The organism is Vibrio sp. SCSIO 43135 (assembly GCF_023716665.1).
In the GTDB taxonomy this organism is placed as follows: Bacteria; Pseudomonadota; Gammaproteobacteria; order Enterobacterales; family Vibrionaceae; genus Vibrio; species Vibrio paucivorans.
On sequence record NZ_CP071859.1, the window covers coordinates 115,344 to 173,014 of the forward strand.

General features: G+C 42.1%; 56 protein-coding genes and 1 riboswitch (2 of these 57 cut by a window edge). Of the genes, 36 read left to right on the forward strand and 20 right to left on the reverse strand.

Going from position 1 to position 57,671, the window contains the following annotated elements:
- The 3 genes from spoT to gmk all read right to left on the reverse strand — a co-directional run.
- Positions 1-1,831, reverse strand: partial view of a bifunctional GTP diphosphokinase/guanosine-3',5'-bis pyrophosphate 3'-pyrophosphohydrolase gene (spoT, locus tag J4N42_RS00530; RefSeq protein ID WP_252028991.1) — the 5' portion only. Its footprint begins 290 nt before the window's first position; 1,831 of the gene's 2,121 nt are visible here — the first part of the coding sequence; it begins with the start codon at positions 1,829-1,831; the stop codon falls past the left edge of the window.
- 86 nt (positions 1,832-1,917) lie between these two features.
- Complete coding sequence (gene rpoZ, locus J4N42_RS00535) at positions 1,918-2,190, reverse strand: DNA-directed RNA polymerase subunit omega (RefSeq protein ID WP_252028992.1); 273 nt, start codon at positions 2,188-2,190, stop codon at positions 1,918-1,920.
- A 104-nt stretch (positions 2,191-2,294) separates the two neighbouring features.
- Entirely contained in the window at positions 2,295-2,918 is a 624-nt protein-coding gene (gene gmk, locus J4N42_RS00540; protein WP_252028993.1) for a guanylate kinase, read from the reverse strand.
- A gap of 282 nt (positions 2,919-3,200) precedes the next feature.
- A riboswitch (purine riboswitch) is annotated at positions 3,201-3,300 on the forward strand.
- 66 nt (positions 3,301-3,366) lie between these two features.
- On the opposite strand from gmk, the gene J4N42_RS00545 reads away from it, so the two are divergent.
- The 4 genes from J4N42_RS00545 to J4N42_RS00560 all read left to right on the forward strand — a co-directional run bounded on the left by J4N42_RS00545 (position 3,367) and on the right by J4N42_RS00560 (position 6,928).
- Positions 3,367-4,737 carry an NCS2 family permease gene (locus J4N42_RS00545; protein WP_252028994.1) on the forward strand — a complete coding sequence of 457 codons (1,371 nt, stop codon included), beginning with the start codon at positions 3,367-3,369 and terminating at the stop codon, positions 4,735-4,737.
- Between the two features lie 110 nt (positions 4,738-4,847).
- Positions 4,848-5,273: a phosphate-starvation-inducible protein PsiE gene (locus tag J4N42_RS00550; protein WP_252028995.1), complete on the forward strand. Its 426-nt coding sequence runs from the start codon at positions 4,848-4,850 to the stop codon at positions 5,271-5,273.
- A gap of 115 nt (positions 5,274-5,388) precedes the next feature.
- The gene (locus tag J4N42_RS00555) at positions 5,389-5,760 is read left to right on the forward strand and encodes a hypothetical protein (protein WP_252028996.1); all 372 of its coding nucleotides are present in this window, start codon (positions 5,389-5,391) and stop codon (positions 5,758-5,760) included.
- A gap of 214 nt (positions 5,761-5,974) precedes the next feature.
- On the forward strand, positions 5,975-6,928 hold the full coding sequence (locus tag J4N42_RS00560; protein WP_252028997.1) for a DMT family transporter: 954 nt from the start codon (positions 5,975-5,977) through the stop codon (positions 6,926-6,928).
- 64 nt (positions 6,929-6,992) lie between these two features.
- Here the strand turns inward: J4N42_RS00560 and J4N42_RS00565 are convergent, their stop codons facing one another.
- Positions 6,993-7,859 (reverse strand): YicC/YloC family endoribonuclease, encoded by an 867-nt coding sequence (locus J4N42_RS00565; RefSeq protein WP_252028998.1) that lies wholly within the window; start codon positions 7,857-7,859, stop codon positions 6,993-6,995.
- A 142-nt stretch (positions 7,860-8,001) separates the two neighbouring features.
- Here J4N42_RS00565 and rph point away from each other — a divergent pair, with 142 nt between their 5' ends.
- Positions 8,002-8,718, forward strand: coding sequence for a ribonuclease PH (rph, locus tag J4N42_RS00570; RefSeq protein WP_004410877.1), 717 nt, complete (start codon positions 8,002-8,004; stop codon positions 8,716-8,718).
- 216 nt (positions 8,719-8,934) lie between these two features.
- Entirely contained in the window at positions 8,935-9,576 is a 642-nt protein-coding gene (gene pyrE, locus J4N42_RS00575; protein WP_252028999.1) for an orotate phosphoribosyltransferase, read from the forward strand.
- Between the two features lie 69 nt (positions 9,577-9,645).
- On the opposite strand, the gene J4N42_RS00580 is transcribed toward pyrE, so the two are convergent.
- The 3 genes from J4N42_RS00580 to coaBC all read right to left on the reverse strand — a co-directional run bounded on the left by J4N42_RS00580 (position 9,646) and on the right by coaBC (position 12,528).
- A complete protein-coding gene (locus tag J4N42_RS00580; protein WP_252029000.1) occupies positions 9,646-10,599 on the reverse strand; it encodes a Kdo(2)-lipid IV(A) acyltransferase in 954 nt (317 codons plus the stop codon).
- A 2-nt stretch (positions 10,600-10,601) separates the two neighbouring features.
- The gene (gene slmA, locus J4N42_RS00585; protein ID WP_252029001.1) at positions 10,602-11,192 is read right to left on the reverse strand and encodes a nucleoid occlusion factor SlmA; all 591 of its coding nucleotides are present in this window, start codon (positions 11,190-11,192) and stop codon (positions 10,602-10,604) included.
- Between the two features lie 118 nt (positions 11,193-11,310).
- Entirely contained in the window at positions 11,311-12,528 is a 1,218-nt protein-coding gene (coaBC, locus tag J4N42_RS00590) for a bifunctional phosphopantothenoylcysteine decarboxylase/phosphopantothenate--cysteine ligase CoaBC (protein WP_252029002.1), read from the reverse strand.
- Between the two features lie 210 nt (positions 12,529-12,738).
- On the opposite strand from coaBC, the gene radC reads away from it, so the two are divergent.
- The 5 genes from radC (at position 12,739) to mutM (ending at position 15,611) form a co-directional block, all read left to right on the forward strand.
- Entirely contained in the window at positions 12,739-13,413 is a 675-nt protein-coding gene (gene radC, locus J4N42_RS00595) for a RadC family protein (protein ID WP_252029003.1), read from the forward strand.
- A gap of 312 nt (positions 13,414-13,725) precedes the next feature.
- A complete protein-coding gene (rpmB, locus tag J4N42_RS00600) occupies positions 13,726-13,962 on the forward strand; it encodes a 50S ribosomal protein L28 (RefSeq protein WP_004728407.1) in 237 nt (78 codons plus the stop codon).
- A 13-nt stretch (positions 13,963-13,975) separates the two neighbouring features.
- Positions 13,976-14,143 carry a 50S ribosomal protein L33 gene (gene rpmG / locus J4N42_RS00605; RefSeq protein WP_002535344.1) on the forward strand — a complete coding sequence of 56 codons (168 nt, stop codon included), beginning with the start codon at positions 13,976-13,978 and terminating at the stop codon, positions 14,141-14,143.
- Between the two features lie 158 nt (positions 14,144-14,301).
- Complete coding sequence (locus J4N42_RS00610; protein WP_252029004.1) at positions 14,302-14,781, forward strand: hypothetical protein; 480 nt, start codon at positions 14,302-14,304, stop codon at positions 14,779-14,781.
- Positions 14,782-14,801: 20 nt separating this feature from the next.
- Positions 14,802-15,611, forward strand: a complete 810-nt coding sequence (mutM, locus tag J4N42_RS00615; RefSeq protein WP_252029005.1) for a bifunctional DNA-formamidopyrimidine glycosylase/DNA-(apurinic or apyrimidinic site) lyase — start codon at positions 14,802-14,804, stop codon at positions 15,609-15,611.
- Positions 15,612-15,614: 3 nt separating this feature from the next.
- Here mutM and J4N42_RS00620 read toward each other — a convergent pair whose 3' ends face one another.
- A complete protein-coding gene (locus tag J4N42_RS00620; RefSeq protein WP_252029006.1) occupies positions 15,615-16,382 on the reverse strand; it encodes a glycosyltransferase family 25 protein in 768 nt (255 codons plus the stop codon).
- A 241-nt stretch (positions 16,383-16,623) separates the two neighbouring features.
- Between J4N42_RS00620 and J4N42_RS00625 the strand changes: the two genes are divergently transcribed.
- From J4N42_RS00625 to waaA, 3 genes are read left to right on the forward strand one after another with little or no spacing between them, the layout of a single operon-like run.
- Entirely contained in the window at positions 16,624-17,547 is a 924-nt protein-coding gene (locus tag J4N42_RS00625; protein ID WP_252030761.1) for a glycosyl transferase family 90, read from the forward strand.
- 2 nt (positions 17,548-17,549) lie between these two features.
- Complete coding sequence (gene waaF, locus J4N42_RS00630; protein ID WP_252029007.1) at positions 17,550-18,602, forward strand: lipopolysaccharide heptosyltransferase II; 1,053 nt, start codon at positions 17,550-17,552, stop codon at positions 18,600-18,602.
- A gap of 12 nt (positions 18,603-18,614) precedes the next feature.
- Positions 18,615-19,904, forward strand: coding sequence for a lipid IV(A) 3-deoxy-D-manno-octulosonic acid transferase (gene waaA, locus J4N42_RS00635; protein WP_252029008.1), 1,290 nt, complete (start codon positions 18,615-18,617; stop codon positions 19,902-19,904).
- 23 nt (positions 19,905-19,927) lie between these two features.
- Here waaA and J4N42_RS00640 read toward each other — a convergent pair whose 3' ends face one another.
- Complete coding sequence (locus J4N42_RS00640; RefSeq protein ID WP_252029009.1) at positions 19,928-20,632, reverse strand: 3-deoxy-D-manno-octulosonic acid kinase; 705 nt, start codon at positions 20,630-20,632, stop codon at positions 19,928-19,930.
- Between the two features lie 69 nt (positions 20,633-20,701).
- Between J4N42_RS00640 and J4N42_RS00645 the strand changes: the two genes are divergently transcribed.
- The 4 genes from J4N42_RS00645 to J4N42_RS00660 are packed head-to-tail and all read left to right on the forward strand — an operon-like array spanning position 20,702 to position 24,321.
- Positions 20,702-21,805, forward strand: coding sequence for a glycosyltransferase family 9 protein (locus J4N42_RS00645; protein ID WP_252029010.1), 1,104 nt, complete (start codon positions 20,702-20,704; stop codon positions 21,803-21,805).
- Complete coding sequence (locus J4N42_RS00650) at positions 21,805-22,863, forward strand: glycosyltransferase family 9 protein (RefSeq protein ID WP_252029011.1); 1,059 nt, start codon at positions 21,805-21,807, stop codon at positions 22,861-22,863. The genes J4N42_RS00645 and J4N42_RS00650 overlap by 1 nt, the downstream gene beginning before the upstream one ends.
- Before the next feature lies 1 nt (position 22,864).
- The gene (coaD, locus tag J4N42_RS00655; RefSeq protein ID WP_252029012.1) at positions 22,865-23,356 is read left to right on the forward strand and encodes a pantetheine-phosphate adenylyltransferase; all 492 of its coding nucleotides are present in this window, start codon (positions 22,865-22,867) and stop codon (positions 23,354-23,356) included.
- A complete protein-coding gene (locus J4N42_RS00660) occupies positions 23,353-24,321 on the forward strand; it encodes a glycosyltransferase (protein ID WP_252029013.1) in 969 nt (322 codons plus the stop codon). Before coaD ends, J4N42_RS00660 begins: the two co-directional genes overlap by 4 nt.
- Before the next feature lie 40 nt (positions 24,322-24,361).
- Here the strand turns inward: J4N42_RS00660 and lpxM are convergent, their stop codons facing one another.
- The 5 genes from lpxM to rfaD are packed head-to-tail and all read right to left on the reverse strand — an operon-like array spanning position 24,362 to position 29,753.
- Complete coding sequence (gene lpxM / locus J4N42_RS00665) at positions 24,362-25,318, reverse strand: lauroyl-Kdo(2)-lipid IV(A) myristoyltransferase (RefSeq protein WP_252029014.1); 957 nt, start codon at positions 25,316-25,318, stop codon at positions 24,362-24,364.
- Between the two features lie 44 nt (positions 25,319-25,362).
- On the reverse strand, positions 25,363-26,487 hold the full coding sequence (locus J4N42_RS00670) for a glycosyltransferase family 4 protein (protein WP_252029015.1): 1,125 nt from the start codon (positions 26,485-26,487) through the stop codon (positions 25,363-25,365).
- A gap of 45 nt (positions 26,488-26,532) precedes the next feature.
- Positions 26,533-27,429 carry a glycosyl transferase gene (locus tag J4N42_RS00675; RefSeq protein ID WP_252029016.1) on the reverse strand — a complete coding sequence of 299 codons (897 nt, stop codon included), beginning with the start codon at positions 27,427-27,429 and terminating at the stop codon, positions 26,533-26,535.
- Between the two features lie 38 nt (positions 27,430-27,467).
- On the reverse strand, positions 27,468-28,754 hold the full coding sequence (locus J4N42_RS00680) for an O-antigen ligase family protein (RefSeq protein WP_252029017.1): 1,287 nt from the start codon (positions 28,752-28,754) through the stop codon (positions 27,468-27,470).
- Between the two features lie 57 nt (positions 28,755-28,811).
- Positions 28,812-29,753 (reverse strand): ADP-glyceromanno-heptose 6-epimerase, encoded by a 942-nt coding sequence (rfaD, locus tag J4N42_RS00685; protein ID WP_252029018.1) that lies wholly within the window; start codon positions 29,751-29,753, stop codon positions 28,812-28,814.
- A gap of 499 nt (positions 29,754-30,252) precedes the next feature.
- On the opposite strand from rfaD, the gene J4N42_RS00690 reads away from it, so the two are divergent.
- The 8 genes from J4N42_RS00690 to J4N42_RS00725 all read left to right on the forward strand — a co-directional run bounded on the left by J4N42_RS00690 (position 30,253) and on the right by J4N42_RS00725 (position 38,587).
- Positions 30,253-30,936, forward strand: a complete 684-nt coding sequence (locus J4N42_RS00690) for a sulfotransferase family 2 domain-containing protein (RefSeq protein WP_252029019.1) — start codon at positions 30,253-30,255, stop codon at positions 30,934-30,936.
- Entirely contained in the window at positions 30,927-32,099 is a 1,173-nt protein-coding gene (locus J4N42_RS00695; RefSeq protein ID WP_252029020.1) for a hypothetical protein, read from the forward strand. Before J4N42_RS00690 ends, J4N42_RS00695 begins: the two co-directional genes overlap by 10 nt.
- Positions 32,086-33,333: an oligosaccharide flippase family protein gene (locus J4N42_RS00700; protein WP_252029021.1), complete on the forward strand. Its 1,248-nt coding sequence runs from the start codon at positions 32,086-32,088 to the stop codon at positions 33,331-33,333. The genes J4N42_RS00695 and J4N42_RS00700 overlap by 14 nt, the downstream gene beginning before the upstream one ends.
- A gap of 489 nt (positions 33,334-33,822) precedes the next feature.
- On the forward strand, positions 33,823-34,404 hold the full coding sequence (locus J4N42_RS00705; protein ID WP_252029022.1) for a glycosyltransferase: 582 nt from the start codon (positions 33,823-33,825) through the stop codon (positions 34,402-34,404).
- Positions 34,401-35,012, forward strand: coding sequence for a hypothetical protein (locus J4N42_RS00710; RefSeq protein ID WP_252029023.1), 612 nt, complete (start codon positions 34,401-34,403; stop codon positions 35,010-35,012). Before J4N42_RS00705 ends, J4N42_RS00710 begins: the two co-directional genes overlap by 4 nt.
- Complete coding sequence (locus J4N42_RS00715) at positions 34,984-36,435, forward strand: hypothetical protein (protein WP_252029024.1); 1,452 nt, start codon at positions 34,984-34,986, stop codon at positions 36,433-36,435. Before J4N42_RS00710 ends, J4N42_RS00715 begins: the two co-directional genes overlap by 29 nt.
- 194 nt (positions 36,436-36,629) lie before the next feature.
- Positions 36,630-37,640: an NAD-dependent epimerase gene (locus J4N42_RS00720; protein WP_252029025.1), complete on the forward strand. Its 1,011-nt coding sequence runs from the start codon at positions 36,630-36,632 to the stop codon at positions 37,638-37,640.
- Between the two features lie 47 nt (positions 37,641-37,687).
- Complete coding sequence (locus J4N42_RS00725; protein ID WP_252029026.1) at positions 37,688-38,587, forward strand: hypothetical protein; 900 nt, start codon at positions 37,688-37,690, stop codon at positions 38,585-38,587.
- 209 nt (positions 38,588-38,796) lie between these two features.
- On the opposite strand, the gene J4N42_RS00730 is transcribed toward J4N42_RS00725, so the two are convergent.
- The 4 genes from J4N42_RS00730 to murB all read right to left on the reverse strand — a co-directional run bounded on the left by J4N42_RS00730 (position 38,797) and on the right by murB (position 43,536).
- Positions 38,797-40,032 carry an exopolysaccharide biosynthesis polyprenyl glycosylphosphotransferase gene (locus tag J4N42_RS00730; protein ID WP_252029027.1) on the reverse strand — a complete coding sequence of 412 codons (1,236 nt, stop codon included), beginning with the start codon at positions 40,030-40,032 and terminating at the stop codon, positions 38,797-38,799.
- 48 nt (positions 40,033-40,080) lie between these two features.
- The gene (gene pssA, locus J4N42_RS00735) at positions 40,081-41,421 is read right to left on the reverse strand and encodes a CDP-diacylglycerol--serine O-phosphatidyltransferase (RefSeq protein WP_252029028.1); all 1,341 of its coding nucleotides are present in this window, start codon (positions 41,419-41,421) and stop codon (positions 40,081-40,083) included.
- Between the two features lie 109 nt (positions 41,422-41,530).
- Positions 41,531-42,493: a bifunctional biotin--[acetyl-CoA-carboxylase] ligase/biotin operon repressor BirA gene (gene birA, locus J4N42_RS00740; RefSeq protein ID WP_252029029.1), complete on the reverse strand. Its 963-nt coding sequence runs from the start codon at positions 42,491-42,493 to the stop codon at positions 41,531-41,533.
- Positions 42,490-43,536 (reverse strand): UDP-N-acetylmuramate dehydrogenase, encoded by a 1,047-nt coding sequence (murB, locus tag J4N42_RS00745; protein ID WP_252029030.1) that lies wholly within the window; start codon positions 43,534-43,536, stop codon positions 42,490-42,492. Before murB ends, birA begins: the two co-directional genes overlap by 4 nt.
- A 59-nt stretch (positions 43,537-43,595) precedes the next feature.
- Between murB and J4N42_RS00750 the strand changes: the two genes are divergently transcribed.
- The 9 genes from J4N42_RS00750 to J4N42_RS00790 all read left to right on the forward strand — a co-directional run bounded on the left by J4N42_RS00750 (position 43,596) and on the right by J4N42_RS00790 (position 55,765).
- Positions 43,596-44,036, forward strand: a complete 441-nt coding sequence (locus tag J4N42_RS00750; protein WP_252029031.1) for a GNAT family N-acetyltransferase — start codon at positions 43,596-43,598, stop codon at positions 44,034-44,036.
- 65 nt (positions 44,037-44,101) lie between these two features.
- Positions 44,102-44,716, forward strand: coding sequence for a helix-turn-helix transcriptional regulator (locus tag J4N42_RS00755; protein ID WP_252029032.1), 615 nt, complete (start codon positions 44,102-44,104; stop codon positions 44,714-44,716).
- 108 nt (positions 44,717-44,824) lie between these two features.
- Positions 44,825-45,160 carry a DUF3135 domain-containing protein gene (locus tag J4N42_RS00760; RefSeq protein WP_252029033.1) on the forward strand — a complete coding sequence of 112 codons (336 nt, stop codon included), beginning with the start codon at positions 44,825-44,827 and terminating at the stop codon, positions 45,158-45,160.
- Between the two features lie 115 nt (positions 45,161-45,275).
- The gene (locus J4N42_RS00765; RefSeq protein WP_252029034.1) at positions 45,276-46,430 is read left to right on the forward strand and encodes an LPS O-antigen chain length determinant protein WzzB; all 1,155 of its coding nucleotides are present in this window, start codon (positions 45,276-45,278) and stop codon (positions 46,428-46,430) included.
- A gap of 208 nt (positions 46,431-46,638) precedes the next feature.
- Positions 46,639-46,929 carry a co-chaperone GroES gene (locus J4N42_RS00770; RefSeq protein WP_252029035.1) on the forward strand — a complete coding sequence of 97 codons (291 nt, stop codon included), beginning with the start codon at positions 46,639-46,641 and terminating at the stop codon, positions 46,927-46,929.
- Between the two features lie 53 nt (positions 46,930-46,982).
- A complete protein-coding gene (gene groL / locus J4N42_RS00775; protein ID WP_252029036.1) occupies positions 46,983-48,629 on the forward strand; it encodes a chaperonin GroEL in 1,647 nt (548 codons plus the stop codon).
- Positions 48,630-49,007: 378 nt separating this feature from the next.
- Positions 49,008-52,889 (forward strand): pullulanase-type alpha-1,6-glucosidase, encoded by a 3,882-nt coding sequence (pulA, locus tag J4N42_RS00780; protein ID WP_252029037.1) that lies wholly within the window; start codon positions 49,008-49,010, stop codon positions 52,887-52,889.
- Between the two features lie 131 nt (positions 52,890-53,020).
- Entirely contained in the window at positions 53,021-54,460 is a 1,440-nt protein-coding gene (locus J4N42_RS00785; RefSeq protein WP_252029038.1) for an ATP-binding cassette domain-containing protein, read from the forward strand.
- A gap of 135 nt (positions 54,461-54,595) precedes the next feature.
- On the forward strand, positions 54,596-55,765 hold the full coding sequence (locus tag J4N42_RS00790) for a nucleotide sugar dehydrogenase (protein ID WP_252029039.1): 1,170 nt from the start codon (positions 54,596-54,598) through the stop codon (positions 55,763-55,765).
- A gap of 57 nt (positions 55,766-55,822) precedes the next feature.
- On the opposite strand, the gene glpX is transcribed toward J4N42_RS00790, so the two are convergent.
- Positions 55,823-56,830: a class II fructose-bisphosphatase gene (gene glpX / locus J4N42_RS00795; RefSeq protein ID WP_252029040.1), complete on the reverse strand. Its 1,008-nt coding sequence runs from the start codon at positions 56,828-56,830 to the stop codon at positions 55,823-55,825.
- 279 nt (positions 56,831-57,109) lie between these two features.
- Here glpX and zapB point away from each other — a divergent pair, with 279 nt between their 5' ends.
- Positions 57,110-57,352: a cell division protein ZapB gene (gene zapB, locus J4N42_RS00800; RefSeq protein WP_252029041.1), complete on the forward strand. Its 243-nt coding sequence runs from the start codon at positions 57,110-57,112 to the stop codon at positions 57,350-57,352.
- Between the two features lie 101 nt (positions 57,353-57,453).
- On the opposite strand, the gene metF is transcribed toward zapB, so the two are convergent.
- On the reverse strand, positions 57,454-57,671 hold the 3' portion of the coding sequence (metF, locus tag J4N42_RS00805) for a methylenetetrahydrofolate reductase (RefSeq protein ID WP_252029042.1). The gene runs 673 nt beyond the window's last position; only the last 218 of its 891 coding nucleotides appear in the window; the start codon falls outside the window, past its right edge; the stop codon is at positions 57,454-57,456.

The following is a 57,671-nucleotide window of genomic DNA, read 5'->3' on the forward strand; positions in this document are numbered from 1 at the left end:
TTTGATAACCACGAACGTTTGGACAAGTTTCACGGTGTACTACTAAACCACGGCCTGGCGATACGTGAGCAATAATGTGATCATCCGGAATAGGGTGACAACAGTTAGCAAAGGTCAACAAGATGCCTTCCGCACCGCGGATTGGTAGTTTCTTCTTCGGCTTACCGTCGCTGCTTTCTACTTCGGTCAGTTCATCGGCATCACCCAGTAGGCGGCGAGCGATGACGATACTCATGAGCTCGCCTAAACCAATTTCAGCCAGTAGGTCTTCGACGCTATCGACTTTCAGGTCTGTGAGTACATGTTGCACATTGTCTTCACTGATGTCTGAAAGAGAAAGCTCGCCCAATGCATGGTTAAGCAGGCGGCGACCTAAGGTGATCGACTCTTCACGGCGCATGGTTTTCAGAACCTGACGGATCTTGGTGCGAGCACGTGAAGTCACCACATAGTTTAGCCACGCGGCATTCGGGCGTGCCCCCGGCGCACTAATGATCTCGATTGTCTGACCATTTTTCAGTGACTTGCTCAGTGGGTAAGGATTTCTGTCTACACGAGCACCAACACACATGTTGCCAACATCGGTATGAACGGCATAAGCGAAATCTACTGCTGTTGCACCAACTGGTAGCTCGACAATGCGACCCTTCGGCGTGAAGACGTAAATCTCATCAGGGAAGAGATCGGATTTAACGTTTTCAATGAATTCGAAGGAGTTACCAGCACTTTGCTGCAGCTCGAGTAGGCTTTGCATCCAGCGCTGAGCTTTTACCTGCGCTGTGGTGCCAGTGCGATCGCCATTGCCTTTGTATGACCAGTGCGCCGCGACACCTTTGTCTGCCATTTGGTCCATGTCTTCGGTACGGATTTGTACTTCAACAGGTACGCCATGTGGACCAACCATTGAGGTGTGCAAAGATTGGTAGCCGTTCGCTTTTGGTACCGCAATGTAATCTTTCATGCGGCCCGGACGCGGCTTATACAAGCTATGAACTTGTCCAAGAACTCGATAACAGGTATCGGCGTCTTCAACGACGACACGGAAAGCGTAGATATCCATGATGGTATGGAAACGCTGCTCTTTGGTTTTCATCTTGTTATAGATGGAGAACAGGTTCTTTTCACGGCCTAAGACACGAGCTTTCAATCCAACATCTTCCAAGCGACCTTCAATTTCGCTGTGGATGCGTTGAATCATCTCTTTACGGTTACCACGCGCAGCACGTACTACTTCTTTGAGTACGCGATAACGGTTGGGGTAAAGTGCTTCAAAACCTAGCTCTTCAAGCTCGGTTTTAATGTTATGGATACCTAGGCGATGTGCCAAAGGAGAGTAGATTTCGAGCGTTTCACGAGCAATACGACGCTTTTTATCAGGGCGAAGTGCACCTAGCGTACGCATGTTGTGTGTGCGGTCGGCAAGCTTGATCAGAATAACGCGGATGTCTTGCACCATGGCAAGGACCATCTTACGGAAGTTCTCTGCTTGAGCCTCTTTGCGATCTCGAAATTTAAGCTTATCCAGCTTAGATACGCCATCCACTAATTCAGCAACAGTATTGCCAAACTTTTCTTCTAGGTCTTCTTTGGTGACGTCACAGTCTTCGATAACGTCGTGAAGGAGCGCTGCTTGAAGTGTTTCAATATCTAGGCGCATTTCGGCCAAGATACGAGCTACAGCAACAGGGTGGATGATATACGGTTCACCGCTTGAGCGGGTTTGCCCTTCATGGGCGTCTCTCGCTACCACATAAGATTGACGCAGAGCCTCAATTTGAGGCTCTGTTAGGTATTCTTGGGCAACGTCTTTGAGGCTATCGAATAGATACAAATTTTAGGCCCGGCTGGTTAGTCGTTCGAAAAACAACGTACTTATTACAGTGTGCTTCGAAAACAGCTGACGTCGAAAACGAGTTGTTATCGAGTGTGAGCGATGCTGCTTACTGCTGCTAGCTCAGCTGCTTCTTGCTCTTGCTGTTCTTGACGTTCACGTGCGTCTAGAACTTCTTTAGTGATAAGGCCTTCTTCGATTTCGCGTAGAGCGATAACGGTTGGCTTATCGTTCTCTTCTGGCACTAGTGAATCTTTACCGCCAGTTTGCATTTGACGTGCGCGGCGTGCCGCAATTAGAACTAGGTCGAAACGGTTGCCAACTTTTTCAACAGCGTCTTGAACAGTTACGCGTGCCATAAGGACTCCAAATAATTAACTAAAATTTTGAATGACGAGAAAGTATACAACCTAAGTGCTTTATATTCTAGCTCTTAAGCTGCCACTTAACATTGCGGAATGGATTATTCCGCCAGTAGCGCTTTAAGCATGCCGTTATATTTAGCAGCTTGCTTATCCTGCTTCAATCTTTCTGCGCGAATGATTGCTTTAAAATCCATTAAAGCGGCATCGAAGTCATCGTTGACGATAACGTAATCGTACTCGCTGTAATGAGAAATCTCTGATTTTGCTTCTGCCATGCGTTTTGCAATAACAGCATCGCTATCTTGACCACGAGCGTTTAGGCGACGTTCCAATTCGCCATTTGATGGCGGTAGAATGAATACGCTGCGTGCCAAAGGCATCTGTTCACGGATCTGACGAGCACCTTGCCAGTCGATATCCAGAAATACATCAATCCCTTTGTCTAGGTTATCTTCAATCCAAACACGAGATGTACCGTAGTAGTTGCCGAAGACTTCAGCGTATTCAAGGAATTCGCCTTTTTCGATCAACTCTTCGAAGTGCTCTTTTTGCACAAAGTGGTAATGAACACCGTCTTGCTCGCCTGGGCGCATACCACGAGTAGTATGAGACACAGAGACTTTCATTGCGTAGGTTGGGTTAGTCTCTAGCATTGCTGAGATCAAGCTAGATTTTCCTGCGCCGCTCGGTGCAGATACGATGTATAGAGTACCTTTGCCCATCTGTTCTGTTCCACGTTTGGTTGGAGTGTAAGCCGAACTGTTGTACGACCTGACTTAAAGATAGCACTGACCATGAATATTCGACCAATTGGCGAAATTTAGGTCAGAAAAATGGAGGCGAAGAGTAGCATAAGTCGACTATTTAGGACAACAAGATCGCATTGAGATCATGGTTTATTTATTGAGCGGGCAAGCCAGCGAAATTGATCTAAAACGAAAACGTTTGCTTTTTTGCGTTTTTCAGCAGTAAAGACGTTGAGTTTTTAGTCAATATCCTTACAATCCGCGCAAACGTTTAAATGCTGTATATGTCTAATGAAATGGATTAGATGTCTCTACTATCGAGCCTATCTCGATGACTACGGTTTTTTAGTGTGACGTCTCCTCTTATTAGGTACTCACAGCATGCACAACGTTTACTATTTATTTAAATTGTAAAGGTTTCATTGTGAGTCTCGATTCAACCCTTAAAGCCCAGAAAAGCTCTGGTGTACTGGACTCAGTGTTCAAAATCACTGAGCGTAAAACCACCCTTGGTACAGAACTCTATGCGGGTTTTATTACCTTTCTAGCGATGAGCTACATCTTGGCGGTTAACCCAGCTATTTTAGGCGACATCCCAGGTATGGACAGAGGCGCTGTCTTTACTGCAACAGCATTAGCGGCAGCAATCGCGACTCTGATTATGGGGATCTGGGGCAATTACCCAGTGATGTTAGCACCGGGCATGAGCATGAATGGATTCTTCAAAGGCATGCTACTAAGTGGTTCGGTTGCACTGGTATGGCATGAAGCACTGTTCGGTATTTTCTTATCGGGTGTGTTGTACCTGATTTTATCGATGACTAATATCCGTAAAGCGATGATTGAGTCGATTCCAGAAGATCTAAAATTAGCCATTACTGTCTCATTGGGTCTGTTTATCGCGTTTCTGGGTTTAAAAAATGCGGGGATCATTGTTTCTAACCCAATCATCCTGGTGAGCATGGGGAACATTTCTGATCCGCAAGTCATCATTGCCTACATCAGCATTTTTGTCGCACTGGGCTGTATGGTCCGCGACATTAAGCTAGCCACCTTTATTTCATTTGTGACAGCGATTGCGCTGACGATATTGGCTGATACCTTTATGGGCACCAGTAATGCGCCGCTGCCAGAACAGTTTGTCTCTGCGCCACCGAGTATGGCGGGTAGTTTCGGTGCAGTGTTTAACTTCTCGGGCTTAGCGGCTGACAAGTTGTTTGATCTACTGTTTATCGTCATCATCTTTTTGATTGTCGATTTCTTTGATGGCTTAAGTACCATCGTTGGTGTTGGCCGTGACGCAGGCATCATTGATAAAGACGGTAAAGTACCGAACGCACGTTCTGCACTGGTGGCAGATGCCGGTGGTACCGTAATTGGTTCTGTGCTGGGTACAACCTCTATTACTGCGTTTTCTGAGTCGGGTATTGCTTCTTCTCAGGGGGCTAAAACTGGATTGGCTGCGGTGATGGTGTCGGGCTTATTCTTGCTGTCGCTATTCCTGTACCCACTATTTTCGATTTTCTCAGCTGCGATGGTAGCTCCAGCAATGGTAGTGGTCGGCATTTATATGATTGGCCGTTTGGGCCAAATCAGCTGGGAGCAGAAAGAGTCTCGCATTGCAGCGTTCTTTACCATTATGTTTACCGTGTTGAGCTTCTCGCCAGCTAACGGCATGGCAATGGGCTTCATTAGCTATGCGTTCACTATGGTTGTCGCGGGCAAAGGCAAGCAAGTTCACCCGGTTATTTACGTATTGTCTGCAGTATTCCTAGCGTATTTGATCCTGCTTTAATGCTATAAGGGCTGTGTGATATCGATTATTGAGATGATTCACATAGCCCCTTTTATGCAACCTCGTGTAAACTCTTTCCTTAGTTGATTTCTTATTTGCGGAAAGAGGTTATGCCTTCCCATCTTCCTAAGTCTTTTAGTAAACCCTTTCTTAAAAGCTTCTACGTATTAGAAGCGGTGCTTCTGGTTGCCATTACGCTGGCCACGCTGTTTGCGATGGTGGAAGAATTTATTCATGTCTTCACGGAAAAGCGTGTTCTTCTCACCGATATTCTGCTGATGTTTATCTATCTCGAAGTTCTCGCGATGGTGAAGCAGTTTGTGATGAACGGTAAAATCCCAGTTCGATATCCAATCTACATTGCGATGATGGCGATTGCTCGTTACATCACACTGGGAATGAAAGAGTTAGATGCTGTGCTGGTCGTATGGTTATCCGTGGCAGCATTCATTCTTGCTGCGGCGACATTGCTGATCCGAGTTGGCCATCACTATTGGCCGTATATCGACAACCAAACTGCAGAAAAAGACGAGTAATCAAGGCATAGAGGGTAGGCGAGTAAATAAGTGTAAAGTCGCCTGCTCGATGATTGTCATTCCCCATTTCTGCCGCTATCTTTAGGCTTTCTATTTGACGTGATGAGGCTGTGTGATGCTAAGACGCTACACACCGACAATCTATTTGTTGCTCAGTGCACTGATAGCTACTTTGCTATTTAGTGTTGCTGTGCAAGCGAAAGTGCCTTCTCATCAGGTTTCGTCCTCTGGCTCGTCGATGATTGCAATCAGTTTGGATGGCTGCGGTACGGTGATGGATTCTGCATCTATTTCTGGCTGCTGCGATCCCGGTGGATCCTGCTTTGAAAAGCAGTGCTGCTCTCATGTTCAAATCTCAAATATTGCTCTAGTCGAAACGACAGCACGTTCATACAGTGCGCCTTTTCGTTACGTTCTAGTCGCCAGTATTCCCGTGAATTACTCTGATGCAGGGGTTCACTCTCTGTATCGACCTCCTATCGCATAACTCTTATTTATCCGCGATTTTTCGCACCACGTTATTCACACAACACCTTTGTGTGCCTTTGATTTGAGTGTAAATAGGCTCGGCTTATTTACACCATCCAGTGATGGGAATAAGAATATGAATGTTGAAGTTTTTTTCGGTGCTGCTTACTGCGCCGACTCTTGTCTGCCTGTGTTTCCGGTGAATGGCCTATTTGGTAAGCAAGGAGGCGGTTATGTCGCATAAGTCTCTGACCGCCTTTTTATTTGTTTCGGTATGCCTGATTTGGGGAACCACATGGCTTGCAATGGAAATAGCCGTTGCGAGTATTCCGCCTATTTTTGCTACCGGCCTGCGTTTTTTGATTGCAGCACCATTGCTGGTGTTATTGGCGATAAAGCTAAAACAGCCTTTGCTGTTTCCCAAAGGGAAGCAATTTTGGATGTTTGTTGTCGCCATATTCTATTTTGCGATTCCGTTTACCTTGATGATTTTTGGTGAGCAGTACATATCCTCGGGGCTCGCTTCGATCATCTTCGCCAATATGCCGATTGCGGTAATGATTACATCTAGCTTATTTTTAGGGTTACGGCTGAGCAAGCTGCAGATCTCGGGGCTATTGATTGCTGTATTGAGTTTGGTGCTTATCTTAGCGACAGAAATGACTTTGGGTGGTAAAGATTACTTGCTTGGATCATTGGCGCTAGGCGGGGCGGTCGCAATTCATGCCGTGATGTATGTCTTTGTTGAAAAGTATTGCCGTGCCATTCCTGTACTGACTTATAACGCGATACCTAGTTTCATCGCTTCGATGTGCTTGCTGTTGGCTTCAGCATGGCTTGAGCAGCCAGAGGTTTCTGCTTTCTCCACAGATTCGATGGTAGCGGTAGCTTATCTGGGTTTATTCGCGAGTGTGGGCGGGATAGTGGCCTACTTTAAACTTGGACAAGTGTCGACGCCGTTTACCGCCTCTATTTGTTTTCTATTCTTCCCACTGATTGCACTGAGCCTTTCAAGTTGGGTCGCAGGAAACAGCTTTTCGATGACATCTTTGCTGTTGATGATGCCACTACTGCTCGGTATTTTGATAACCAAAGCACAGCCGTCTTTCTGGCTTAAGCTTCGTTTTTGGCGCGTAAAACAAGCGCCAGTGCTGTGTGCGCAATGCGCGAAACGGCTTAGTGTGTAGTATTAGGCCGCAGATATAAAAAAGCCCCGCAGTTCTGGCGGGGCTTTTATTTCAATGACACTGATTATTCAATGTTTTGGATCTGCTCACGCATTTGTTCAATCAGAACCTTAAGTTCAACACCAGATGCTGTGATATCAGTGCTGATTGACTTAGAAGCTAGCGTGTTCGACTCACGGTTAAACTCTTGCATCATAAAGTCTAGGCGGCGGCCACACGCGCCACCTTTTTTCAAGATGTTGGTTGCTTCTTTTACGTGCGAGTCTAGGCGATCTAGCTCTTCCGCCACGTCAGATTTTTGCGCTAGTAGGATCAGCTCTTGCTCTACACGTGATGCATCAAGCTCAATTTTCGCTTCTTCAAACTTCGAGAATAGACGCTCACGTTGCCACTCTAAAATTTCAGGCATACGAGCACGCACTTTTACGACTTCTTCAGTGATTGCATCCAAACGCTGCACGATCAGCGCTTTCATGTTCTCACCTTCACGGCCACGCGCTTCAATAAACTCGCTTACGGCTTCATCGAATGCACCAAGTAGATCTTTGTTCACTGCATCCATATCCTGCTCAGACGTTTCCATTACGCCCGGCCAGTTCATTACTTGGAATGGATTTAGGCGGCTTTCTTCGCCGGTCATCTGCATTACTTGGTTTGCAGCACTAATGACTTGCTGTGCTAGATTTTCGTTGATGCTTAACTCGCCTTTTGCCGCTGGGTTCGCTTCAAAGCGCAGTGCACATTCAACTTTACCGCGTGCTAGACGTTTACGAAAACGCTCACGTAGCACTGGCTCTAGGCCTCGGAACTGCTCTGGCAGGCGGAAGTAGGTTTCAAGGTAGCGTTGGTTAACACTACGAATTTCCCATACCGCGCTGCCCCAATCGCCTTTCACTTCTTTACGAGCGTAGGCTGTCATACTGTAGATCATCGAATTTTCCTGTTTAATCATCTTTGAAAATAACGCGGGGCAATAGTAGCACAGATCCCAGACAGATAGCTTTGATGAGTAAACTTCGCTATAATCCTGCTCCAACCAAAAACGTCTCCCCCTTCATATAAGGTAGATGCCCATGCGTCCAAACGATCGCAAGGCGGACCAAGTTCGCCCAATCAAAATTACTCGTAACTACACAGCTTATGCAGAAGGTTCTGTATTGGTTGAATTCGGCAATACAAAAGTACTTTGTAATGCGACCGTTGAAGAGAACGTTCCACGTTGGCTAAAAGGTCAAGGTAAGGGCTGGGTAACGGCTGAATACGGCATGCTGCCACGTTCAACCCATTCACGTATGCGTCGTGAAGCGGCAAGTGGTAAGCAAGGTGGCCGTACGATGGAAATCCAACGCCTGATTGCTCGTAGCTTACGTGCTGTGGTTGATCTAGAAGCGATGGGCGAAATCATGGTGACAGTTGACTGTGATGTAATCCAAGCAGACGGCGGTACGCGTACTGCGTCTATCTCTGGTGCAAGCGTTGCGATGGCTGATGCTTTCCAACACTTAGTAGAGAAAGGCAAGCTAAAAGCGAACCCAATGAAAGGCCACGTAGCAGCTGTTTCTGTGGGCATTCTAGGTGAAGACATCTTATGTGACCTTGAGTACACAGAAGATTCAGCAGCAGATACCGATATGAACGTAGTGATGACCGAAGACGGTCGAATGATCGAAGTTCAAGGCACAGCAGAGGGCGAACCGTTCACCCACGCCGAGCTGATGAAGTTGCTGGAGTCGGCGACCAAAGGTATTACCGAGATCGTAGCGGCGCAGAAGGCGGCGTTAGAAAATTGATTCAGATAGCTCCCAATTGGGGGCTATTTTTTTATTTTCGTCATAGATAGCATTGCAGCGTTGTTAACTGCACTCTTTCCCCCTAATCACATAGGTTCCCTATGCTCATAGGGCTGAAAGCGCTTGTTGCCTAGCTGCCAAGCCATCTATTTAGAAAATGTTTCTTTATGTTATGAACCGTCTAGAAAACTAGACCTTTTATTTAGAGAGAAAGTAATGAAAGCATACCAGCGTGAATTTATTGAGTTTGCACTAGAGAAAGAAGTCCTAAAATTTGGCGAGTTTACTTTAAAGTCTGGCCGTAAGAGCCCGTACTTCTTTAACGCTGGTCTTTTCAATACTGGTCGTGACTTAGCGCGTCTAGGTCGTTTCTACGCAGCAGCGCTAGCAGATTCTGGCATTGAGTTCGACGTACTATTTGGCCCTGCGTACAAAGGTATCCCAATCGCGACAACTACAGCAGTGGCATTAGCGGATCACCATGATGTGGATACGCCTTACTGTTTCAACCGTAAAGAAGCAAAAGATCACGGTGAAGGTGGTAATCTAGTAGGTAGCGCATTGGAAGGCCGCATTATGCTGGTGGACGATGTTATCACTGCGGGTACGGCAATTCGTGAGTCGATGGAAATCATTCAAGCTAACGGTGCTGATCTGGCAGGTGTTTTGGTTGCAATTGACCGCCAAGAGAAAGGTAAAGGTGAACTATCAGCAATCCAAGAAGTTGAGCGTGACTTCGGTTGTGCAATCATCTCCATTGTTAGCCTGACTGATCTAGTAACTTTCCTAGAAGAGAAAGGTACTGACGCTGAGCATCTAGAGGCAGTGAAGGCGTACCGAGCTCAATACGGTATTTAATCGGTTTCAATACCAAGAAATGCAAAAAGGGCTGATGTGTGCACATCAGCCCTTTTTATTTATTCAAGATCACTTGTATCGAATGCCTTTCTCGATATTTTCATCGGCCATAGTCTTGTAACGCTTGTGGAGCCACATCCATTGCTCTGGGGCGCGAAGGATGACTTCTTCAACGCAAGTATTCATATACTTAGCGGCAGCCAGCTCATCTTTTTGCGGGTAATCAGCTTCTATAGAACGATCGGCGATGATCTCGTAGAAGCCTTCATTGTTACGAAACCCAGAACCGGGAACAATGGCACACTTACTTGTGTACGCCAAGATGCTCGTACCTGTGGTTGTACATGCGTCTTCAACAGCAAAGAAAGGGACAAAGACAGATTTATTTCGACCGTAGTCATGGTCTGGTAAATAGAAAAGTCGTTCGCCTTTGCGCATTACTTTGATCATCTTCTTGACGTCTTTACGGTCAATCAACTTATTCCCGTTGTGGGTTCGCCCCCAGTATTGGATGAAGTTATACGCTGGGTTGTTATGTGGGCGAAAAGCACCGTATCCTGCAAGCCCCATAACCGCAAAGGCCCTTGCGGTTATTTCTAAGTTAAGTGCATGAACACAACACAATAGAACACCTTTGCCATTGGCATCGTGTTCTCTTAAAACTTGTACATCTTTTTCGATGATACGCCTTTTAAACCGCCACGTTGGCCAGAACCAGGTTATCCCCGTTTCGATCAGCGCCATGCCTGTGTTACGGAAATTCTCGCTGACAATCTCGGCCACCTCTTGCGGTGATTTCTCTGGGAACGCGAGTTCGAGGTTACGAGTAGCGACATGGACTCGCTTTTTACCAAAGCGCATACCAATTTCGCCAAGTTTACGACCGATAAGCTGCAATACTCGATACGGCAGGATATTTACGATGAGTGCGAGTAAGCCAAACCCTAGCCATACTCCCCAGTTTTTAGGGTGTAGCAGGGACAGCTTGAATTCTGGTTGTTCGTAATGGTTCGATTTACTCATAATTACTGTATTTGAGCACTTAATAGCGCCCAGTATTCGTCAAAGTTGGCCGTTGGCTGGTATTTAAAGTCTGAGCGTACAAAGCGGTTTAAGCTGCCTTCTACTTGCCCTAATAGCTGTGCTGCTAAAATGGTTTCATCAACTGGGAATGACTTTCCTTCGCGTAATTTGCGTTCACGTAAGATCTGGCGTAGTTGAGTTTCAATACGTTCAAACAATTGATTAATACGCTCACGCAGTCGCTCGTTTTCAAACATTAAGGCATGCCCGGAAAGGATACGTGTCAGGCCTGGGTTACGCTCCGAGAACGCAAGGATAAGCTGCAGCACAAGGCGAATACGGTTTAACGTATCTTTTTCGTCATCAAGTATGCGATTAATGCGCGACATTAAAGATTCCTCGATGAACTCTATTAAGCCTTCAAACATACGCGCTTTGCTAGGAAAGTGTCGATAAAGTGCTGCTTCAGAAACCCCTACTTGTTTAGCCAGTTTTGCCGTCGTGATGCGTGAAGCACCGTCATTGGACTCTAGCATTTCAGCCAGTGCTTGTAAGATCTCTTCACGACGATTTGATTTTCTTGTGCCGGCCATGGCCTCTTCCTTTTTATTACAACATATTGAATAGACAGGTTACTGTTCGCTAAGCGGCTAGTTTAACGAACAGTGATTCGACTGCGTAGTATTTAATAATAAATGATTGAAGTTGGTGCTATATGCGGTCGTTTATATGCATCATTATTGCTTTTGCAAGCTCGTTTTTTGATGCCAAAGGTAACTCAAGTTCACCTTGTTTGTCGTAGATAGTAATCGCATTGCTATTACTGTTAAAGCCTTGTCCCTCAACAGAAACATCATTTGCACAGATCATATCAAGATTCTTTCTTGCTAATTTACCACGCGCATACCGCTCTACATCTTGCGTTTCTGCTGCGAAGCCAACTGTAAATGGTCGGTTTTTTTGTAAGCTAGCAACGGATGCGACGATATCTGGATTCTTCACCATACTGATCGTCATTTGATCACTATCGTCGGTTTTTTTGATTTTTTGATCGGCGACGATCTCAGGGCGGTAGTCTGCCACGGCCGCGCAGCTGATAAACACATCGTGGGATGTGGCGTAGTCGAGCACTGACTTGTGCATTTCTATCGCGCTCTCAACATTCGTTCGAGAAACACCATCTGGTGTTGGTAGAGAAACTGGGCCGCTCACGAGAGTTACGTGTGCGCCAAGCTGTTTAGCAGCTGCGGCGAGAGCAAAGCCCATTTTTCCAGAGCTATGGTTGGTGATGTAACGTACAGGGTCGAGTGCTTCTCGCGTCGGCCCTGCCGAGATAAGAATGGATTTTCCTTCCAGAGGTTTGTCTAGAAATACCTGTCTATCTTGGAAGAATTGTTCGCTCAGTTCAACCAACTGCATTGGCTCTAGCATTCTACCTGGGCCGATATCACCACATGCTTGCTCGCCCGCAGCTGGCCCCCAAATGTGCATACCTCGGCGCTCTATAGTGGCGATGTTTTCTTGAGTCGCTGTATTTAGATACATCTGTTGGTTCATTGCAGGAGAAACGGCGACAGGAGCATCGGTAGCTAGGATGAGGGTCGAAAGTAAGTCGTTGCCCATTCCGGCCGCCATACGAGCGATTAAGTCTGCCGTAGCTGGTGCCAATAGTACTAAATCGGCCCATTTGGCGAGCTCGATGTGTCCCATTGATGCTTCTGCAGCAGGGTCTAATAAACTGTCAGCAACTGGATGGCCTGATACGGCTTGCATGGTGAGTGGGGTGATAAACTCTTTGGCAGCATTGGTCATGACGACACGAACTTCAGCGCCGCGCTCAATCAATCGACGTGTTAGCTCTGCACATTTGTATGCGGCGATACCACCACTGATCCCTAATAGGATCTTTTTGCCCGCTAGTGTTTGCATGTTGTTATTCCTTCAAATCTCTGCGACTAAGATAGCATGGAGGCGAATCGCGTTGCTAGTCAGCACGCCTTGAGTCTACGCAGCGCTAGCCAATAGTGTTAGACACATCAATTTCAACGCCAAGCCAAGTCATTCGAAGCTCCCGCTTAACGAAATGAGTTTAGCCCGTAAACTTCATAGGCTTGCTGATGAGTTGAAAAGGAGTTCACCATGAGTATCAAGTCACTGCCGAATGAATCTATGCCTAGAGAAAAATTACTGAGTCATGGCCCTTCATCGCTGACTAACGCGGAGTTATTAGCGATATTTTTACGAACCGGTACTCAGGGGATGAATGTCATTGAGCTATCTGACCGTTTGATTAAAGAGTTTGGCTCACTGCGTGAGTTATTTTCATCAAGTAAGAAGGAGTTCTGTAGTCACAAAGGGCTTGGAGAGGCGAAGTATGTCCAGTTGCAGGCGGTGTTAGAAATGACGCAGCGCTATTTAGCTGAAACGCTACAGCGAGGAGATGCGTTGACTAGCCCGGAACATACCAAGCTTTATCTTTCGAGCATATTGCGTGATCGTCAAAGGGAAGCATTCTATATCCTGTTTTTAGATAACCAACATCGCGTGATTCAAGATGAGATCCTGTTTGAGGGAACGATAGACGCTGCCAGCGTTTACCCCAGAGAGGTTGTAAAGCGGGCACTTCATCATAACTCAGCCGCCCTTATTTTAGCGCATAATCACCCTTCAGGCGTTGCTGAGCCTAGCCAAGCTGATAGACGAATTACTCGTCGATTGAGTGATGCGCTGGCCTTAGTGGATATCCGGGTGCTGGATCACTTCGTTGTAGGCGATGGTGAAGTGGTTTCCTTTGCGGAACGTGGATGGATTTGAATCACATTTTGGCTTGTTAGTTGCTAAAAATCTGTTATCATCCCGCCACTAAAATTATCAACCTTATTCAGCTTTGATTGCTTGAGCTTTAATTTTTTAAAGAAAAGTAGCCCTGCTTAAAAAAAGATCACGAAAACCTGTAAAAAGGATCTGTTCGGGTCTTGAGCAATGCGTGTCAAGTTAGTATAATGCGCGACCTTTGATAGCCTTGTATGGACTTTCCATAACGGTTTTCGACCTCAACTTCTTATAGATTGCGAGGTTCGGCCACCAAGGTTGATATCGAGCTGAAACGATTTGGAGAAGACATTCATGTCCCGAGTATGCCAAGTAACTGGTAAGCGTCCAGTAACGGGTAACAACCGTTCACACGCACGAAATGCTACTAAGCGTCGTTTTCTGCCGAACCTACAAACTCATCGTTTCTGGGTAGAGAGCGAAAAACGTTTTGTTAAACTACGTCTAACTGCTAAAGGCATGCGTATCATTGATAAGAAAGGCATCGATGCTGTTCTTGTTGATATCCGTGCACGTGGCGAAAACGTTTAAGAGGAATTAAGCAATGGCTAAAGGCATTCGTGAGAAAATTCGTCTAGTATCTTCTGCAGGTACTGGTCACTTCTACACAACTGACAAGAACAAGCGTAACATGCCAGGCAAATTCGAGATCAAAAAGTTTGATCCTGTAGTTCGCCAACACGTTATGTACAAAGAAGCGAAAATCAAGTAATTGATTGAACTCTTTGAAGCTTCTTGTTTAGAGAAGATTGCGTAAAACCCAGCTTTCGAGCTGGGTTTTTTGTTTTTGATCTCAGACAACTTCTCGCTGCTTACACTTCAATCCTTTATACTGAACTTATGACAAGGAAAATGTAAAGGTTCTGAATTATGCGAGTTTCTCCTGCCAGACGCCGCCGCTGGAACAACATTCTTATGCTGGCTGTGATAGCGTTTATCGCAGTGCTCAACCTGCCTACGATCATTAAAACCTATTTGGTCGAAGAACCTCAAAGTACATTCCCTTATCTTATTAACCCGAATGCCGAGTTACAGGCGCTGCATTTTAGTGATTGGTCGTTAGAGAAAAATCAAAATCGCTGGCGTATATCTAAGCCAAGTAATATTGCCCCTGAAGAACTGGCTGCCAGATGGCAATCACTAGTTGGAACAGAAGTCGACGAGCGAACGCAACAGTCGTTAGGCGCTGCACTTAGAGAACCTAAAACGATAGAGGTGTGGTATGCCGATCTTGAAGAGCCTCAAAGGATCACGCTTTATCAAACCCCACAGTTCTGGCTGCTGAAGAACTGGCAAGACAAATGGATAGCGGTATCGGTCGATGCAAGTTATCTTATTCCCACCTTTTAGAGCTGATATAGAGAAACACTGTGCCTGAGTTACCTGAAGTTGAAGTCAGTAGAATGGGGATCACGCCTCATTTGAAAGGTGAAACCATTGATCGCTTTACTTTTAGAACTGCTAAGCTTCGTTGGAATATCCCTCAAGAGCTTAAATTACTTGAAGGGCAGGTGATTCGTGATATTTCAAGGCGTGCAAAATATCTGATCATCGAAACCGATGCCGGAGATGCGATTGTTCATTTAGGTATGTCTGGGTCATTGAGAGTATTGGACGCTGACTTTCCAGCCGCCAAACACGATCATGTCGATCTCAAACTCTCCAACGGTAAGGTACTACGTTACAACGATCCGCGCCGTTTTGGTGCTTGGTTGTGGAAAGCAAGTGAAGAGAGCCATAAAGTCTTAGAGAATATGGGGCCAGAGCCGTTAACCATAGAGTTCAGTGCCGACTACATAGCCGAAAAAGCCAAAGGGAAACGTGTTGCGGTGAAGCAGTTCATTATGGACAACAAGGTGGTTGTTGGAGTGGGCAACATTTACGCCAATGAATCACTGTTTAGTGCGCGAATTCATCCTACGCGAGCAGCAGGCAAGCTCACCAACAAAGAATGGAAACTACTGGTAGAAGAAATAAAGCAAGTACTTGATACGGCCATCAAACAAGGTGGAACAACGTTAAAAGATTTCGCTCAAGCAGACGGAAAGCCTGGCTACTTTGCTCAAGAATTACAGGTGTATGGCAAGGCAGGAGAAGCTTGTCCAAGCTGTGGTCAAGAAATTGAAGAGCAGAAAATTGGCCAACGAAACACTTTCTTCTGCTCTAATTGCCAACAGTAGTGGCTACCCCTTCCACAATTTAGTCGGTTTATAATCGCTTCCGAGCAACTTTAAGTGATAGAAGTTCGTCGCAAGGTTCAAAGTCATATTTTTGATTTTGTTGACGATCTTCATTGTCGCAACAAAGTAATCCTTCTTTCCTTGACGTTTGCGATTACCAATAACGGAAGGCTTGTTCCCACCCCATAAACCAGATTGGCACACTCCAAAGATTGGCTGTTTGTGGATCCAAGCATTACGCAGGAATACATCAACAGGGTAATCAAAAGTTTTGCTGTGTTCGATAAATGCTTTGGCTGTTTTCGGTGAGATTGCGTATCCTGTCATACACTGCGGGATTTTTAAGTATTTTACCAATCGCTGATCACCATAGGTACGAACTTGGTAAAACATATCGTGGTTACACGTATTTTCAATGCGGATGTACCCACAATCATTTATATGAGCTTTAGCTATTTCTAGAGAGTGGCAGAACATTCGTTCATCGATATCGAAATCATCTTCAAATACAATGATTGGTTCATTAAGCTCGACGCATTTTTCCCACATTAGATAATGGCTGGCATAACAGCCCGCCTCTCCGATAGCACCTGGGCGTCCCATATTGAGTAGAAAGGTCCTTTCTCTGAATCTTTCTAAGAGTGGGTGTGTATCGACTCTAGCATCAACACCAATAAAAAACTCAACACTAATATTTGCGCGTTTTAGAACTTCCGCTGTTGTTATTTGTCTGTCGTTACAATCTTTGAGTGTGATGCAATATGCTTTCATGAGGTATTCATATTGGATAATATATGTAACAAAGATTAACAGCATGGCGGATGTTGTGTCCACTGACTTGAATGCCGTATTGATAATATTGTATGCAATACTTAGTGCTATATCTAAAGCTAATGAAATACCTTCGAATCAAATATGCTATTTATTGAAATAAGGCCGACAGCAAAAGTTACTAGTATCGATACAACAGTGTTATAATCCGGAATATTTTATGGTTGAGGTGACTGGTATTGTGAAGTTCATTTACTACCTGAATTATATGATGCGAGCATTTGCGCCACAGATTGCGCTAAGATACAGAAAGTCTGCTCTAGAAAAAAAGTTTAACGACAAAAAGAAGTACATAGACAACAGAGTTAGATATTACGTTAAGTTAAGGCAGTCCTTTGAGTTACCCAAAGATGCAGTGTCAAGAGCAACCTTCAAGCATAAAGGGCAAAGTCAGTATGTCATTGATTTAATGTCAATAATGTCTTTTTTCCCAAAGCATTACCGCTTTTTGTATTATTTCGGCGATGAAACACATATTGAGCCCTATCCTACTTTGTTTAAAGCTAGACCTATAAATGGTGACAACCATAATTCCGTTTTGACAAAGCTGGTTAAATCTCGACACTTTCGATTCTATCCAGATAAGAGAAGCTTTCAAGAGAAGAAAAACCTTGCCGTTTTTAGGGGGGCAGTAAAGCAACCTCATAGAGTTCGCTTTATGGAAACAATGTTTAACCACCCTTTAATAGATGCTGGCCAGTCTAATCCATCTAACTTGAATCCAGAGTGGCAGAAGCCATTTATGTCGGTCGAAGAGCAAATGGATTACAAGTTTATTATATGTCTAGAGGGGCATGACGTAGCCTCTAATTTGAAGTGGGCGATGTCTTCGAACTCAGTAGTAATAACGCCTAAGATGAAATATGAAACTTGGTTTATGGAAGGGACTCTTCAAGCAGGTGTGCACTATGTCGAGGTTAAAGATGACTGGTCTGATTTTGAGGAAAAAATACAGTTTTATATTAATCACCCTGAGGAAGCTGAAAACATAGTTCACAACGCTCATCGGTATTTATTGCCTTTTAAGGATAATGATCTTGAAGAGCTTGTGAGCATAAAAACTTTAGAAAAGTACTTTGAGTTGTCAGGCCAGGTGAAGCAGTAAATATGAGAAAAATACTTATTATAGGCCCGTCTTGGGTGGGAGATATGGTTATGTCCCAGGGCTTGTATATTGAGCTGAAAAAGCGTGCCCCAGAGGCTAAAATTGACGTATTGGCTCCGGCGTGGTGTAAACCTATCCTTGAGAGAATGCCGCAAGTTAATCAGGCGCTTGAAATGCCATTGGGGCATGGTCAGTTTGACTTAAAAGCTCGTTACCAAATTGGTAAATCGCTTCGACATACAGAATATGACGTGGCTTACGTATTACCCAATTCAGCAAAATCAGCGTTGATTCCTTTCTTTGCTAAAATCCCTAAGCGGGTTGGTTGGAAAGGGGAGATGCGCTATGGATTACTTAATGATATTCGAACCAACAAAAAATCTTTCCAATACATGTTGGAGCGGTATGTTGCTTTAGCACATCCAAAACAAAGTATGACTGGAAGCGGCTGCTTAGGTGAGCTATCAACCCTGCCTTATCCCGCACTTAATGTACTGGAATCTACTCAAACCGATGCGATGAGCAAGTTCGGTCTTAACACAGATAGACCTATTTTGGGCTTATGCCCTGGCGCTGAGTTTGGACCAGCCAAACGTTGGCCTGATAATCATTTTGCCCATGTCGCTACGGAAATGATTAAGAAAGGTTACCAAGTATGGCTGTTTGGATCGGCAAAAGATAAAGAAGTCACGACCAAGATTATTGAACAGGTAGCTAAAGATAAGCAACAATACTGCTTTAACTTAGCTGGTGACACGAGCCTAATCCAAGCAATTGATCTGATAGGAGCATGCAAGACCGTTGTAAGTAATGACTCTGGACTTATGCATGTCGCTGCGGCCGTTGGTTGTAATGTGGTTGCGGTTTATGGCTCCAGCTCCCCTAAATACACGCCACCACTTACTAAAAAATTGGCAGTATTAAATACAGATATCGATTGTCGCCCTTGCTTTCAACGGACCTGTCCAAAGCAGCATATGAACTGTTTAGTTGAACTGATGCCCGAAAGAGTGGTGTCAGCAATTGAAGGGTTTGATGCGTTAAGTGTCGGGTAGGGCGCAAGGAATATGACGACTTTTATACGTTGGTGCTACACCGTTATTCTAGCGATAGTAAGCCCGTTGCTACTAATTGGACTCTATCGCTCAAGGCCAAATAAGCCCAAATTTGGCAAGCGCTGGAAAGAGCACTTCGGCTTCGCTCCACCTCTTCAAGAAAAAAGCAGGGGAGTTATATGGGTCCACGCAGTCTCTGTGGGCGAAGTTCTAGCTGCAAAGAAGTTTGTTACATCCCTTCAAGATAGATATTCAGATAAACAGGTGCTTGTAACAACAACCACTAGCACTGGGGCAGAGCAAGTAACCACTTTTGAGGGAAGCGTTTTGCACCGCTATATGCCGATTGATTTTAGTTGGTGTGTTAAGCGCTTTCTAAAAGCTATGAACCCAGAAGCGTTATTCATTATTGAGACAGAAATTTGGCCTAACACTATAAACTCAGTTGCTCAAACTGGTATACCGATTGTTTTAGTGAATGGGCGATTGTCTGAAAAATCTGCGCGCAACTATCAGAAACTTTCCCTGCTTATCTCACCTACATTAAGCTTGCTTAGCCGTATATTGACAGTTCACAGTGATGATAAAAATAGGTTTGAGTCCTTAGGTGTTGCACCCAATAAAGTCGAAGTCACTGGGTCAATAAAATATGACGTAAACGTCGATGATTCGATTGTTATGCAGGGAAAAGAGTTAAAGCAAGAACTTGGCGAAGACAGGAAAGTTCTAATCGCAGCAAGTACTCATCAGGGAGAGGATGAGCTTATATTATCAGCGTATCAGCGTATTAAGGTGAAAGTGCCTGAATCACTACTCATTTTAGTTCCTCGTCACCCTGAGCGTTTTGATGCTGTGGAAAGATTAGCGCAGGAAAGTGGGTTCTCTGTAGTACGGCGAACTTCCCTTGATAGTGATACAAGTACCGACATGGATGTATATTTGGGGGATACTTTAGGAGAGTTGATGGTGATGCTTGCCGCCAGCGACATTGTCTTTATGGGGGGGAGCTTACTCGGGAGTAAAGTTGGGGGGCACAATTTTATAGAACCCGCCTTACTAAAAAAGTATTGCCTAACAGGCCCGAGTTATTACAATTTTTCGGATTTAGCTAAACAACTAATTGATGCCAAAGCGCTTGAAATTGTCAATACACCAAAAGAAATCGCGGAGTGCGTGGTGACACTTATTCATAACGAACATTCTCTACTTGAAAAAGGCCAAGCTGGCTACGATTATGTTCTTAAGAATAAAGGAGCCTTAGAGAAAACATTAGGGATATCTGAACAAGTATTAGCGGGATGATGATAGAGCTACTAATGGTGATTTCAGTCATTGTACCCCTGCATGATGACATTGAAATCGTAATGTAGTGCATTGATGTTACCAAGTGTTTGCTCTTTTTTAAACGAACGCAGCAGACGACTTAGGTTTCCCTTTTTCCATTTGTTTCCTCTTTGTTGACCGCATTTATCAAAATCGATCAACCATACTTTCTTATTTTTATCGATCAGTATGTTGTGTATATTTAGGTCTCTATGGTTAACTTGCGTATCATGCATCTTCCGAATTTCTTGACCAATACGATATAGTATTTCGGGGCTTAGGCTTTCACTTTTCAGTACGCTTACTAGATCTTTAGCATCTTTTATAAGTTCAACTAGAATATCAGCCCTATAAGTGAAAGTTGCCACTGTAATTTTAGCGGCAATAGGGCGTGGTACATTTACCCCAGCTTTAGATAAAATCTCTAATGTTTTTAGCTCTTTGTAAGGCCGCGAATTTGCCAGACCCCAAAATAAGTATTTATCTGTAAAAATTCGACCCAGAAGCCCCCCTCGGTAGTAATGTCGAAGTGCAATTGGAATCAAGCCTCCTCGAATAAACCACGTTGTTCCTCGCCCTTGCGCACTCCCGATAACCGCTTCTCTTCGCTTCCAAAAATCTACAGAAAAGGCAGACTCAACTTCTTCTATTAGTAGGGCTGGATTGTACCAATAGGTTGTATTACTCGATTGCGTCTTAGTGAGCATGAATCTTTGTCTCGTATGGGTATGTTTATGGCATAATAAGTACAAGATTATATCAAATACTTTCTGAAAATGAGTCGTTCTAACAATTTTAAAAAGATCCTAGTCATTGCGACACATTGTATTGGCGATAGCTTGTTGGTTACTGTTTTTACACATAGCCTCAGAGCAGCGTATCCTGATGCAACTATAGATGTGTTGGTGAATAGCCGTGGAAAAGCGGTGTTTGAATCGAACCCTGATATTGATAATGTTGTTGAAATATCAAGGCGAGCAAAGCTTGGGGAGTACCTTAGACTATTGCGAGACTTTGGGCGTTACGATTTGACGGTTAATGAGCGATTAAACGACCGGACGCTTATATATAGTCTATTGTTCGGTAGAAAGCGTTTGGGACCGGTCCACAATAAGCTAAAAGGAGCGTGGTTGAGACGCTGGGCTTATAATTTTCACATCACTGAGCGAGACACTTTTGAGCATAAAATGAGTCGAATGGCTCGTATGTTGGATCTGATCGATGTTGATGTTATCCCTAGACTAGTTTCCCCAGAGGAAACGATACCTTTACATGTGATGAAAAGATTGCCAGAAAGGTATGTTGTCATCCATACCCCATCTTCGAATGAAATCAAACAATGGCCAGTAGAGCACTGGAGTTTGGTGATTGAACACTTGTTAACGCTAGGGTACAAGATAGTTTTGACCGGCGCCCCATCGAGTAGAGATAGAGATATTGTAAAGGGAGTACTAGAAGCAATTCCAAACCCAAGTCATTCTCAGCTCTATAATGCCCTTGGTGATCTGACTCTGGCGCAGATGTCTATGTTGATTAAGAATAGCGATGGGTTTATAGGACCAGATAGTGGTCCGGGGCATATGGCTTCTGGTTTTCCTATACCTATAATTACGCTGATAAGTGTCGCACCTGCAAGTGTTTGGGCTCCATGGCCATACGGTATGAGTGTTTCGCGACATGTGAACTTGTACACCAATGGACGACTTCCTATGCAGCGACAAGGAAATGTGATGGTCCTGCAGTCTATTAGAGGTTGTGTTCCTTGTTTTAAGAATAAATGTGCAATCAGTGATGACGTATATTCGCCGTGTTTACAAGACATAACTCCTGATCAGGTGGTTCGCGCCATTCAAGAAATGATCCCGCTAAAGGAGCTATAGTGAGAAGAGAGTTAGTAAAGGTACCGAAATCTATTTGTGTTATTCGGTTGTCAGCAATAGGCGATGTTTGTCATACATTATCTGTTATACAGAGTATTCAACGAAACTATCCAAGTTGTGCTATTACCTGGGTGATGGGTAAAACAGAAGCACAATTGCTTGGAGATATCCCAGGCATTCAAGTGGTAGCTTTTGATAAAAAGCAAGGTTTCCGGGGTATGCGTGAAGTTTGGAATAAGCTATCAGAGTCTCATTTTGATTATCTTCTACACATGCAAGTTGCCCTAAGAGCTAGCATATTAACTCTTGGAATTCGAGCTAGTACAAAAATCGGATTTAGTTGGAAGCGAGCCAAAGAAGGGCAATGGCTTTTCACAAATATGAAGTTACCAGATAGCCCAGCTGAGCATGTTATGGATAATTTTGCACTTTTTGCTAAGCAATTAGGGTGTTCTGACATTGCTCCTCAATGGAATATCCCTCTAAACAAACAAGATTTTGATTTGGTAGAGTTGGCGTCTAACCCAAAGTATGCAGTGATTTGCCCGTCCGCTAGTAAAGATGAAAGAAATTGGCTTCCGGAAAGGTATGCTGCGGTCGCTGATTACCTCTCCTCAAAAGGATTGCAAGTTTGGCTGTGTGGCTCTCCGACTAACAGGGAGCGACTGTTCGCCGAGCAGATTGAAGCGCTGTCTAAATCTCCGCTGAAAAATATGGTGGGAGAGACAAATCTAAAACAACTAACAGCCGTGATACAGAAAGCGGTACTTGTCCTGGCGCCGGATTCAGGTCCAGTTCATATAGCAACTACGCAAAGTACTCCAGTGATCGGGTTGTATGCTCATAGCAACCCCAAAAGAACCGGTCCTTATTTCTCACAGAATTTAGTTGTATCTGAATATGAGAACATTGCTCGAGAGAGAATGAACAGAACCCCTGAGCAGTTGAATTGGGGCACACGGTTTAAAGGAGACAATTTAATGGAACGAATTTCTATTGAGTCTGTTATCTCGAAAGTAGACATTGTTCTCCATGAGCAAAGTCTTTCAAAGGTGTAATATGCAAACAGCAATCTACCCAGGAACATTTGATCCAGTAACAAACGGTCACTATGACTTGATAAAACGAGCTAGCTCAATGTTTGAACGTTTAGTCGTCGCAGTAGCAGCAAGTCCAAGTAAAAACACATTATTTAGTCTTGAGGAGCGAGTGAGTTTGTTACGTGAAACATGTGTTGGGCTAACAAATGTTTCTGTTGAAGGGTTCAGTGGTCTTTTAGTTGATTTTGCAGAACAGCAGCAAGGAAACATATTAGTACGTGGCCTTCGAACAACTATGGACTTTGAATATGAGTTTGGTCTAACAACAATGTATCGCCGATTAAACCCTAAGCTAGAGAGTGTATTTTTGACACCCTCAGAAGAATTTGCCTTCTTATCTTCTACTTTGGTTCGAGAGGTGGCTATCCATGGTGGTGATATAGGTGACTTTGTACCTTCTGTGGTTTATCAGGCTGTACTAACAAAGACAGATAGCATGAATTCATTATGAATATTTTACTGTATACGAAAGCGACGTTACCAATCCGAAATTATGGTGGTACAGAGCGAGTTATTTGGAACCTTGCACATGCGTTATACAAATTGGGGCATGAAGTTACTTTACTTGCTGGAAAAGGAAGTAAATGTAACTGGGCTAGAGTGCTTGAGTATCAACCTAGTCTCCCTCTTAGTGAACAAATCCCGCGTGATATAGACGTCGTACATATGCATGCAGGGTTTCAACCAGTAGAGCAGCCCTACATAATTACCCAGCATGGGAACTCGAATGGACCTATAAATCCAAATACAGTCTTTGTGTCGGCTAAGCATGCCGAAAATCACGGTGCTCAGGCGTTTGTGCATAATGGCTTAGATTGGGACAGTTATTGTAAGCCGAATCTAACAGGAGCAAGGGAGCGCTTTCACTTTCTGGGGAAGGCGGCTTGGCGAGTTAAAAATGTGAAAGGGGCGATAGCTATTACTCGGAAAGCTAACCAAGCTTTAGATGTGTTAGGTGGGTACCGTCTTAACTTCAAAATGGGCTTTCGGCTTACGTTGGATCCCCATGTTCGATTTATGGGGATGGTAGATGATGCGCAAAAATCATACGTGATGACTCGCTCTAAAGGGTTGGTGTTCCCTGTTACATGGCATGAGCCTTTTGGCTTAGCTGTTACTGAAAGCTTATATTTTGGTTGCCCAGTTTTTGCTACCCCTTACGGTTCGCTAGCAGAAATAGTTTCCAGTGATGTAGGGGTTTTATCTGCAAGTGAACAAGAACTGGTAGAGGCGGTTCGAAATTCAGGTGACTTTAGCGGCAAGAGGTGCCATGAATATGCCAGAGATATTTTTAACGCGGACGTTATGGCTAAAGCCTATGTAGATAAATATCAAAAGGTTATCGACGGTCATACGTTGAATGAAAGTCTAGGTGACATTACAAGTGTTTTCAAAAAACTACCTTACATAAGATAATAGTTTGCTATGAAAGAGGGGGCTCCCCCTCCTTTGTATATTAGTAACCTAAATATGGGTCAATACCATTTCTACGAGTTTTAAGTAGCTTTAGTATCCACATATATTGTTCCGGCTTCGAGGTGACAAACTGTTCAACTACTTGGTTCATAGCTCGGGCATCTACCTTTTCATTACCCGATAACTCTTCTAGAGGGGCTCGTATATCAATTTCATATTTGCCAGTTACTGTATTATAACTAGCAAATAATGGGACGATTTTTGCCCGACTTACTTTAGCTAGTTTTCCTAAGCCAGGAAGGGTTGCTTTTTCTGTAGCAAAAAAATCCACAAAGACACTTTGTTCAGGCCCATGATCTTGATCTGGTAAATAGTAACCGAGATACCCATCTTTTACTGACTTGATGAAGGGTTTAATTCCTCCACTTCTATCATAGACTCGGCCTCCATATTGCACCCGTTGTTTGTGCATTAGCCAATCTGTTAGCGGATTTTTTTGGCTATTGGCCATTGCGGATACTGGAAGTCCTCGTGAGGCTAGTAGTATCGCGGGGATATCGATTGCCCAAGAGTGTGGTACTAGCAAAATGGCATTTTGCCCATTGGTTTGCAGTTTCTCTAAGTGTTCAAGCCCATAAATTACTGAGTTCTTTTCTAACCATTTTTTGCTTCGAAGTGATATAGCAGGGAACCCTAGTAAAAAAGAACCGGCAGTCACAAGGCATTCTTCCAGAATTGTTTCGCGCTCTATTGGCGTTTTATCAGGAAAGCAAAGCTCAAGATTAATACGAGCTTTTTGAACGGGGCCTTTTCGTTTTTTGCTGATTTTGCTTGCGATAAATCGAGCGATTGAAGTTCTCACTTTGTGTGGAAGTAGTGATAACGGTAAACCCAGAGTAAGCCCAACCCATGTACCCCAATGGGTCGGGGCTAGGAAACGATAATCAAACTCTGGATTATAAGCTTTGGGATCAAAATCATTTCTAGGTTTAGTCATATTTTCTCGTGGTTACGTCTCTGGCTCACCCAAAAGCGGCAAAATTATCTACGTTGTGTGTTTCGCTTCATTTGGTAAACTTGAAGCAACTGCTGATAGTTTTTCTCTAGTACGTTTTCCATGTCCATTGTCAAGGCTAAAGAACGACACCTTTTACTCACATCTGTCGTTTTCTTTTTATTAGCCCAGTACGCCATAGCTCGTGCTAGTTCATCAGGGTTAACATCGGCCCCAATTACAGTTGATACGTTTGGGTTTAAGACCTCTTTAGCTCCACAGTTCTCAGTGGTGATTGCGGGAGTACCGCAAGACAAAGCTTCAATAACGGTAAAGCCAAAAGGTTCATATAGAGTCGGTAAAAGGTAACAGTCTGCAAGTGAAAAATAGAGCTCAGGACGACTCTCGCTACCAAGAAACAGACATTGCTCGTATACCTTAAGTTGCTTGGCAAATTGAACATACTCGGATTCATGAGTCTCTCTACCAACAATGAGTAACTGTGCATCAAAGTCAAGCTTTGAAAGAGCTGTGAGGGCTTGCTTTAAGCCTTTTCGTTCGTAACCTGTCCCTAAAAATAGGAATATAGGCTTATTATCGTTAAGACTATGTAATTGCTTGATTTGTTCCGATTGAGTTGCTACTCGTTCTGCGTCAAACCTAGCTGTGTCTACAAAATTGTGAATTACAGTGATCTTGTCTTTTGGTACTCCGTGTGCTTCTTGGATTTCTAATGCACTCTTATTTGAATTGCAGATGACATGTTGATATGCACCTGAAGCCATCGCTTTGCTTTCTATCAGATGGTTAACCCTATCTTTCAAGCGCATTGGTTTATCTAGAGAGCGTGACATATGGTAGCTGGTACCAGCACCTATTCTTAAAACATCATGGCTCCATGCATGTGCTAAACCATAAACTAGATCATAGTTAGAATGTTTTACATGGTTCTCGACCGCTTTGGCAAATTTCCATAGTCGATGTGTTTTACCAAAGCTTATCCCTTTTAAGCGTACAAATTTTACGTTTGGGTGAGGTGGTTCTTTATCATGCGAACGACAGATAATCGTCACATCCTCGCCTCTTTCTGCTAAATAGCGAGCCATTTGATTAAGGTATAGCTCAACTCCACCGGAGTATGCATGTCGTAAATGAACAAGAGCGATTTTCATGGTGCTCCTCAAATTACCTTGAAGCTTAGATTTAGATTACTGCAATTATAGGGTTATTTGATATCTTTTAATCACAGCTTGAACCTGAGCGTCGTTCTGTTCTTGATGAACATTCGACTTGTTGAGTGCGATATCCTGACCATTCTCTATTTCGAAAAAACGGCTGTGGAATGGCCGGTCATCACTAACTTTTGCTCTTTCGATACCGTAGTGTATGCACATAAAGTTAATCCATACATCATCTGCATCGGGGCAAATGGATAGGAAATTGCCGCATTTACATATCTCTGGATGGAGGATGCTTGCAGGAAAAAGAGTTCCAGCACCTGTAGTTAGAAAAGTTAAGGGGCCGTTATGGCTGTATGATACTTCATATCCCCACTCTCGATAAGGTGCAACATTGCTCGAACTATGCTTTATCTCATGGGCTCGCATACCAATGATAGTATTGGGATTTTCTTCCTTTCCTCTAATTAGTAGTTCAATCAAGTCATAAGGATAGATGAAGTCATCATCTACGGTAATGATATCTGCTTCAGGGTATAAACTGAGGGTGGGGATCAACTTTTTGTACGATCTCAAGTTCTTACAAAACCTGACTTCAAGACCTCGTTCAATCTGTTTCATGAGCATTTTCGGAAGAGTATCAATAGTATACTCTTCTTCATCCAGCCAGAGTATTATCCTATCCGCTAAGTAGGTTTGTTCACCTAATGACTCTATCACTAGGTGGACATCATGAATACGCTTCGAGTAAGTCGTCAAGCTGACGACTACTTCTTGCGCTCGTTGCTTTGTGGTGTTTACAAGCGATTGAGCCGAGTTGAGCGCTTTACATGTGAAATGTTGCTTCTTTAAATGACATTCAATGGAGTGATTGATGTTACGTAAATTGCGCTTTTCAGTTTTTCTTTTTCTTAGATAGCTTGTAATAAACCGCATAACATTAACTAATTAGGATTGTGCTGAGTGTAAGTGTACTACTTTTGAACCGGACTAGACAAACTTGGCTTCGCAAACATGTACAAGCAACCTAAAATGATATTGTGGGTATAGATGCCATAGTACTTATTATTGTAAGACTCAAAGTTGTTTATTATTAACCAAAAAAATAAAAACACTAGTAAGAAGTAGAAATCTATAGAGTTGTTACGATTTTTAACATTAAGAATGATTTCTCTATATAATAAACAAAGAAAAAACAGACCTACCAAGCCATATGCTACGAGGGTTTCAAAGTAATAGTTATGTAGATGACCAAAGCCCTTTGTTCGCTCATTAGACTGAAACTTCTCTGAAGTTTTAGTGACCAGGTGAATTGCCGTATCACTGGCACCTAGTAGAGGGTTTTCTACTATCCAATTTTTAGCTTCTAGCCACGAGTTGAACCTCACCCCAAAACTCGTCATAGGTATGTTTTCCCAATCGAAGGTCACGACTTTAACCACGGTCTCAACTTCTTTCTGGCTAATTCTTTTTTGAACTATATCTGACGTGGCGAGGCTACTAATACTAAGCAAAATTGCAGTATAGAAAACAGCAAGCTTTTTCCGTGTAATACGGTATGGGAGGATCAATGGCAACGCTAGTAGAGTTAAAATTAATGCAGCCCATACTTGTCTAGTTTGGCTTACGATTAAAGAAAATGAAGAGAAGCAGAATACTGGAAATACGGGTATTGTATATAGCCACTTGCACCAATTAGGCCACTTAGCATCTCGAATGATACATACAAAGTAACAACACAGCATAAGAATAACAGCAGACATCATAGTCGTGTATTGTGCGTTATGCATACCGAAATCTTGTCGGCTTCCCCTCAGTGCGCGGGTGAAGCTGTTATTTAGCTCATGGTCGTACATGGCTGTGGCTATAAAGCTGATAGCATAGGTACCGAGTAATATAACCTGCCGTGCACGTTTTCCTTGCACCCAAAGGGAGATAAAGGCAAACAAAAATAGGCTAGTTAGAGGTTTAATATTTGGATGACTGGGAACATAGTCAGGTATTGCCCAAAAAGCACCAATCCAGCTTACTATTTGAATGAATATACCCGCTAAGAAAAACCATAAGATCTTTTTGTCGCAGTCGCGATCTTTAAGTTTTAATACTAATAGCGGCAAGCTTCCGAACAAGATTATGTTTTTAAATTGTCCACTTACTTCCAGCATCGACATGGCTGTAGCGCAATATGCGAGACAGACCAAGAACATAAATCGATCATAGGTATCTGATAAGAAGATTCGTTGGAAGGTTTGTATAGTCATTCTTCGGCTTACTGCTTTTGTGAAGTTAGTTCAATTAAATGGAGGCGAGTAAAAGCTCTAGCTGTTTGTAAGTCGCATATATTCTGCTACGCCATCAGCTACACTTTTGAATCTATGATCACACCCAACTGCTCTTAACTTGGTCAAATCGGCTTGAGTAAATTCTTGGTAAGCTCCTTTTAGATGTTCCGGAAAGGGAATAGTTTCAATATTGCCTTTTTGGTGGAACTTGATCACTGCCTTAGCCACTTCTTCAAACGATTCGGCTTTGCCAGTACCAAGGTTAAAAATCCCCGAACAGCCGTTATCTAAAAACCATAGATTAACTTTGGCTACATCACCGACATATACGAAATCACGTTTGAATGATTCACTGCCTTCAAATAGTTTTGGGTTTCCTCCTGCATTCATTTGATTGTTTAAGTGGAATGCTACAGAGGCCATTGAGCCTTTATGTTGTTCTCGTGGACCGTATACATTGAAGTAGCGAAATCCCGTTATTTGTGACAGCGTTTCACCGTGTTCGTTAGCGTCTTGCCATAGCCTGCGAACATAATTATCAAACAATTGTTTTGAGTACCCATATACATTTAAGGCCCCCTCATACTGTTTTTCTTCAATAAAGGTAGTGGTCTCACCATAAGTTGCAGCGGAAGAGGCATAAAGAAATGGTATTTCGCGCTCTAGGCAATAGTGAAGTAGTTCTTTAGAATACTCATAGTTATTGAGCATTATGTACTTACCATCCCACTCTGTTGTTGCTGAACAAGCACCTTCATGAAAAACAGCCTCAATCGGCCCAAAGTCATCACCAGCCATTATTTGAGTTAGGAAATCATCACGATCTATATAGTCAGATATATCAAGGTCGACAAGGTTATGAAATTTTCTACCATTCTTAAGGTTATCAACAACTAATATGTCACTAATACCCTGTTCGTTTAGGGCTTTGATGATGTTGCTACCTATCATCCCTGCGCCACCTGTCACAATAATCATATCAATACCTATATGTAGATGATCTACGAAATACTTTGTTTGGGAGGGAAGTATACCATTCCAGCTTATGAGCACAATGCTGATGGTGAGAGAGTCAGCGCTTTGCTTGATGAGCGCCGTTGTAGGTGTTACAGCCGAACATGATTTACGATATAATACTTACTCAGAAAGGAGAACTTTGCTGATTGGGAGCCAGACCCAAGGGCGGTAGCGTGCTCGATTCCGAAGTTCGCGAACGTGGTCTCACTTGCAATAGTTAGCTCCCTCCCGTTGTACTAGGTTGCTCGTAATGAAAGAAGCTTGAATTTTATTACTGAGGTATGTGTGGCGTGATTATGATACTAACCACTTTATAGACTGGTATAATGGAAGGATGCTGGTGAGTATAAGAAGACGCCAAAAATTGGTGTTTTGGTCGTAGTAGAATTTTCAGCTTTGTTAAAACTAATTTTTGCTAAATTTGCACATTTATAAAATCACAGACAGTTTATTTTAGAACATGAAAAATAGTAAAGTAGTAATATTCCTGAGGCGTTTGTATAGATTTATAAATAAAAAAGTAAATCTACAAAAAAATGGGCTTTTATTATATAGAAGCTTTTTTAACGAAACAAAATCAATATTTATCCATATTCCCAAAGCTGCTGGAACTAGTGTATCTCATGCACTTTATAATAAAGACCCGGGGCACTATCCATTAAGAAAGTATGAACATGCTGATGAGGTTAAGTTTCGTGAATATTTTAAGTTTTCAGTGGTTCGAGATCCGGTAACCAGAATTATCTCAACTTATTATTATATAAAGAAAAGAGATTCAATAAAGTTTGATAAACATCACCCATTTTACTTTATATCTAAATATGACACTTTAAATGACTTTGTTCAAGGTGGTTTGACCGAGTCTCTAGTTAGAGAACATTATTTCTTCTGGTCTCAAAGTTATTATTTGAGTGACAAAAATGGGAACATAGCGGTGGATTATTTTGCCAAGATGGAAAATCTTGATGAAGATTTTAATTATATCCTAAAAAAAATTAACATAGACAAAGAGCTTAGAAAAAGAAATGCGGGTAATAATAAAGAGAATAAAGAAATTCTCACACCCAAATCAATTGAAGTGATATATAACCTATATAAGGACGATTATGTTAACTTTAAATTTGAGAAGCCTAAATGTCTATAAGTAATAATATAATATGGCTTTTTTCTTCATTAACATTTCTGATGCTAGTAACGCCCATATCATACTCAAAATTTGGAGGCCAATCGGTACTTTATTCCTTATTGATGATAGTCCTTACATTACTCGCTTTATACTTTGATAAAATAAATAAGTTATGTAATTCTAAAGAAGTAATTGATAACCTAAAAATTAAACTAGTTTTGTTGATAGTATTGATGGCGCCAAGTTTGTCTTTAGTCGTTAACAATACTGATGATAGTGTCAAGTTTATTCAATATATATCATGGTTGTTTCTCCTTTCAGTGTGGGTTCTTTATCCAGATAGCCATAGAATCACAGGATTAATTAGGAGCTTAATAAACTTTGCATTAGTGGTACATGTCATCATATTCTTATCTCAGCAGATATTGTATAAGTTTTTTGGTGTAATAATAGACTTCTACCAGTTGGTTTTTCCTTTTTCAGATGGGAGTATATCGACTAGTTATAACGCAGTAAGAATGGGGGGACTGACACCAGAACCTGGTGCGTATGCTAATATCATTTTGTTACTTTCTGGGATGAAGTGTTGTTTTGACCAAAGGTTGACAAAACTATCAGCGTTGGCTGTGATTTCAAGCATTTTGACAATATCAGGTTCGAGTATTTTTCTGGTAGCGATTTTTGTCTCTAGCTATGCTTTAATTATGGAAAAAGGCTATAAACAATATTTTTACCTTTTTATTGGTATAGCTGCACTCTTTAGTGTCATGTACTTTTCTGGAGTTTTTGATTTTATTATTAATCGATTCGTTAATAGTGCTGTTATGGATAACAGTACATCCTATAAGATTAACAATCTAATGACATACGCGAACTCAACTCTAGTTGAACTTGTTTTTGGGGTTGGCCACAATAGTGCACTAACAGGTTCTGAGTTAGGTTATAACCATGTTAATAGTAATGGCAATGGTTTTAATGCTGTTGTTGTATTTGGATTGCAAGGCTATTTGCTGATGTTTTCTTTATTCGCATTGGTAATTAAAAACAAATATATACTTCCCTTGTTTTCTATTTTTATATTTTCTAGATATTCTTTTTCTTACCCAATATATTGGTGCTCAATTATTGTTATGATTCAGTCATCTCTATGTTTAGGGTGGAGGAAAAATGAAGTCCAATAAGTTAAGAAATGATGCGATAATATCGTTTTCCTTTAAAGGACTATCTGCTCTATTTAGCCTAATTTTCGGGTATATATTAAATGACAGGTTGGGAAGTGAGTATGCAGGATATATATTTTGGTCTATATCTATCATTACTATGTTATCACCTGTTGGTTGCTTTGGTCTCAGAAATGTAGTTTTGCGATTGATAGCCAAAGGTGAACGCTATAGTTCATATACTCATTTAGGTGTAATAGTAAAATCAATCTTGATAGTTTCTTTTTCTTCGGTCTTAGTAATTGCTATATTTTACCTTGCAAGCGGGGTGCTAATTGAAAATGAAGAAAAGGTTAGTATTGCATCCATTTTTATAATTTCATTTTTATTTGTTAACCTTATTTCTATATTAGAGTCGGCGTATCAGGGAAAGAACAATATAGTAATCTCATCTATACTTTCTGGTATTCTATTGAACTTTGTATTGATCTGTGCCCTATTTTTTGAAGGTATAGACCATATACTGTTTTCGTATGTATTTTTGATTTCTAATATTGCTATTTTTGTATTATCGCTTACCTACTGGATAAGTACTGATAGATATAGGGAACTTAAATTTCCTACGAATGATGAGATGAATAAAGTCGCGATTACAATGCTTCTTATTCAATTAGCTAGCCAACTAAACGCTCAATTTCCAGGGGTATTTTTAGGGACTATTGCTAATGGAGAAATAATAGCGGTTTATGCGATTTGTTTGAAGCTATCAACTTCAACCTCATTTATTCTATTTGCAGTAAATAAAGTTGTGTCACAAAGGTTTGCAAAATTATATTACAAAGGAGAATTAGAGGAGCTTAGAAAAGTAGTTCAATGGAGCACTAGAGTAATGTTGTCAATTTCTATACCTATACTACTAATTATAGTGATCTTTTCAGGTGAAATATTAGGGTTTTATGGGAAAGAATTTTTAGAATATAAAAATATACTCTATATCTTACTAGCTGGACAGTTTATCAATGTGGCTACGGGATCTGTTGGTTTTTTGCTTCAAATGACAGGTAACGAAAAGCATCATAGATTCAATGTAATGGTGTCCGCTATGTTGTCCGTCTCACTATGTATAATACTAACTCCTATGTTTGGTATTTATGGCGCAGCTTTTTCAACATTTGTTGGGCTTGCATCAACTAACTTATTGTCATGTATAAAAGTTAATAAATTACTTTCTATTAATACTTTAAAATTCTGGTAAACTTTTATCGGTTGGTTATATTAATATGATTTTTAACGAGTAAATATAATGATTAGTGTTCAACTTTAGTGATTTTTATTCAATGGTTTGATTATGAAAGTGGCACATGTAGGGAATAATACCTCTATGACAAATATGGGGTACAATGATTTTTATTTGTACTTAAAAAATAACGGGAACCATGATGTTTCCTATCTAAGTCCAGAGAGTCTAGAACTGAAAAGTATAATAAACTTCTTCCTATCTCTGATTAGAATGCCTGACAAATTTGATGTTTATCACGTTCACTCGACTCAACTGTTGTTTATTGTTTGGTTATCTTTCTTTTTTCGCATTAAATTTTCTAAGATAGTTTATACGGTACACACCTCTAGAAATAATTTAAAAGGAATAAACTATCTATTATTTTTTCTAAATATACTAATTAGTAGTCAGGTTGTGTTCTGCAGTAAAAGTAGTTTCTTATCTTTTTCGAATAAAATCACTAGAATGAAAAAGTGCTCCTATATTACAAACGGTGTAGTTCTCAATGAGAATATAGTAGCTGAATCACATTCCTCTGGTAGAGCATCTGCGATGGTTGGTAGGTTGATACCCCTAAAGAACCCTGAGCCTATAATTTCGTTCTTTGATCAGAAGAAGGAATACGCTCTTCATGTTCTCGGTGATGGGTGTCTCCGGAAAAGTCTAGAAGCTAAATATAGTAGTAATCGGTTAAAGTTTTGGGGGCTAAAGGAGAGGGCGTATGTCTACAAAATTTTGGAAAGTTCTCAGTTTTTTTTCTCGAATTCAACTGTTGAAGGCATGCCAATATCGGTTCTTGAGGCAATTTCCTTTGGTTGTATCCCGATACTTTCTGAAATACCCCCACACTTGGAGTTGGCTGAGTTTGGGATAAAGGTATTTTATATCAATGAGCTAAATACTATAGATGACATATTTGATGCTCTTAATGAGCTTTCCGACGAAGAAATTTCTAATATAGTAAAAAGAAACCACGCTATATTGATGGAGAATTATTCTTTAGACGAGATGCACAATAAATACAATGCAATTTATGAGGAGTTATGAAGATAGTTGAGTTTACAGGGCCACCATGTGCTGGTAAAAGTTATTACCTAAGGCACAGAAAAACTGATGCTAGCGATTTCCCTGTGTATGGAAACCCATACTCAAAGGTAAAATCAAGATTTCTCCTTCAGAAGGTATACTTTTTTATTATTGGAGTTTTTTCGCTTGATGCTAGATCTATTTTAAAGCTATATAGCCACATCGGTGAAAATGAAACTCGTTTTCTTCATGTGCTTAGAGTTATGTTTTATGTTTTCTTGAAGTTGGGTAGGTTGAAGTTTTTAAAAAAACTGGATTTATCAAGCAAAATATATATTGATGAAGGGGTTAGTCATATCCCATTCAATTTACTCTGTAATGATTCGTTATATATCAACGAGCTCTTCAATAAAATTAAAGAAGATATATCTGATATTGAAGTGGTTTTAGTTAATGAAGATAGAGAGTTAGTCAGCCAAAGATTACTTGAAAGAGGGCATAAAAGAGTAAACTCGAGTAACCTTGACTGGTTTTTAAACCGAAATCTTGATGTTGTTAATACAATATCTGAAGTTTATCCCGAAATTTTTAGTGAATTCAATGAATACCACAAAAAGTATGAAGTCTAAAATATTAACAGACCTTTTTAGTGAACTAAACGAAGCTAATGTTGTTTACTGTAGTTGGAAAAATAACCATGAACTAGATATAGCACTTTCTGGAGATTCAGATCTTGATATTTTGGTTCATCAGAGTTCTTATGCTGAAATGTGTGAACTAATGTTGAGCTACGGATTTGTCGAGGCTAATAATAGCAGGATATCTTATCCCTTCGTATATCACTACTACTGTTTTGACGCTAAGTTATGTAAGTTTGTACATATCCACCTGTATACGAAAATTATAACTGGTGAGAGTCATATAAAAAACTATCACTTTCCGATTGAAAGTGAATTGCTTTCAAATAGGATAAAACATAAAGGTATATATGTCTTAAACGACTCTCAACAAGCGAAAATATTTCTTTTACGCTTCATCGCAAAGCAAGGCTCTATCCCTAGTAGGATGCTATACAAAAAGGAGCTACTCTCATATAAAGAAGAGCTAGATTTGTGTACTGTTGGTGAGTTGAGTTTTTCCGAACAAGACCTTATTAAAAATATAGACTATGAGGACCTACTGAAATGCAAAGGTGATCTAAGTTTCAAAAAGGTTTCAAATGTTAAGAAAAGTATAAAATTGTTTAGGCGATTTAACTCGTTTGAAGAGTTTTTATATCGATATTATCAAATAGCGTATAGGATCATTAACAAATTAATATTAAAAGAGAAGAAAAACTTAGGTAGCGAAGGGAAAATTGTAGCTATTACCGGGTTAGATGGTGCTGGAAAGTCATCTAGTGTTGCTTTTCTTCAGGAGCTTTATTCTAGCAAGTTTAATTGCAGAACATACCATGTAGGAGTTCCTAAATATACATATATCACACTGCCATTTAATATAGCATTCAATATTATAAAAATATTAAGAAAAAAAGATAAATTACAGTCTAGCACTATTAAATCCGGTGTGAAACCTACATCAATGTTGCATGCAATTAGATATGCAGTCTTGGCGTATGAACGCTATAAAACTTTGAAGAAAGCACAAAGATTCTCCTATAGAGGAGGTCTTGCTATACTGGATAGATATCCATCTCAAAATATTGGTGTAATGGATAGCCGGAGAATTATAGTTGATGCAAAGTCCTCCCAACTATGTAAGTACTTAAAAAACCTAGAAGACAGACTATATTCAGCTTGTGTGAAACCGGACTTATTAATGAACCTTGTTGTACCAGAGCATGTTTCAATATCTAGGAATAGAAATCGTGATAAGTTGAATAAAGAGACTGATGAGGAGATAAGACTACGATACAAGATTAACTCCGGCTTATCCTATTCTTCATATTTGTTTACTGAGGTTGATATGAATAGAGATAAGCATCAATGCATGCTCGACTTGTCGTCTAACGTCTGGTCTCTTTACAATAAATCCACTAAAATTACCGACTAGATTAACTTCTGTCTACCAATATTTATTTGGTTGTGACTTAAATTATTGAAGTATGTTGTATCCCTATAATTGGCCGATATACATGTCTAAAATCTAAGCTCGTAGCCATTTTCTACGGGTAAAATGAATAAATCACAGTATGTGCGATATTACTTTTGCTAAAGGTATATTTGCCCTAATTGAAGGAATGTAATATGAAGTATTTAGTTACCGGTTCTGCTGGTTTTATAGGCAGTGCGGTCGTAGATAGACTAGTCTCTTGTGGGCATGACGTCGTTGGTGTAGATAACTTAAACGATTATTATGATGTTGAATTAAAGAAAGCACGCCTTGAGCGAATTAAACATCCCAAATTTCGCTTCTCTGAGCTAGATATCTGTAATAGTGAGCATGTCGCAAACATATTTGAAGTGGAGCAGTTCGATAGAGTTATCCATTTGGCCGCTCAAGCCGGTGTCCGCTATTCGATAGAAAATCCACATTCTTATGCAAACTCAAACTTATTAGGCCATCTAAATATTCTCGAAGGGTGTCGTCATAATATGGTTGGACACCTTGTCTATGCCTCTTCTAGCTCTGTCTATGGTTTGAACACAAAGACTCCATTTTCGACATCTGATTCTGTTGATCATCCCGTCTCACTATATGCTGCTACGAAGAAGTCAAATGAGCTCATGGCACACACCTATTCACATTTGTACAATATTCCTACTACAGGCTTAAGGTTCTTTACTGTTTATGGAGCTTGGGGACGTCCTGATATGGCTCCTTTCATTTTTACAAATAAGATTCTCAAAGGAGAGACTATAGATGTCAACAATGATGGAGATATGTGGCGAGACTTTACGCATATAGATGATATTGTCGAAGGTGTTATACGTATTGCCGATGTTGTTCCAACAAGGAATCACAATTGGCAAGTTGAAAGTGGTTCCCCTGCAAGCAGTTCTGCTCCTTACGCTATTTACAATTTGGGGCACGGTTCACCTATTAATTTGATGGACTTCGTGAAAGCAATTGAAGATGAATTAGGCATTGAAGCATCGAAAAACTTCCGAAAGATGCAGCCTGGTGATGTTTATCAAACGTATGCAGATACTAGCGATCTTTTTGAGGCAACAGGATATAAACCAAAAGTAGGTATCGAAGAAGGTGTTAAAGATTTTGTTCGTTGGTACAAAGGCTATTATAAATATGCAAACTAACTTTACATTAAAATTTTATCTTCATCCTATTTTATTGAGGGAAAATAGTGACTATTGTCTTTCTTAATGATAAGTCTGAATATAACTTTAACTATCGTGCTGGCATAATTAATGAACTTATTGAAAATAAGATTGACTTTGAAAGTGTTGGCTTTTTCGATGGGTTCTTGGGAATGGTTAAGTATGTATACTTAGTTTTATTCTCTAAGCGATACTTCATCTCCTCCAACATTAAAAGTAATATTATCTTCATGCTTTTCTTTTGGCGGAAAGGCACGGTTATTGTAAATGGGATGGGAAGAAAACGCACATCTCAATTATTTAGATTTGTACTGAAATTTCTTTTTAAGATAAACGGAAGGAAAAATATAGTTTTTCAAAACTACGCGGACTATAGATATTTCAACTTTTTATCTAATAGAAAGCATCACTGGGTACCTGGCTCTGGTGGGACTATGCGGACTCTTGGCAAAGAAGAGAATATTGTAATCGTATCCAGAGATAGCAAGATTCCCCTCATTTCTAAATCAATATCTATAGCTTTTGAGCTTGTAGATGGGGATAGCGAAGTGATTTTTGTTGGCTGCTCAAAGCATGTCATTGATAGGGCATTTGGATGTGTTGGCGGACGAGGTGTCGGATTTTTACCACAAGATACAATTTTTGGGCACGGTTATAAATTCTTTCAACCTTCAGGCTACGGTGAAGGGGTTCCTCATACATTGGTTGACGCAATTTGCTCAGGGATGAAAATATATATCTATAAAAATGATTATATTAAGTTTGGCTTATATAAGCTAGGCTTTACATATTCAACTATTACTGGCGGGATTTTACAACTACATTATAATGATAATCAAAAAAAATACTTAAGCGAGCATGTCATTAGTTTGAAGTATTTGGAATTTGTGGATGGTTTTAATCTAATGGACTTCGATGCTCGATAAAATTTTTCAAGAAAGGTACTCTATCTAGATAGAAGGTGGGATATTATACATATCCACCTTCTATACAGGTATTATTATCCAGCATCAGTTTAATTGGTTATATTGTTTTTACTAATAGCGGATAATAAACCATTTATATTTAGTGCCACTAAATATAAACTGAGTTATGCTAGATAACGTTAATCTATTTCCCCTCAACTTAACAGGCACTACTTTGCTCCGAATCCAGTAAGCATGGTTTTAATTGTTTTTATTACAATATTCATATCTAGCCAAAATGAAAGATGTTTTATATAGTATAGGTCATGTGCTAGTTTTTCTCTTGTTGAATCAGTGTCATCAGCATAACCTTGTACTGTTTGAGCCCATCCCGTAATCCCAGGCTTAACCATATGACGATAGCCATAAAATGAAATCTCTTGCTCAAATTTCTTTACGAAGCTTTCTTGTTCAGGACGAGGACCAATTAAAGCCATTTCACCTTTAAGTACATTGAAAAATTGAGGGAGCTCGTCAATACGGACCTTTCTAATGAATTTCCCTACTCTTGTTATTCGGTCTTTTTCTTCAGTAGCAAACTTATCAGTGTCACTACATTTCTTAATTGTCATACTTCTGAATTTGTAAATTTTAAATGTTTTACCAGATTGCCCCACTCTTTCTTGGGTGAATATTGCTGGGCCTGGGTTTTCTATTTTTATTAGGCATGCAGTTATAGCCATAACTGGCAAAGTTATTGGTAAAGTTATTATAATTATTGCTGATTCCCACACCCTCTTCAATGAAAAATAAATAGGGTTAGGGTTTAGGGTTCCAATTGCATTTTCTGATATATGGCTAGTTTGAACCTTTCCTTCAACCATTTCTCGAATACTTTCTGAGTGAAATACGGGAATATTATTTATGCTGCAATCAGCCACAAACTTTGAGTCTTCTGAGCTTAACTCTTTATGTAAGTCAACGACGAGCCCTGATTGAATTGAAGAGATCTCTCTGTTTGAACCTAAAGGTGTTACTTCGATGCTTTTGTTTTCTTTGAATATAGTAATATCAAAATTTTCAATAGCGGATAGTTTAAGTTTTTTATAGCGCCTTCTCATCATGCTACTTATATACAACCAAACAAAACTTGCAAAGAAGCCATGGATTAAGATAGATCTTGAATACTCTATTCTGGTTAGTGCTATTAATCCAGTGAGAATAGCAAACATTGTTAGTAATACAGGTAAAATATAATACTTCCTTTCCACCAATAGATATTTACTTATTTGTGGTAGAGTACTAGCGGTTGCGATATATGTCAGAAATACGCTTAGGGTGCTGTATGTTATAGTATCAGGAGCCGACCAAAGGTTATATCCTGACGTCAGATTTAAATAGCCAGCAATCAGTATTAGACCTAGGCCATGGCTGATTGCGGAGTTTGATAAGATTTGTTTTTTCACAGTAATTTATTTCTATCGTAAATTAGTCTAAGTCATTTCTATTCAGCTTTACAAAATGTGCTTCAATACTCGATCTGCCTTTACTCGAGATATCTTACGTAGCAACTTTTGAGCCTCGTCTGGGTAGTCTTCCACTTTTTCTAACTGCTTGTAAGTGCAAAGCTGAAGTGTATTCTGAAGAATGTTTTCGACCTCTTGCTCGAATTGTTCAGTTAGGTGCCCATAGTTATCCTGAATTAGCAATGCGTTTTCAAGATCTAGCTTCCAAGCTCTTGGATTAATATTATTACCCGTAAGCAGCATGTACCGCTTATCTACCCATATCCCTTTTAGATGGAAGCTATTTTGCTCATGTTTCCAAATGCGAAGAGTAAGCTTGCGACTTGCAATACTCGCCTCATTCGCTTTAGCAAACTGACGGAGGTTCTTTTCATACAGATAAGGAACACCACCAATTGTCTTAAATTCCTCTTCTGGAGAAATATAGAAATCATTAGCAGTTTTATCACCGACAACAATAGTGACCTGTACGCCACGTTTGATTGCTTTTTTTACTTCTTTCGCGACACTACGAGGAAAATTAAAGTATGGAGTGCAAATAAAGATTTCGTCTTTTGCTTGAGCAAGTAAGGTGTTGATACCTTGGTTTAGTTTATTTCGCTTTCCCCCGACTCCAACAAAAGGAGTAACAGCAACTTGGTCGGGGGCAACATCTTGGGGCGTAAACACGTAACTCGCCTTAGAAAGTGAGGCCCTTAGTTGCCTAATTTGAGTCTTTATTTCTTTGGTATTGGGTTGATTACCTAGAGCTAAATCATTAACTGCGGGGTGTGCGATCATCTCTGACTGTATAAAGTTAACCATGCTATCGGCAAGAGCTTTGTTGTTCAGTACATGGTATCGATCAAAGCGATAACGATCTTGATACTGCAGATAAATGTTGTTTAAGCTAGCGCCACTGTAGATGACTTGCTCATCGATAATGAAACCTTTTAGGTGTAATACACCAAAAACCTCTCGGCCGCGAACCGGGATACCAAACACTTGGACTTTGTGCTCATATTTGTTAGCAAAGTCCTTGTACATCGCAGAATTGGTTTCTCCTGGCTCTGCGCCAATTAGGCCTCGTTGTGCTCTGTGCCAATCGACGCAAACGCAAATATCTAATCCAGGATTACGCTGTTTGGCTTCGTAAAGCTCAGTTAGGATCTCTCGACCTGCTTCATCATTTTCTAAGTAAAGGGCTACTAAGTAGATTCGACTGCTAGCTTGACGAATAGCTTCTATTAAACGCGTCCGAAAGTCTTTGGCAGAATAGAGTGTCTCAAATTGAGCAGGGTCTTGAGCCAAAGTAGGAAGTTGAGCGAATAGATTCCTAGGTGTCATCATGCGAAAAGTGTAGCCTTTACTTAAATTTGGACAGGGATATTAGCAAAATGTGTAGGGACTTCCTAGCGACCGCGTCGAGTTCTTAATAGTAACTTGGGAACGTAGATTATTAAGTGCTAGGGCGCAGGCTAATCTCACCACCGATATAGGTCTCAATTCCTTGTTCCGTTTCCAATAGAACTGCGCCTTGTTCGTTGATTCCCCGAGCTATACCCGAAACCTCTCTAGGGCCCATAATCAGTTTGATAGGCCTTCCTATAAAATTATCAAGTCTATTCCAGCGTTCTACAAAACCAGACATTCCCCGCAACTCATAATCTGCCAGAGAGTTTTTCAGTGTAGTTATCATCGTGACGGCAAGTTGATTGCGATCTACCTCTTGACTCGCTGCCACTTCTGATAAGCTGGCCCAAGGCTGAGTAATGCCTTCCGTAGCGTCTGACATCATCAGGTTCATTCCCATACCGATGACTAAATGGGCCGCAGCCCCGGCTTGCCCTGACATTTCGACGAGAATACCGGCAAGCTTGCGATCTTGGTAGTAAAGGTCGTTAGGCCACTTTAGCTTAACCCCGTTCAGCCCCATTTCTTCGAGTGCTTCAACAATAGCAACGCCCACTACTAGGCTGAGTCCCATCGCGGCTGCCATACCGGCATCTAATCGCCAATACATCGATAGATATAAGTTCGCACCAAATGGTGAAATCCATTCACGGCCCCGCCGTCCACGTCCTTTTTCTTGGTATTCTGCTAAGCAAGTACTGCCTGACTCCAAGCTGTCTACTCTATCAAGCAGGTATTGGTTAGTTGAATCAATGATCGGGATGAGTTCCACTGGGCTAGATAAGGATTGATTCAATACATTTTGGTCGAGTAACTGCATTGGCTTTGCCAACTGGTAGCCTTTCCCTTGAACTCGGAAGACATCAACTCCCCAGCCTTGAATACCTTTGATATGTTTGCTGATTGCAGCCCTGGAGACATTTAGTTGCTCACCAAGTTCTTCACCAGAATGAAAGCCACCCTGAGAAAGCGTTTTTAATATAGCTAGCTTAACAGTGTGCTCTTTCAAAATGCTTTTCCTATGATTGCACTTAGGCTCGTTTCTTCTTTACTACCCATAAAACGTACTTCATGCTCTAGCTCGATGTTGTAGCGGTGAAATACTTCGTTACGTATTTTAGCTGCTAACTTTACGACATCTTCAGCTTTGGCGTTGTTGCGATTAACTAAGACCAAGGCTTGATTCGGGTGAACTTGTGCACCGCCGACCATCGTACCTTTAAGGTTGCACTGGTCAATTAGCCAACCGGCAGCGACTTTCATGCCGTCATCCACACTATAGGCTACGATGTTAGGATGCTTCTGTTTAAGTTGCTCATAATGTTGGTGAGAAATAACTGGGTTCTTGAAAAAGCTCCCTGCATTGCCAGTAATAGTGGGGTCGGGCAGTTTCTCCATGCGAATACTGCAGACTCGTTCAAAAACTTGTTTGGCTGTTGCTGTATCAGAGCTTAGATCTTTCAATGGGCCATATTCTACTTTTGCCCGCCAGCTTTTTGGCAATACCAAACCGATTGCGGTGATAATAGCTTTTTGGTGCAGTTCACGTTTGAAGATAGAGTCTCTATATCCAAACTGACATTCACTCACCGTCAGTCTTTTCTCTTCGAATGTGTCTAGGCAAAGAATATCCACATACTCACATACGTTTCTTAGTTCAACGCCGTAGGCCCCGATATTTTGTATGGGAGCGCTGCCTGCACAGCCCGGAATCAATGCAAGGTTCTCCAGCCCGAAATAGCCTTGGTTGACACTCCACTCAACTAATGATGGCCAATCTTCACCGCCAGCAATGTGGAGGTGCCAGTTGGTATCTGACTCTGTGACGCTCTTCCCCACTAGGTTGTTGATGATGACAACACCATGGAAAGTGTCAGTAAACAGTATGTTGCTGCCTTTTCCTAGCATCAGTTTTGGTAGTTTACTCCAAGCGCTATTTTGGTAGATGGCTTTGATATCATTAATAGAGTTGGCTTCAACCAAGAAATCACAGAGCTGAGAGATACCAAAGGTGTGATAGGGCTTGAGGTCGGCATTGGCTAAAATTTGCATAAGTTTTGTGGGGTAATCTAAACTGCGCCCATTCTAACCTAAATTAAGGGCTGGTGATAATGAGTACGTTGAAGGTAGAGGTCTTAGACCCTATAAAGCTACCTCTTGTCTCTCGATTGTACAAAGCGCATTACTCTTCGGGCAAAGCTAAGAAAGACGAGTTGACCATTGTCGGTTACGTAGAATCGGAGATAGTGGCAGTAGTACGTTTTCGGGTGATTGAACATTATCGACTACTTACGGGAATGCTGGTTTCACCTAAATATCGAGGTCAAGGCTTTGGTCATGACCTGATGCGCTATTGTGTGCAAGCTGGGGAGAGTCTCACGAGCAATGATTATTGTTTTGCTTATCCTCATCTTGAAGGCTTTTATTCTCAGCATGGATTTGTGACTATTGATGAATCTAAACTACCTGCATCGTTGCGTGGTTTATACGGCAGATATAGTCGAAACAAGCAGCTCGTTCCTATGCAATATTTCAAAACGCCTCTTACTTAAGGGTAAAGCATTTGCTTTATAAACGGCTTGAATCATAATGCCACTATGGGCAGGAGAGGGAAGTCATGAAAAACACTCAAAAAATATTGCAGCTGATCAAGGTCAACGGAGCGACCACAGCAAAAATGCTGGCCGAACAGTTGGGTGTGACGACAATGGGCGCTCGGCAACATCTTCAAAACTTAGAAGATGAAGGTCTGCTGGTGTTTGAAGATATTAAAGTTAAGGTTGGTCGCCCAACGCGGCATTGGTCTCTCACCCCGAGAGGGCACGCACAGTTTTCTGATCATCATGCTGAATTGACCGTACAAGTTATTGATGCTGTGGAGAAATTGTTTGGAGCTGATGGTGTTCAAAAAGTAGCTGAAGAGCGTGAGCGCAATACACTGCTGCACTATCAGCGAGAGCTAGAAGGGTATAAAGGGCTTGAAAGCAAACTGTCAAAACTGGTAGAGCTAAGGCGCAAGGAAGGCTATATGGCTGAGTTAGAAGTGACTGATAAGGGGTTTGTTCTCGTAGAGAACCATTGTCCTATCAGTAAGGCTGCAGCACACTGCTCGAGTTTATGCCAATCAGAGCTAAATGTGTTTAGGCAACTGTTGGGAGGAAACGTGGCTGTGACACGTTCAGAGCATATTATTCAAGGCCAGCGTCGTTGTGCTTATCTAATCCTTCCCTAGTCCTATATTGTCTCGTTTTTAAGACGACGCATTGCTAACCGTTTTAATTGTTTAAACTCGCCTATTATTACTTCAGGATGTTCTTTCTAAGGACAAGCTGGAGGCAGTATGAATACCCCACTAGTTAACCAAACCCTTCCGTCCTTTGATGACTTAATGGAACTCGCCTTACATCACCCGGAAGCTTTCGACCAACTTAAGCACGATATGTGTGAAGAGATGATTTTATCAGCATCGGAGCAAATGCAAGATAGACTATGGGCTCAGCAAAGCCATATAGATAGAGTCATTTCCCATTGCAAAAACCCCAACCACGCCAATATGGCACTAATGCGTGAACTTGTGCTGCAAATATCTAAGTTTCAGTTAGCCTTGGATGGTCAAAAAAGTACGCAAGTGAAAGAGCAGAAAGCACAAGTTATCCCCTTAGACGATTGGCGTTGAGCGATAAAGCTCTATTTCAAAGGTATTAATGTTTTCGGCTATGACTCTGTGGTAGACTCGCGCGGCAGAACTACTAACTCAAAAATTTTTAGTTGCCCAGTATCAAGGAGCCCGTGTGAGTCAGCAAGAACAACCGCCAATCGTTAATCAACAGTATTCACTTCAGTCGCCTTCTTATTTTCAAAATAATGATGAAGTTGCCCTAAGAGAGCTGTTAATAGCGCTTTGGGAAGGTAAGTGGATAGTGGTGGTATTGACTGCTATATTCTCGGTCGCAGCAGTTTTTTTTGCACTGAATGCCCCAGAATGGTGGTCTTCAAGTGCAAAGATTACGCAGCCTCAGCTTCAAGATATGTCGGCCTATCAGCAACAAGTGAAGCAGTTCCAACCCGTCTTTGATGTTTACCAAGAAGACGGTACGGTGTTAGTTAGTGAAGAGCTAGATCATCTAGTAGACACGGAAATTCTATTTCAACGCTTTATCGATGCTTTTAATTCCAGCAGTAATAAACGTAGATTCTTAGAGTCCAGTGAGGAGTTTCAATCCTTTAAAGCTGAACTCACTACAATTACCGAACCTGAGGTAAAGAAGAGTGAAGCGCGTAAGCTTTACGCTGAGTGGTTTCAGAGAATATCTGCTGAGCCAATTATTAAAAGTAACAAGAAAGTGGCATTTTCACCTTATGAGATTGCATTTCAATCTACCACTCAAGCTAGCAGTTATAGTCTTCTGAATAATTATATAAAGATTATCCAAAAGAAGGCGCACGCAGATGCGCTCAATAATCTTCAGGCGGTTGTGAAAGGTAAGCGGAACGAACTGATACAGCAAAAACGTATACTTGAAACGCAGGCAAAGAATAAGCTTTTGGTCGAGACTGAGCGTGCTGAATATGCCATGTTGATCGCACGGTCTGCTGGTGTGAATAAACCTATTCAGACTAACAGTGATAATGAAATGTTTGGTATTGATTTAGGCTCCAAAGCGCTAGAGGCTAAAGTTCAGGCGCTCAAGTCCGTAAAGAACTTGAGCGTAGTTGAGCCTAGACTACAGCAAATTGAAGCAAAACTGGATATGCTAAATAATCTAGAGATTGAGCGTAGTGTTGAGTTCCAAACCTTTCGATTTTTAGAGAATGTCGAGCAACCTATCTCTAGAGATGAGCCGAAAAGAGCATTGATTGTATTTGTAGGCACTATTCTCGGTGGGGTACTAGGTGTCATGGTCGTTTTAGCTAGTTTCGTTTTCCGACGAGCAGAGAAAAAGTAATTCAATTGATGGCTTGATACTAAACGCTTCATTTTGGGTAACCTATGAAGCGTTTTGTTTTTGGGAATCAGTAAAAGCCAGATCACAGAAAAATCTTACTTTCCCCCTTGGGTTTATCCAACTTACCCCTTATATAGTTATCACACGGCTTGGAAGCGTATTTCTAGCCATTATCAAATCATATGGAAATTTTCAGGAGAGACGACCGATGAACATTCGTCCATTACACGACCGAGTTATCGTAGAGCGCCAAGAAGTTGAATCTAAGTCAGCAGGTGGCATCGTTCTTACAGGTTCTGCTGCGGAAAAATCAACACGTGGTACGATTCTAGCTGTTGGCAAAGGCCGCATCCTAGAAAACGGTACTGTACAACCGCTGGACGTAAAAGTGGGTGATACTGTTATTTTTGCTGAAGGCTACGGCACTAAAACAGAAAAAATCGACGGCAAAGAAGTTCTGATCATGTCTGAAAACGACATCATGGCAATCGTTGAATAATTGATTCTGAATCACAACGAAAACGAAAATCGAATTTAGAAAGGAAATTAAACATGGCTGCTAAAGACGTTAAATTTGGTAATGACGCACGCGTAAAAATGTTAGAAGGTGTAAACGTTCTAGCTGACGCAGTAAAAGTAACACTAGGCCCTAAAGGTCGTAACGTAGTATTAGATAAATCATTTGGTGCACCAACTATCACTAAAGATGGTGTATCTGTTGCGCGCGAAATCGAGCTTGAAGACAAGTTCCAGAACATGGGCGCACAAATGGTTAAAGAAGTGGCTTCGCAAGCAAACGACGCAGCGGGTGACGGTACGACAACAGCAACAGTACTGGCTCAAGCTATCGTTAACGAAGGCCTAAAAGCAGTCGCTGCTGGCATGAACCCAATGGATCTTAAGCGCGGTATCGACAAAGCAGTTACAGCAGCGGTTGAAGAGCTAAAAGCACTTTCAGTGCCATGTGCAGATACTAAGGCGATCGCACAAGTTGGTACTATCTCGGCTAACTCAGACTCTACAGTAGGTAACATCATTGCTGAAGCGATGGAAAAAGTAGGTCGTGATGGCGTTATCACTGTTGAAGAAGGTCAAGCACTGCAAGACGAGCTAGACGTTGTGGAAGGTATGCAGTTTGACCGCGGTTACCTATCTCCTTACTTCATCAACAATCAAGAAGCAGGCAGTGTTGATCTAGAAAGTCCATTCATCCTTCTTATCGACAAGAAAGTATCAAACATTCGTGAACTTCTTCCGACTCTAGAAGCGGTTGCTAAGGCATCTCGTCCACTTCTAATCATCGCTGAAGATGTAGAAGGCGAAGCGCTTGCAACTCTAGTAGTGAACAACATGCGCGGTATCGTGAAAGTTGCTGCGGTTAAAGCGCCTGGTTTCGGTGACCGTCGTAAAGCAATGCTACAAGACATCGCTATCCTAACTGGCGGTACGGTTATCTCTGAAGAGATCGGTCTAGACCTTGAGAAAGTAACGCTAGAAGACCTAGGTCAAGCTAAGCGCGTAACTATCACGAAAGAAAACTCAACCATCATCGATGGTGCGGGTGAAGAAGCAATGATCCAAGGTCGTGTTGCTCAAATCCGTCAGCAAATCGAAGATGCAACTTCAGACTACGACAAAGAGAAACTACAAGAGCGCGTTGCTAAGCTAGCAGGCGGTGTTGCAGTAATCAAAGTTGGCGCTGCGACTGAAGTTGAAATGAAAGAGAAGAAAGACCGCGTAGAAGACGCACTTCACGCAACTCGCGCTGCAGTTGAAGAAGGTGTGGTTGCTGGTGGTGGTGTTGCACTTATCCGTGCTGCATCTAAGGTGGCTAACCTTGAAGGCGATAACGAAGAGCAAAATGTCGGTATTCGTGTTGCTCTACGTGCAATGGAAGCGCCTATTCGTCAAATCACTAAGAACGCAGGTGATGAAGAGTCAGTGGTTGCTAACAACGTTCGTGCTGGTGAAGGTAACTACGGTTACAACGCGGCAAGCGGTGAGTACGGCGATATGATCGATATGGGTATCCTAGATCCAACTAAAGTAACTCGCTCTGCACTACAGTTCGCTGCATCAGTTGCTGGCCTAATGATCACTACTGAAGCGATGGTAACAGACCTACCTCAGAAAGAAGCACCTGCAATGCCTGATATGGGCGGCATGGGCGGTATGGGTGGTATGGGCGGCATGATGTAATCTGCGCTAACTATCTAAGGTTTTAGAAACCTATAGTTTAAAAACGGGAGCTTAGGCTCCCGTTTTTTATTGTTTGCTGATGCCAAACTTGCACTGACCTACTGCTAAGCAACAGTGGCGTATGTAACGGGCGTAGCTTGAACAAATATGAGTATGAGGCTCTCAGCGTACAAAAGATGATCTTCACTCCACTTTGTAGGTGTGCACTTTGTGATATTTATGTAGGTTATTTATATCCGTTAGGTGTCTGGATGTTTTTAAGCATTAGGTCACATATTGTGGTGTTTATTCTTTCCTATGATGTTGCCCGACTGGGGAGCCGATGACGTCTATCGGCATACTCCTCTCAATTGGTAACTTGAACAAATGGAAGGGATTATGGAGTTCAAAATAAACACATTGGCAAGTGCGACAATGCCAATGCTGGTGACATCAATATTGATACTAAGCCACTCAAAAACATTGGCAAGTGAAGTGATTCAATCAGAACTGTATGTGCCAGCGGAAGATGAAGTGGTGGTTTATTACAATAGAAACACGAGCGATGAAGGTGAATACCAGGGCTGGGGCATGCATCTGTGGAACGGTGAAGGATGTACCAGCACCGATCTTGAGGCGATGGGGATAAGTAGCTCTGGAACCAGTTGGGATCAACCTTACCCCGCTGATGGCTTTAACCCTACTTATGGTGCATTCTACATTTTCAAAGTTGATCAGCAAGCGAGTGACCCTCATACGTGCATGAATTTTATTTTGCACAAAGGTGATGAAAAAGCATTTGGTAGCGCTAATCATAAAGTTGCTCTCACACAGTTGGATAAACACCGTAGTGTGTTTGGCTTCCATGGCTCCAGCCAGCTTTATTATGAACCGACCTCTGAACGTCCAATTGCAATTGATGGTCAAAAAGCCCATTGGTTAGATGAACAGACGATTGCTTGGGAAGCTGCTGCAACCGCTGCTCGAGTAGAACTTCGCTCGTCACCAAGAAACCGCATTAAGCTGGATGAAGAAAAAAATCAAATCATTGGTGGTATGCCTGTAGAGTTGTCGATCATCGGTGAATTGAATGATGAGCTCCAGCAACGTTTCCCTCACTTAAGCGGCTTAACCGCGACTCAAATTGACGTAAAGCGACACAAACTTACGCGCATCTTGAAAAGCCAAATCGTGCTAGTTGCCTATGACGACCAAGACAAAGTACTTGCGGCCACAGAAGTGCAGAAAGTGGGAGTATTAGACGATGTTTACGTCAACGAACAAGCGGGCAACGCCATTTCTGAACAGCTTGGGACTATTGTAAATGGGAGCAAGACAGACTTTAGACTTTGGGCACCAACGGCACAAAAAGTAACGCTGCATATCTACAACAAAAACAAAAGACCAATTAAAAGCCTCCCTATGTGGGAAAACCGACGTAACGGTATTTGGGAGCTAGATGGCTTAAGAGGTGTTGTCGGGAAATACTATCGCTATGAAGTGAGAGTGTACCACCCCACGACACAGCAAGTAGAAACGGTCATGGTGACAGACCCATATTCTCTGAGCGTATCTACCAACTCGATGTACTCTCAGGTGGTGGATCTTGATAGTAATAAACTCAAGCCCCGTGGTTGGGATCATTATCAAAGGCCTGAAACACCGTTGGCAGACGATGGCCAGTATTTAGATGAATACCATGTGCTTTATGAGTCGCACTTGAGAGACTTTAGCTACAGTGACACATTAGGAAGCCCGCAACTTAACGGGAAATACTTAGCGCTGACCGAGCAAGAACGTGAATCTGTCAGTCATTTAAAAGCGCTGCAAGAGGCTGGGTTAACAACACTGCATATTTTGCCAGCGTTTGATATTGCCACCATCAACGAAGCGGAAACCATTGATATTCATGACACGGTTGGGGAGCTGTGTGCGGTCAGAGCTAGCGCTGCGGTCTGTGGGGAAGAAGACACCAATCAAACATTGGAAGAGGTGCTTCAAGGTTATGATCCCGCTACTGGCCAAGCTCAAAGGTTAATGAATGATTTGCGAGATCTAGATAGCTTTAACTGGGGCTATGATCCGTTTCATTACACGGTACCTGAAGGCAGCTATGCAACCAATGCGGAAGGGACAACGCGTATCAAAGAGTTTCGTGAAATGGTGAAAGCGACACATGAAATGGACCTTAAGCTGATTATGGATGTGGTTTACAACCACACTAACGCGTCAGGTGTGAATGAAAAATCAGTGTTGGATAAAATTGTTCCAGGGTATTACCACCGCCTCAATACCAATACTGGCGGAGTCGAAACTTCGACGTGCTGCGATAACACCGCAACCGAAAATCGTATGATGGGAAAATTGATGATCGATTCTCTGGTTACGTGGGCAAAAGACTATCACGTCGATGGTTTTCGATTTGATTTAATGGGCCATCAACCGAAAGAGCTAATGGTAGAAGCTCTGGAAGAGGTGCGTAAGGTTCGTCCTGATATCTTGTTCTATGGGGAAGGTTGGGATTTTGGTGAGGTATCCAACAACGCTCGCTTTACACAAGCCACCCAGTTAAATATGGCGGGGACTCGGATAGGGACTTTCTCTGACCGCTTGCGTGATGCCGTTCGTGGGGGAAGCCCGTTCGATGGAGATGGTACAGGTTTAAGGAAAAACCAAGGCTTTGCCAATGCAGCTTATCCAAATGAGCGCCGTGACATGACTGAGCAAGAAGCGCAGGATTTACTGCACAATCAAGACTTAGTACGTCTGGGCATGGCAGGTAACTTAGCCGATTTCATTTTGGTTGATTACAAAGGTGAGACTAAAAACGGTAAAGGTATCGACTATAACGGGGCTCCTGCTGGCTATACCGAATACCCTTCAGAAAATATTTCCTACGTTTCAAAACATGATAACCAAACGTTTTGGGACAACAATGCCTATAAAACGGCAACGGGCGTAAGCTCTGAAGAGCGTGCACGTATGCAATCCATCGGATTATCCACAGTTATGCTCGGGCAGGGCATTCCGTTTATCCATATGGGATCTGAGTTGCTACGTTCCAAATCAATGCAGCGAGACTCCTATGACTCTGGCGACTGGTTTAATCGCGTGAAGTTCAATGGCGATGATAACAATTGGAATGTCGGTTTACCCCGCGAAGATAAAGATGGAGCGAATTGGTCGCTGATATCAGAGATAATTGCGGACAGTACTAATGAGCCGAACATACAGGATATCGAGTTAACCAAACGACAATTCCTGGAGTTGCTTGAGATCCGAAGCGCTAGTGATTTGTTCCGCTTGAACTCAAAACAACAGGTGATGAAGCGAGTTGATTTTCATAATGTCGGTCCTGCTCAAACTCAAGGCTTGATCGTAATGTCGATCGATGACGGTATCTATGCGGGTACTGATCTGGATTCGAATTACGACGCGATTGTCGTAATAATCAATGCGACTCCAGAAACTCAAGTGTTTGAAGTCGAGGGTTCATCTGGTTTCCAGCTACATGATGTGCAGGCAGATTCGGCTGACAGTTTAGTTCGTAGCGCTTCGTTTGCAGATAGCTCATTTACCGTTCCTCCATTAACCACCGCAGTATTTGTTCAACCACAAGTCGGTTCGCAGGGGAGTGGTTTACCTGTGACAGAAAAAGACCAAGACTTACCACCATTTGGTTCGTCAACGGTCTATATCGCTGGGGGATTCGGGCAAGCATTTTGGGACCCCGCAGGTATTGAGGTGCCTTATACGACAGCGGGAGTTTACAGCGTGAGATTGGGGTTGAGTGAGGAAACTAGTTACAAGTTTACGCTTGGTGATTGGGGGAGTGAGATGAGCTGTGGCGGTGATAACTGCCCGTCTAATTTCACAGAAATTGGCATGTATGAATTCGCGCTCGATGCCAATGATACGAAAAACCCAATTGTTTTAGACGCGAGACTGGTTGAAAGCTATGAGGGTAAAGAATGGTATATTCCAGGTACGCTTTCAGGAAGCTGGGATCATTCGGATGAACGCCGAATGTTTCAAGGTGATCAGGCTGGTCAAGTTGAGTTTGTCACGGCTGAATTAACAGCGGGTAATCAATATGAATTTAAGTTTACGTGTGGCAACTGGGGACAGTGTGAACATGGGGCTGTGAATGTCATCGAAGCGGAAGGATCATTGCCGATTACTAATGCCAGCGGCAACATTGGCTTTACACCGGATGTCACCACAACGTATTTGGTTGAGTTTGACTTTCTTCGTAAGCACGTGACTATTAGTCAGCAATAAGTGGCAGTAGCCGTGTCATCCACTAAAGCGCCACTCTTTTGAGTGGCGCTTTTTTTATTCAAGCTGGTGGACTAGTGTTCTGTTTCAATTTCTTGCACACTGGTTCTATTCGTACAACTTAAGGATGAGAAATGCAGGTTAAAAAGCTGAAATACAAGCAGGGAATAGCTGAGTTATCGATATCGGATTGGCATATCGAAAGAGGGCAACACTGGGGGATTTTTTCATCTCATAGCCAATGTTCAGCTTTAATTGTTCGTATGCTCAGTGGAGAGTTACAACCAACCTCCGGGGATATTTCTGGGTTACCTGAACGCATCGCATGCGTCTCTTTAGAGTTACAACAAAGCTTGCTTGAAGAGCAATTGGCGAAAGATGAAACCGACTTTCAAGATAGCATCGACTACGGTTCGACTGTCGAGCAACTGATTTTGGAGATGGGGTGCACCGAATCTGAACTTAATGACGTCATCGAAAAGACAGATCTCAATACCTTACGTCAGCGTCACTTTAAGCAGCTATCGACAGGCGAAACAAGGCGAGTCATGTTAGCGCGAGCATTAGTGACTAAGCCGCAATTGCTGATACTTGATGAACCCTATGCAGGTTTGGACGTTGCCCATAGAGCCGCTCTGAGCGAGTTACTTAATCTCTGCGCTCAGCAAATGCAATTGTTGGTCATTACTTCACGCGAAGATGAGTTGCCTTCATGCATCAATCACGTAGCCTTGTTTGATCACCGCTCTCTCACGCAACAGTTGACTCTTGAAGAGTGGTATAACCACCCGATAAAACAGCATATTCAGAAGCTGTCTCAGCAAAAAGGTGGCAGTGTCTTTGAGCTATTAGAGTCTTATCATCAGCAGCAAGATGTTCCGAACCCACTCATTGATATGCGTAACGTAAAAGTGGAATACCTCGATGGTTTGATATTTAAAGATCTAACCTGGCAAGTATTACAAGGCCAGCATTGGCAAGTTAGAGGCCCTAATGGTTGCGGTAAAAGTACGTTACTGGGCTTAATTATGGGTGACCATCCGCAGTGTTACTGTAATGACATTACAGTGTTGGGGATGAAACGTGGCAGTGGCGAAAGTATATGGGATGTGAAACGTCAGATAGGTATCGTATCTTCCGCCTTACACCTGCAATATCGAGTGGGCTGCAGCGCACTCGATGTTTTACTGTCGGGATTTTTTGATTCGATTGGATTGTATGAACAACCGAGTAAAAAACAGATCCAACAAGCTCAGCACTGGTTAGATGCGTTAGAGATGCGATCGTTAGAAAGGGAAAGCTTCCGCGCTTTGGATTATGGGCAGCAGCGCTTATTGCTCATCGGCCGTGCTTTGATTAAACAGCCAGCATTGTTGATTCTAGATGAGCCTTATCAGGGCTTGGACTTTATCAATCGAAAGCTGGTCCATTGTGCATTGAACCGTATTGCACAAGCGAATCTAAGCCAGCTACTCTATGTTACTCACTATCAAGAAGATGCCTTGGGAGCGATAGATAACTTTATTGATTTCGTTCCAGATTCAGAAGGGCATCGCATTGAGATAACCAAGTAATCCACTTGTTCATATCTCATTTGACCTAGCCTATTTTTATACAAGGCAATCCGGTGCTAAGATGTGGGCAATGATAATAGCACTATGTCTTAGTAGTGATATTGATACTAAATATGATTTAAATTAGGACAAATAATGAAGATTGCTGTTGCTGGTACGGGTTATGTAGGACTATCAAATGCAATGCTGTTGGCTCAACACAATGAAGTGGTGGCTCTAGACGTTGTGGAAGAAAAAGTTGAGCTTTTAAACAGTGGTGTTTCCCCAATTGTAGATGCTGAGATTGAAAGCTTTTTAGTGAATGAAGAACTTAACTTTGTTGCGACTACAGATAAGCAAAAAGCCTACCTGGGGGCAAGGTTTGTTATTATAGCGACTCCTACCGACTATGACCCAGAAACGAACTACTTTAATACTTCGTCAGTAGAGTCGGTTATCCGAGATGTTATGCACATTAACCCTGAAGCGGTGATGTTAATAAAGTCTACAGTTCCTGTTGGCTATACAGAGCGTATTAGAGAAGAGCTAGCTTGCGACAATATTATCTTTTCACCTGAGTTTCTTAGAGAGGGTAAGGCACTACACGATAACTTGTACCCATCAAGAATTATTGTTGGTGAAAATAGCAAAAGAGCTGCAGAATTTGCCAATCTCTTGGTTCAAGGAGCTTATAAGGAAGATATTCAGGTCTTGTTGACTGACTCGACTGAAGCAGAAGCAGTAAAGTTGTTTTCAAATACCTACCTTGCGATGAGAGTTGCGTACTTCAATGAATTAGATTCTTACGCAGAAGCACATAATTTAGATTCTCGCCAAATCATACAAGGTGTTGGGTTAGATCCGCGTATAGGTGATCATTACAATAACCCATCATTTGGCTACGGTGGCTACTGTTTACCTAAAGATACCAAACAGTTGCTTGCTAACTACCAAGACGTGCCAAACAATATTATTAATGCGATAGTGGAAGCAAACCGTACTCGGAAGGATTTTATCGCAGATTCGATTTTACGTCGGAAGCCTAAGACTGTAGGGATTTTTCGCTTGATTATGAAGTCAGGCTCAGATAATTTCCGTGCATCTTCTATCCAAGGAATAATGAAACGTCTGAAAGCCAAGGGCGTTTCTGTTGTTGTTTATGAGCCTGTTCTTAAAGAAGAGCACTTTTTCCACTCGGAAGTCATTCGAGACTTAGATGCATTTAAACAACAGTCAGATGTTATTGTGTCTAACCGAATGAGTGAGGAACTAGCGGACGTCGAAGAAAAAGTCTACACTCGCGATTTATTTGGCTCGGACTCATAGAGTACACCTAACAAAAAAAGGCTTCATACGAAGCCTTTTTTAATCTCTAAGAGTGACTTAAAGGATATGGTTGCGTTCTTCTGGATCCTTGCGCTCTAAGTAGTGAATCGACTTAATACGGCGAATGGTACGGCAACGTCCACGGATCAGTAGCGTTTCGGTAGTGGCAATGTTTCTTTGGCGAGTGATGCCTTCCAGTAGGTCGCCTTTGGTGATTCCTGTTGCTGAGAATACCACGTTGTCGCTGCGAGCCATGTCTTCCATCTTTAGCACGATACCAGCCGTTACGCCCATTTCTTCACAGCGCTTAAGCTCTGCAGCGCCGTAGATACGGTTTTCTTCGCTGTCGCCTTTGACTTCATGACGAGGAAGTAAGCGGCCATGCATATCACCATCGAGTGCGCGGATAACGGCTGCTGAGACTACGCCTTCAGGGGCGCCGCCAATGCAGTACATAACGTCTACTTCGCTGTCTGGCATACAGGTTAGAATTGACGCTGCTACGTCACCATCTGGCACAGCAAAGACTCGAACGCCCATTGCTTGCATTTCAGCGATGACTTCATCATGGCGAGGCTTGGCTAAAGTAGTCACCACTAGAGTGTCGAGTGACTTACCGAGTGCTTTCGCGATGTTTTCTAAGTTCTCTTTGAGTGGCTTGTTTAAGTCGATGCAGCCTTTTGCACCTGGGCCAACAACCAGCTTCTCCATGTACATATCCGGTGCTTTTAGAAAGCTACCTTTCTCACCAGCAGCAAGCACTGCAAGTGCGTTTGATTGCCCCATAGCAGTCATTCGAGTGCCTTCGATTGGGTCGACAGCAATATCGACGGCATCGCCACCAACGCCTACTGATTCACCGATGTATAGCATAGGTGCGTCATCGATCTCACCTTCACCAATTACGATCTCGCCATCAATTTCAGTTTTGTTTAACAAGCTACGCATTACTTCGACTGCAGCATTGTCCGCGGCGTTCTTATCGCCTCGTCCTAGCCATTTGTAGCCTGCTAATGCAGCGCCTTCTGTAACACGTGAAAATGCCATTGCTAAATCGCGTTTCATGGTGACTCCAATCTAAAAAAGGGAAGGGGAATTTTTCGGCGCGATTTTATCACATCGAAAAGGAAACGTTTGCCTTTTCGTTTAATCGAGATCAATCTCAATCAAATTAGCCATGAATTCGACAGTGAGGCTTTGCTAAGTCAAGTGTTTGTCAATATACGGCGTTTTTTTAGGCAAATGACGCACATTATCGAATATAGGGCGTGTTTCTCATCGAACTGCTGAGTAGAATGGGGGCAAGGGTCCAACTCAACCGAACAACATGAAAGGTAGGCTAAGATGTCTTTTGAAGTACTAGAACAGCTAGAAGCAAAAATTCAAACCGCAGTAGATACAATTGCACTTCTACAAATGGAAGTGGAAGAGCTAAAAGAAGAGAAAGAGCAACTAGCGAGTGAAGCGAACGAGCTTAAAGCAAACCGTGAAGAGCTAGAGCAAAAAGCGCAACAAATGCAGCAAGAACATGCGGCTTGGCAAGAGCGCATCCGTAACCTACTGGGTAAAATGGACGAAGTTGAATAAGAAAACTTTCGTACCGCTTCATTGTAAAAACAATGAACGCCAGACACAAAAAAGCCAACATTACGTTGGCTTTTTTGTGTCTGGGATTTGAGAGAGAGTGCTTACGCTTGTGGGCGAACACCTAGGGTGTGGCATAAAGCGTAAGTCATTTCTGCGCGGTTAAGTGTATAGAAGTGGAAGTCTTTCACTCCTTCACGGCTTAGAATACGCACCATGTCGATTGCTTGGCTCGCCCCAACGAGTTGACGAGTTGTCGGGTCGTCATCTAGGCCCTCAAACTGTTTTGCCATCCAACCCGGCACTTTTACATTGTTTTGTG

Coding starts and splice junctions, on each gene's coding strand:
- J4N42_RS00680 (WP_252029017.1), bottom strand. CDS start 28,754: ATGACTATACAAACCTTCCAACGAATCTTCTTATCAGATACCTATGAT.
- J4N42_RS00720 (WP_252029025.1), top strand. CDS start 36,630: ATGAAGTATTTAGTTACCGGTTCTGCTGGTTTTATAGGCAGTGCGGTC.
- J4N42_RS00700 (WP_252029021.1), top strand. CDS start 32,086: ATGAAGTCCAATAAGTTAAGAAATGATGCGATAATATCGTTTTCCTTT.
- pssA (WP_252029028.1), bottom strand. CDS start 41,421: ATGATGACACCTAGGAATCTATTCGCTCAACTTCCTACTTTGGCTCAA.
- J4N42_RS00675 (WP_252029016.1), bottom strand. CDS start 27,429: ATGCGGTTTATTACAAGCTATCTAAGAAAAAGAAAAACTGAAAAGCGC.
- J4N42_RS00670 (WP_252029015.1), bottom strand. CDS start 26,487: ATGAAAATCGCTCTTGTTCATTTACGACATGCATACTCCGGTGGAGTT.
- murB (WP_252029030.1), bottom strand. CDS start 43,536: ATGCAAATTTTAGCCAATGCCGACCTCAAGCCCTATCACACCTTTGGT.
- J4N42_RS00555 (WP_252028996.1), top strand. CDS start 5,389: ATGCTAAGACGCTACACACCGACAATCTATTTGTTGCTCAGTGCACTG.
- glpX (WP_252029040.1), bottom strand. CDS start 56,830: ATGAAACGCGATTTAGCAATGGCATTTTCACGTGTTACAGAAGGCGCT.
- rph (WP_004410877.1), top strand. CDS start 8,002: ATGCGTCCAAACGATCGCAAGGCGGACCAAGTTCGCCCAATCAAAATT.
- J4N42_RS00620 (WP_252029006.1), bottom strand. CDS start 16,382: ATGAAAGCATATTGCATCACACTCAAAGATTGTAACGACAGACAAATA.
- radC (WP_252029003.1), top strand. CDS start 12,739: ATGAGTATCAAGTCACTGCCGAATGAATCTATGCCTAGAGAAAAATTA.
- lpxM (WP_252029014.1), bottom strand. CDS start 25,318: ATGACTAAACCTAGAAATGATTTTGATCCCAAAGCTTATAATCCAGAG.
- J4N42_RS00760 (WP_252029033.1), top strand. CDS start 44,825: ATGAATACCCCACTAGTTAACCAAACCCTTCCGTCCTTTGATGACTTA.
- rpmB (WP_004728407.1), top strand. CDS start 13,726: ATGTCCCGAGTATGCCAAGTAACTGGTAAGCGTCCAGTAACGGGTAAC.
- J4N42_RS00715 (WP_252029024.1), top strand. CDS start 34,984: ATGAATACCACAAAAAGTATGAAGTCTAAAATATTAACAGACCTTTTT.
- J4N42_RS00755 (WP_252029032.1), top strand. CDS start 44,102: ATGAAAAACACTCAAAAAATATTGCAGCTGATCAAGGTCAACGGAGCG.
- gmk (WP_252028993.1), bottom strand. CDS start 2,918: ATGGGCAAAGGTACTCTATACATCGTATCTGCACCGAGCGGCGCAGGA.
- J4N42_RS00645 (WP_252029010.1), top strand. CDS start 20,702: ATGAGTCGTTCTAACAATTTTAAAAAGATCCTAGTCATTGCGACACAT.
- J4N42_RS00790 (WP_252029039.1), top strand. CDS start 54,596: ATGAAGATTGCTGTTGCTGGTACGGGTTATGTAGGACTATCAAATGCA.
- pyrE (WP_252028999.1), top strand. CDS start 8,935: ATGAAAGCATACCAGCGTGAATTTATTGAGTTTGCACTAGAGAAAGAA.
- groL (WP_252029036.1), top strand. CDS start 46,983: ATGGCTGCTAAAGACGTTAAATTTGGTAATGACGCACGCGTAAAAATG.
- J4N42_RS00640 (WP_252029009.1), bottom strand. CDS start 20,632: ATGCTCACTAAGACGCAATCGAGTAATACAACCTATTGGTACAATCCA.
- coaBC (WP_252029002.1), bottom strand. CDS start 12,528: ATGCAAACACTAGCGGGCAAAAAGATCCTATTAGGGATCAGTGGTGGT.
- coaD (WP_252029012.1), top strand. CDS start 22,865: ATGCAAACAGCAATCTACCCAGGAACATTTGATCCAGTAACAAACGGT.
- J4N42_RS00690 (WP_252029019.1), top strand. CDS start 30,253: ATGAAAAATAGTAAAGTAGTAATATTCCTGAGGCGTTTGTATAGATTT.
- pulA (WP_252029037.1), top strand. CDS start 49,008: ATGGAGTTCAAAATAAACACATTGGCAAGTGCGACAATGCCAATGCTG.
- J4N42_RS00580 (WP_252029000.1), bottom strand. CDS start 10,599: ATGAGTAAATCGAACCATTACGAACAACCAGAATTCAAGCTGTCCCTG.
- J4N42_RS00660 (WP_252029013.1), top strand. CDS start 23,353: ATGAATATTTTACTGTATACGAAAGCGACGTTACCAATCCGAAATTAT.
- J4N42_RS00785 (WP_252029038.1), top strand. CDS start 53,021: ATGCAGGTTAAAAAGCTGAAATACAAGCAGGGAATAGCTGAGTTATCG.
- J4N42_RS00750 (WP_252029031.1), top strand. CDS start 43,596: ATGAGTACGTTGAAGGTAGAGGTCTTAGACCCTATAAAGCTACCTCTT.
- slmA (WP_252029001.1), bottom strand. CDS start 11,192: ATGGCCGGCACAAGAAAATCAAATCGTCGTGAAGAGATCTTACAAGCA.
- J4N42_RS00705 (WP_252029022.1), top strand. CDS start 33,823: ATGAAAAAGTGCTCCTATATTACAAACGGTGTAGTTCTCAATGAGAAT.
- J4N42_RS00695 (WP_252029020.1), top strand. CDS start 30,927: ATGTCTATAAGTAATAATATAATATGGCTTTTTTCTTCATTAACATTT.
- rpoZ (WP_252028992.1), bottom strand. CDS start 2,190: ATGGCACGCGTAACTGTTCAAGACGCTGTTGAAAAAGTTGGCAACCGT.
- rfaD (WP_252029018.1), bottom strand. CDS start 29,753: ATGATTATTGTGACAGGTGGCGCAGGGATGATAGGTAGCAACATCATC.
- J4N42_RS00565 (WP_252028998.1), bottom strand. CDS start 7,859: ATGATCTACAGTATGACAGCCTACGCTCGTAAAGAAGTGAAAGGCGAT.
- zapB (WP_252029041.1), top strand. CDS start 57,110: ATGTCTTTTGAAGTACTAGAACAGCTAGAAGCAAAAATTCAAACCGCA.
- J4N42_RS00770 (WP_252029035.1), top strand. CDS start 46,639: ATGAACATTCGTCCATTACACGACCGAGTTATCGTAGAGCGCCAAGAA.
- rpmG (WP_002535344.1), top strand. CDS start 13,976: ATGGCTAAAGGCATTCGTGAGAAAATTCGTCTAGTATCTTCTGCAGGT.
- J4N42_RS00710 (WP_252029023.1), top strand. CDS start 34,401: ATGAAGATAGTTGAGTTTACAGGGCCACCATGTGCTGGTAAAAGTTAT.
- waaA (WP_252029008.1), top strand. CDS start 18,615: ATGACGACTTTTATACGTTGGTGCTACACCGTTATTCTAGCGATAGTA.
- J4N42_RS00560 (WP_252028997.1), top strand. CDS start 5,975: ATGTCGCATAAGTCTCTGACCGCCTTTTTATTTGTTTCGGTATGCCTG.
- J4N42_RS00550 (WP_252028995.1), top strand. CDS start 4,848: ATGCCTTCCCATCTTCCTAAGTCTTTTAGTAAACCCTTTCTTAAAAGC.
- waaF (WP_252029007.1), top strand. CDS start 17,550: ATGAGAAAAATACTTATTATAGGCCCGTCTTGGGTGGGAGATATGGTT.
- J4N42_RS00610 (WP_252029004.1), top strand. CDS start 14,302: ATGCGAGTTTCTCCTGCCAGACGCCGCCGCTGGAACAACATTCTTATG.